The 57,671-nt window shown below is 57.4% G+C and carries 47 protein-coding genes, 1 tRNA gene, 1 other RNA gene and 1 pseudogene; 14 read left to right on the forward strand and 36 right to left on the reverse strand.

The window, feature by feature from the left end; translation table 11 throughout:
* Positions 1-330, forward strand: a 330-nt coding sequence (locus AS89_RS18630) for a hypothetical protein (RefSeq protein WP_237709652.1), incomplete at its 5' end; no start/stop codon positions are given.
* A 377-nt stretch (positions 331-707) separates the two neighbouring features.
* Here AS89_RS18630 and AS89_RS0107265 read toward each other — a convergent pair.
* The 15 genes from AS89_RS0107265 to AS89_RS0107335 all read right to left on the reverse strand — a co-directional run bounded on the left by AS89_RS0107265 (position 708) and on the right by AS89_RS0107335 (position 19,029).
* Positions 708-797: transfer RNA gene (locus AS89_RS0107265), tRNA-Ser, on the reverse strand.
* A 243-nt stretch (positions 798-1,040) separates the two neighbouring features.
* On the reverse strand, positions 1,041-1,235 hold the full coding sequence (gene csrA / locus AS89_RS0107270) for a carbon storage regulator CsrA (RefSeq protein ID WP_010131831.1): 195 nt from the start codon (positions 1,233-1,235) through the stop codon (positions 1,041-1,043).
* Between the two features lie 215 nt (positions 1,236-1,450).
* Complete coding sequence (locus tag AS89_RS0107275) at positions 1,451-2,689, reverse strand: aspartate kinase (protein ID WP_010131833.1); 1,239 nt, start codon at positions 2,687-2,689, stop codon at positions 1,451-1,453.
* A gap of 156 nt (positions 2,690-2,845) precedes the next feature.
* Positions 2,846-5,458 (reverse strand): alanine--tRNA ligase, encoded by a 2,613-nt coding sequence (gene alaS / locus AS89_RS0107280; protein WP_010131834.1) that lies wholly within the window; start codon positions 5,456-5,458, stop codon positions 2,846-2,848.
* Positions 5,459-5,526: 68 nt separating this feature from the next.
* Positions 5,527-5,889 carry a histidine triad nucleotide-binding protein gene (locus tag AS89_RS0107285; protein ID WP_029249865.1) on the reverse strand — a complete coding sequence of 121 codons (363 nt, stop codon included), beginning with the start codon at positions 5,887-5,889 and terminating at the stop codon, positions 5,527-5,529.
* Positions 5,890-5,983: 94 nt separating this feature from the next.
* Entirely contained in the window at positions 5,984-6,169 is a 186-nt protein-coding gene (locus AS89_RS0107290) for a Trm112 family protein (protein WP_010131836.1), read from the reverse strand.
* Between the two features lie 177 nt (positions 6,170-6,346).
* Positions 6,347-7,825 carry a glycerol kinase GlpK gene (gene glpK / locus AS89_RS0107295; RefSeq protein WP_010131837.1) on the reverse strand — a complete coding sequence of 493 codons (1,479 nt, stop codon included), beginning with the start codon at positions 7,823-7,825 and terminating at the stop codon, positions 6,347-6,349.
* A gap of 25 nt (positions 7,826-7,850) precedes the next feature.
* Positions 7,851-9,905 (reverse strand): amidohydrolase family protein, encoded by a 2,055-nt coding sequence (locus AS89_RS0107300; protein WP_010131838.1) that lies wholly within the window; start codon positions 9,903-9,905, stop codon positions 7,851-7,853.
* A 120-nt stretch (positions 9,906-10,025) separates the two neighbouring features.
* Positions 10,026-10,532 carry a regulatory protein RecX gene (locus AS89_RS0107305; protein ID WP_010131839.1) on the reverse strand — a complete coding sequence of 169 codons (507 nt, stop codon included), beginning with the start codon at positions 10,530-10,532 and terminating at the stop codon, positions 10,026-10,028.
* 26 nt (positions 10,533-10,558) lie between these two features.
* On the reverse strand, positions 10,559-11,590 hold the full coding sequence (recA, locus tag AS89_RS0107310) for a recombinase RecA (RefSeq protein ID WP_010131840.1): 1,032 nt from the start codon (positions 11,588-11,590) through the stop codon (positions 10,559-10,561).
* Between the two features lie 176 nt (positions 11,591-11,766).
* Complete coding sequence (locus AS89_RS0107315; protein WP_010131841.1) at positions 11,767-12,297, reverse strand: CinA family protein; 531 nt, start codon at positions 12,295-12,297, stop codon at positions 11,767-11,769.
* A gap of 93 nt (positions 12,298-12,390) precedes the next feature.
* The gene (locus AS89_RS17130; protein ID WP_010131842.1) at positions 12,391-13,314 is read right to left on the reverse strand and encodes a MaoC/PaaZ C-terminal domain-containing protein; all 924 of its coding nucleotides are present in this window, start codon (positions 13,312-13,314) and stop codon (positions 12,391-12,393) included.
* Between the two features lie 146 nt (positions 13,315-13,460).
* A complete protein-coding gene (locus tag AS89_RS0107325; protein WP_029249867.1) occupies positions 13,461-15,623 on the reverse strand; it encodes a prolyl oligopeptidase family serine peptidase in 2,163 nt (720 codons plus the stop codon).
* A 245-nt stretch (positions 15,624-15,868) separates the two neighbouring features.
* Positions 15,869-17,245 (reverse strand): SLC13 family permease, encoded by a 1,377-nt coding sequence (locus AS89_RS0107330; protein WP_010131844.1) that lies wholly within the window; start codon positions 17,243-17,245, stop codon positions 15,869-15,871.
* 77 nt (positions 17,246-17,322) lie between these two features.
* Positions 17,323-19,029: a hypothetical protein gene (locus AS89_RS0107335; RefSeq protein WP_138976373.1), complete on the reverse strand. Its 1,707-nt coding sequence runs from the start codon at positions 19,027-19,029 to the stop codon at positions 17,323-17,325.
* Between the two features lie 129 nt (positions 19,030-19,158).
* Here AS89_RS0107335 and AS89_RS0107340 point away from each other — a divergent pair, with 129 nt between their 5' ends.
* On the forward strand, positions 19,159-20,043 hold the full coding sequence (locus tag AS89_RS0107340) for a zinc-dependent peptidase (protein ID WP_010131846.1): 885 nt from the start codon (positions 19,159-19,161) through the stop codon (positions 20,041-20,043).
* On the opposite strand, the gene AS89_RS18405 is transcribed toward AS89_RS0107340, so the two are convergent.
* The 4 genes from AS89_RS18405 to AS89_RS0107355 form a co-directional block, all read right to left on the reverse strand.
* On the reverse strand, positions 19,934-20,599 hold the full coding sequence (locus AS89_RS18405) for a nucleotidyltransferase family protein (protein ID WP_081475696.1): 666 nt from the start codon (positions 20,597-20,599) through the stop codon (positions 19,934-19,936). The genes AS89_RS0107340 and AS89_RS18405 overlap by 110 nt on opposite strands.
* Before the next feature lie 45 nt (positions 20,600-20,644).
* Positions 20,645-24,637: a translocation/assembly module TamB domain-containing protein gene (locus tag AS89_RS0107345; RefSeq protein ID WP_010131848.1), complete on the reverse strand. Its 3,993-nt coding sequence runs from the start codon at positions 24,635-24,637 to the stop codon at positions 20,645-20,647.
* Between the two features lie 3 nt (positions 24,638-24,640).
* Positions 24,641-26,461 carry an autotransporter assembly complex protein TamA gene (locus tag AS89_RS0107350; RefSeq protein ID WP_010131849.1) on the reverse strand — a complete coding sequence of 607 codons (1,821 nt, stop codon included), beginning with the start codon at positions 26,459-26,461 and terminating at the stop codon, positions 24,641-24,643.
* Between the two features lie 179 nt (positions 26,462-26,640).
* Positions 26,641-27,027, reverse strand: coding sequence for a hypothetical protein (locus tag AS89_RS0107355; RefSeq protein ID WP_010131850.1), 387 nt, complete (start codon positions 27,025-27,027; stop codon positions 26,641-26,643).
* A 286-nt stretch (positions 27,028-27,313) separates the two neighbouring features.
* Here AS89_RS0107355 and AS89_RS18410 point away from each other — a divergent pair, with 286 nt between their 5' ends.
* The gene (locus tag AS89_RS18410; RefSeq protein WP_010131851.1) at positions 27,314-27,469 is read left to right on the forward strand and encodes a DUF3149 domain-containing protein; all 156 of its coding nucleotides are present in this window, start codon (positions 27,314-27,316) and stop codon (positions 27,467-27,469) included.
* 149 nt (positions 27,470-27,618) lie between these two features.
* Here the strand turns inward: AS89_RS18410 and AS89_RS0107365 are convergent, their stop codons facing one another.
* Entirely contained in the window at positions 27,619-29,592 is a 1,974-nt protein-coding gene (locus tag AS89_RS0107365) for an acetoacetate--CoA ligase (protein ID WP_033230145.1), read from the reverse strand.
* A 279-nt stretch (positions 29,593-29,871) separates the two neighbouring features.
* Here AS89_RS0107365 and AS89_RS0107370 point away from each other — a divergent pair, with 279 nt between their 5' ends.
* Positions 29,872-30,786: a LysR family transcriptional regulator gene (locus AS89_RS0107370; protein WP_010131853.1), complete on the forward strand. Its 915-nt coding sequence runs from the start codon at positions 29,872-29,874 to the stop codon at positions 30,784-30,786.
* Between the two features lie 68 nt (positions 30,787-30,854).
* Here the strand turns inward: AS89_RS0107370 and AS89_RS0107375 are convergent, their stop codons facing one another.
* The 3 genes from AS89_RS0107375 to ffs form a co-directional block, all read right to left on the reverse strand.
* A complete protein-coding gene (locus AS89_RS0107375; RefSeq protein ID WP_010131854.1) occupies positions 30,855-31,325 on the reverse strand; it encodes a Dps family protein in 471 nt (156 codons plus the stop codon).
* Positions 31,326-31,603: 278 nt separating this feature from the next.
* Positions 31,604-33,541 (reverse strand): M2 family metallopeptidase, encoded by a 1,938-nt coding sequence (locus tag AS89_RS0107385; RefSeq protein ID WP_010131855.1) that lies wholly within the window; start codon positions 33,539-33,541, stop codon positions 31,604-31,606.
* Between the two features lie 263 nt (positions 33,542-33,804).
* Positions 33,805-33,901: signal recognition particle sRNA small type (gene ffs, locus AS89_RS18415), an RNA gene on the reverse strand.
* A gap of 303 nt (positions 33,902-34,204) precedes the next feature.
* On the opposite strand from ffs, the gene AS89_RS0107390 reads away from it, so the two are divergent.
* Both AS89_RS0107390 and AS89_RS0107395 read left to right on the forward strand, forming a co-directional pair.
* Positions 34,205-35,095 (forward strand): 6-carboxytetrahydropterin synthase, encoded by an 891-nt coding sequence (locus AS89_RS0107390; protein WP_010131856.1) that lies wholly within the window; start codon positions 34,205-34,207, stop codon positions 35,093-35,095.
* 18 nt (positions 35,096-35,113) lie between these two features.
* Positions 35,114-35,830, forward strand: coding sequence for a 16S rRNA (uracil(1498)-N(3))-methyltransferase (locus AS89_RS0107395; protein ID WP_010131857.1), 717 nt, complete (start codon positions 35,114-35,116; stop codon positions 35,828-35,830).
* Between the two features lie 249 nt (positions 35,831-36,079).
* Here AS89_RS0107395 and ald read toward each other — a convergent pair whose 3' ends face one another.
* On the reverse strand, positions 36,080-37,225 hold the full coding sequence (gene ald, locus AS89_RS0107400; protein WP_010131858.1) for an alanine dehydrogenase: 1,146 nt from the start codon (positions 37,223-37,225) through the stop codon (positions 36,080-36,082).
* Positions 37,226-37,504: 279 nt separating this feature from the next.
* Between ald and AS89_RS0107405 the strand changes: the two genes are divergently transcribed.
* Entirely contained in the window at positions 37,505-37,990 is a 486-nt protein-coding gene (locus AS89_RS0107405) for an Lrp/AsnC ligand binding domain-containing protein (protein ID WP_010131859.1), read from the forward strand.
* Between the two features lie 102 nt (positions 37,991-38,092).
* Here AS89_RS0107405 and AS89_RS0107410 read toward each other — a convergent pair whose 3' ends face one another.
* A complete protein-coding gene (locus AS89_RS0107410) occupies positions 38,093-38,557 on the reverse strand; it encodes an Mpo1 family 2-hydroxy fatty acid dioxygenase (protein ID WP_010131860.1) in 465 nt (154 codons plus the stop codon).
* A 203-nt stretch (positions 38,558-38,760) separates the two neighbouring features.
* On the opposite strand from AS89_RS0107410, the gene AS89_RS19090 reads away from it, so the two are divergent.
* Entirely contained in the window at positions 38,761-39,204 is a 444-nt protein-coding gene (locus tag AS89_RS19090) for an HD domain-containing protein (RefSeq protein ID WP_010131861.1), read from the forward strand.
* A gap of 13 nt (positions 39,205-39,217) precedes the next feature.
* Entirely contained in the window at positions 39,218-39,859 is a 642-nt protein-coding gene (locus AS89_RS0107420) for a nucleotidyltransferase (RefSeq protein ID WP_010131863.1), read from the forward strand.
* Positions 39,860-40,022: 163 nt separating this feature from the next.
* Here AS89_RS0107420 and AS89_RS0107425 read toward each other — a convergent pair whose 3' ends face one another.
* The 4 genes from AS89_RS0107425 to AS89_RS0107450 form a co-directional block, all read right to left on the reverse strand.
* A complete protein-coding gene (locus tag AS89_RS0107425; protein WP_010131864.1) occupies positions 40,023-40,535 on the reverse strand; it encodes a macro domain-containing protein in 513 nt (170 codons plus the stop codon).
* Positions 40,536-40,601: 66 nt separating this feature from the next.
* On the reverse strand, positions 40,602-42,077 hold the full coding sequence (gene putP, locus AS89_RS0107430; protein WP_010131865.1) for a sodium/proline symporter PutP: 1,476 nt from the start codon (positions 42,075-42,077) through the stop codon (positions 40,602-40,604).
* A 790-nt stretch (positions 42,078-42,867) separates the two neighbouring features.
* Positions 42,868-43,824, reverse strand: a complete 957-nt coding sequence (gene ttcA / locus AS89_RS0107445; RefSeq protein WP_010131867.1) for a tRNA 2-thiocytidine(32) synthetase TtcA — start codon at positions 43,822-43,824, stop codon at positions 42,868-42,870.
* A gap of 261 nt (positions 43,825-44,085) precedes the next feature.
* A complete protein-coding gene (locus AS89_RS0107450) occupies positions 44,086-44,787 on the reverse strand; it encodes an arylesterase (protein ID WP_010131868.1) in 702 nt (233 codons plus the stop codon).
* A gap of 57 nt (positions 44,788-44,844) precedes the next feature.
* Between AS89_RS0107450 and AS89_RS17135 the strand changes: the two genes are divergently transcribed.
* The 3 genes from AS89_RS17135 (at position 44,845) to bioA (ending at position 49,511) form a co-directional block, all read left to right on the forward strand.
* Positions 44,845-45,585, forward strand: a complete 741-nt coding sequence (locus tag AS89_RS17135) for an ABC transporter ATP-binding protein (protein WP_010131869.1) — start codon at positions 44,845-44,847, stop codon at positions 45,583-45,585.
* Complete coding sequence (locus AS89_RS0107460; RefSeq protein ID WP_010131870.1) at positions 45,585-48,038, forward strand: ABC transporter permease; 2,454 nt, start codon at positions 45,585-45,587, stop codon at positions 48,036-48,038. Before AS89_RS17135 ends, AS89_RS0107460 begins: the two co-directional genes overlap by 1 nt.
* A 201-nt stretch (positions 48,039-48,239) precedes the next feature.
* Entirely contained in the window at positions 48,240-49,511 is a 1,272-nt protein-coding gene (gene bioA, locus AS89_RS0107465; protein WP_010131871.1) for an adenosylmethionine--8-amino-7-oxononanoate transaminase, read from the forward strand.
* A 100-nt stretch (positions 49,512-49,611) separates the two neighbouring features.
* On the opposite strand, the gene AS89_RS0107470 is transcribed toward bioA, so the two are convergent.
* The gene (locus AS89_RS0107470) at positions 49,612-50,229 is read right to left on the reverse strand and encodes a thioredoxin family protein (protein ID WP_100169302.1); all 618 of its coding nucleotides are present in this window, start codon (positions 50,227-50,229) and stop codon (positions 49,612-49,614) included.
* Positions 50,230-50,281: 52 nt separating this feature from the next.
* Entirely contained in the window at positions 50,282-52,357 is a 2,076-nt protein-coding gene (locus AS89_RS19050) for a protein-disulfide reductase DsbD family protein (RefSeq protein WP_010131873.1), read from the reverse strand.
* A gap of 201 nt (positions 52,358-52,558) precedes the next feature.
* On the opposite strand from AS89_RS19050, the gene selD reads away from it, so the two are divergent.
* Together selD and mnmH are read left to right on the forward strand one after the other, a co-directional pair.
* Positions 52,559-53,626, forward strand: coding sequence for a selenide, water dikinase SelD (gene selD / locus AS89_RS0107480; RefSeq protein WP_010131874.1), 1,068 nt, complete (start codon positions 52,559-52,561; stop codon positions 53,624-53,626).
* The gene (gene mnmH, locus AS89_RS0107485; RefSeq protein WP_010131875.1) at positions 53,623-54,735 is read left to right on the forward strand and encodes a tRNA 2-selenouridine(34) synthase MnmH; all 1,113 of its coding nucleotides are present in this window, start codon (positions 53,623-53,625) and stop codon (positions 54,733-54,735) included. The genes selD and mnmH overlap by 4 nt, the downstream gene beginning before the upstream one ends.
* Before the next feature lie 39 nt (positions 54,736-54,774).
* On the opposite strand, the gene AS89_RS0107490 is transcribed toward mnmH, so the two are convergent.
* The 5 genes and pseudogenes from AS89_RS0107490 to AS89_RS18550 all read right to left on the reverse strand — a co-directional run.
* Positions 54,775-55,086 carry a hypothetical protein gene (locus AS89_RS0107490; protein ID WP_010131876.1) on the reverse strand — a complete coding sequence of 104 codons (312 nt, stop codon included), beginning with the start codon at positions 55,084-55,086 and terminating at the stop codon, positions 54,775-54,777.
* Between the two features lie 497 nt (positions 55,087-55,583).
* A complete protein-coding gene (locus AS89_RS0107495; RefSeq protein ID WP_010131877.1) occupies positions 55,584-55,865 on the reverse strand; it encodes a hypothetical protein in 282 nt (93 codons plus the stop codon).
* A gap of 101 nt (positions 55,866-55,966) precedes the next feature.
* Positions 55,967-56,467 (reverse strand): hypothetical protein, encoded by a 501-nt coding sequence (locus tag AS89_RS0107500; RefSeq protein ID WP_010131878.1) that lies wholly within the window; start codon positions 56,465-56,467, stop codon positions 55,967-55,969.
* Between the two features lie 152 nt (positions 56,468-56,619).
* Positions 56,620-56,898, reverse strand: coding sequence for a hypothetical protein (locus AS89_RS0107505; RefSeq protein WP_010131879.1), 279 nt, complete (start codon positions 56,896-56,898; stop codon positions 56,620-56,622).
* Positions 56,899-57,291: 393 nt separating this feature from the next.
* A pseudogene (locus AS89_RS18550) lies at positions 57,292-57,446 on the reverse strand (succinate--CoA ligase subunit alpha); the annotation flags it as partial.
* Positions 57,447-57,671: the final 225 nt, after the last annotated feature.

Raw genomic sequence — 57,671 nt, forward strand, 5'->3', positions numbered from 1 at the left:
CTACTTGCTTCCGATAAATCTATTTCTGGTCGAAACCAGATGTCGATCCGTCGCTCCGCAAGCACCCACACATATTGCTTGATCGAATTTTTAAACAACTCAGTGCAGCGCTGGGCCATCACTGTGGGACGCGTATTCTACACATCCGATCCGCTGAAGCAAGGCTTTTCGCAGACTTTTTTGAAGCTCCGAAACCGTTATAAATCAACGCTTTCCAGTGCCTCGATCAACCTCTCGGTGACCCCGAGAAGGACGCGCATTATATGGCGCCAATCTCGTTTGGCAAGCTCTTTTTTAGAGCTTTTTTCAGCGCTGGAAACCGGCAAATAAATGACCTGGTTTTCAGCACTGGGGGACCGCCTGGAGCCCCGTCGAACCCTCAACAAAAGCACCGTTTAAACCGTGGCAACTCCGTTGAAGTGGCGCGCATTATAGCGACCGTTTCGACCTTGGCAAGCGCTTTTTGAAATTCATTTTTGCGAGAAAAACTCGTTGAAAATCAAAAGGTTAACTTACCTTCTCACCACCGATTGCGTTACCGCCTCGGCAGCGAGGGCGCGAACTATACGGAGCAGATCATCGGCTGGCAAGGAGTTTTTAGAAAACTTTTTTGCCGCCTCAACACCATTCCAGCGTCGCTTGCGTGAAGACTAAAAACACAACCTTCACACATAAAAAAACACCCTCAATTGAGAGTGTTTTAAATATGGCGGTGAGGGAGGGATTCGAACCCTCGATGAGTGTTAACCCATACGCCCTTAGCAGGGGCGCGCCTTCAGCCACTCGGCCACCTCACCAATCAGTTTTTCGCTCAGAGCGATCAAACGCTGCTGAACTTAAGCATTCCACAACTGCGCTTTTGGACAGTTGGTCTTGCTCCTGAAAGTGAGCGGCATCATACCAACGGCGAGGCAAAAATCAATGGGGAATCAATAACTTTTTGCGATTTCTTCACAAGCGCTCACAAATCATACAGGCACAAAAAAAGGCCGCCTAGCGACCCTTTTTTCATCAGCAAACTGCGCTGAATACTCCAGCCCTCAGTCGGCACTTCCCTCACTGGAGGATTGCTTTTCACGCTGGATCCGCTGGTAAATCTCTTCGCGGTGTACCGCTACTTCCTTTGGCGCGTTGACTCCGATTCGTACCTGGTTGCCTTTCACACCCAATACGGTAACCGTCACATTGTCACCAACCATCAGTGTTTCACCGATACGGCGGGTTAAAATTAACATTACCTACATCTCCTTGATCATCCTGTGATTTGGTACGACCGGTTATCCCTAGTCCGCACCTTGGATCATAATAACCCGAGAAGGCCGCAAACCGAGAATCTTGTCCGTCACTTTATTCAGTATCGTCCAGACGCGGAAAATCTCAATAGGTCGTACCACACGCCAAGCAACCGAATTGTTATGGTTGCCCGAAAGATCCTTCAGTTTGGTTATAGTTAATCGGTAATCTTGGACTCAGACAGCTCAAACGCGCTGTGTAGCGCTCGCACCGCCAGCTCGAGATAGCGCTCATCGATGATGACCGAGATCTTGATTTCGGAGGTGGTGATCATCTGGATGTTGATATTGTCCTGCCCCAACGCTTCGAACATGCGCGATGCCACATTGGCATGGGAGCGCATACCAACCCCGACGATGGATACCTTGGCAATCTTGTCATCGGCCACCACTTCGCGCGCACCCAGCTCGTCAGCAACGCGCTGCAATACACCCTGGGCCTTACCCAAATCGTTGCGGTGCACGGTAAAGGTGAAATCCGTAGTGCCGTCAATGGCACTGATGTTCTGAACGATTACGTCAACTTCGATATTAGCCGCACCCACGGGCCCCAGGATACGACAGGCAACGCCGGGGGTATCGGGAACACCGCGGATTGTGAGCTTTGCCTCGTCACGGTTGAACGCAATGCCGGAGACTACAGGCTGTTCCATATCGTTGTCTTCCTCATCCAGACTAATCAGTGTGCCGTTGCCCTCATCAAACGTAGAGAGGACCCGCAGCGGCACTTTGTATTTACCGGCGAACTCAACCGCACGAATTTGTAAAACCTTGGAGCCCAGGCTCGCCATTTCCAGCATTTCTTCAAAAGTAATGCGATCCAGGCGGCGCGCGCTGTCTACAACCCGTGGGTCGGTGGTGTAGACACCGTCAACATCGGTATAGATCTGGCACTCGGTGGCGTCCAGCGCTGCGGCCAGGGCGACGCCGGTGGTGTCGGAGCCTCCGCGCCCCAAAGTAGTGATGTTGCCTTCCTCATCCACACCCTGGAAACCAGCAACAACCACAACCTTGCCGGAATCGAGATCCCGACGCATACGCTCCACGTCGATACTTTGAATACGCGCTTTGGTATGTGCGTTGTCCGTAAGAATTTTTACCTGGCCGCCAGTGTAGGAGCACGCATCGTAACCACGCTTCTTCAGCGCCATGCTCAACAGGGCAATGGTCACCTGCTCGCCGGTGGATACCAGTACATCCATTTCCCGAGGATCAGGATTTTCCTGAATCTGGCTCGCCAGGCCGATCAGGCGGTTGGTCTCGCCGCTCATCGCGGAAAGAACAACAACCATATCGTGCCCCTGGGCTTTGAACCCGGCCACTTTGTCGGCCACCGCTTCAATACGCTCAATGGAGCCTACCGAAGTGCCGCCGTATTTCTGTACGAACAAACTCATCGTTCTAGTGTTCCTTACTACCTTGCTACGCGGCACCAAATCCGCGGGTGCCGCGCACTTAATCACCAAACCGCGGGCAAATCAACTGAAAACACGCAAACTATCCCAGAAAAAATTCGACAAGATTGCCAACTCCGGAACAATCGGCTGTTAGTTTCATTTGATATTGTTTTCTACCCACTCCGGGATCGCTTTGATCAGCGCAGGCAACGCAGCCACATCGGTACCACCGCCCTGGGCCATATCCGGGCGGCCACCACCTTTACCACCCAATTCACCGGCGGCAAAACGCATCAAATCGCCGGCTGCCAGTCTGCCAGTCAGGTCCTTGGTCACCACGGCCACCAGGGCAACTTTCTCTTCACCCGGTGCAGCGAGCAGCAGTACACCGCTACCCAGCTTGTTTTTCAGCTGGTCTGCCAGATCCCGCAAAGACTTCGCATCGGCACCATCAATCGAGGCTGCCAGTAATTTAACGCCCGCAACTTCTACCGCCTGGCTGGTCAGGTCGCCACCTGCACCACTGGCGAGACGGGTTTTCATGTTGGCGAGGTCTTTCTCCAGCTTGCGATTGCTGGCGATCAGCTGCTCAACCTTCTCACCAAGATTTTCCGGGCGCGCCTTGAGCAGCGCTGCGGCATGATCGAGACGCTGCTGGGCCAGATCAAACAGTGCCAGTGCATGCGCGCCGGTGACCGCTTCAATACGGCGCTGACCTGAGGCAATGCCGCTTTCGGCAACGATACGCAGCAGGCCGATGTCGCCGGTGCGCGCAACGTGGGTACCGCCACACAACTCTACGGAGAAGGCACCACCATCGGTGCGCTCACCCATGGTCAACACGCGCACGGAGTCACCGTACTTTTCACCAAACAGCGCCATTGCCCCTTTGGCTTTCGCGGTTTCAATATCGGTCTCTTCGGTTTCTACCGCGGTGTTGGCACGGATCTGACTATTTACCAGGGCCTCAATCGCGCGCAGTTGTTTGCTGGTCACCGCTTCCGGATGGGAAAAGTCGAAACGCAGGCGCTCGGAATCCACCAGAGAACCTTTCTGGGTGACATGCTCACCGAGCACTTTGCGCAACGCGGCATGCAACAGGTGCGTGGCGGAGTGATTCAACGCGGTGGACTGGCGCACATCGCCGGCAACTTCTGCGGTTACCACTTCACTGACAGCCAGGCTTCCGGAGAGCAACTTGCCCTGGTGCAGGTGGTTGGCCCCATGCTTGACGCAGTCGGCCACTTCGAAGCGGCCCGACTCGGACTGCAGGTAACCACTATCGCCTACCTGACCACCGGACTCCGCATAAAACGGGGTACGATCGAGCACGATGGCTGCAGACTCGCCTTCCGCAATGCGATCGACAAGCTCGCCATCTTTGATAATGGCTACCACATTGCCTTGCTCGGTGACGCGGTCGTAGCCGAGGAACTCGGTGGCTCCGTCCAGCTCGACGGTGTCGGTGTAATCCTGCTTGAATTTACCGGCTGCGCGGGCGCGCTCACGCTGGGCATTCATGGCCTTTTCATAGCCCGCCATATCCAGAGTCAGGCCGCGTTCGCGGGCAATGTCTTGGGTCAAATCGGTGGGGAAGCCATAGGTGTCGTGCAGGGTGAACACCAGCTCACCGGGAATTTCCGTACCCTCAAGGGAAGCCAGTGCTTCGTCGAGCAGCGCCAGGCCCTTATCCAGGGTCTTGGCGAATTGCTCTTCTTCCTTGCGCAGGGCGTTTTCAATTACGGACTGCTTTTCTTTCAGCTCGGGGTAGGCATCGCCCATTTCCGCAACCAGCGCGGCGACCAGCTTGTAGAAGAAAATGTCTTTGTGACCCAGCTTGTGTCCGTGGCGCACCGCGCGACGAATGATTCGGCGCAGCACGAAGCCACGACCTTCATTGGACGGCATTACCCCGTCGGCAATCAGAAAAGAGCAGGAGCGAATATGGTCCGCGATAACACGCAGGGACTTTTCTTCGGTATCGGAACAACCGACAACCTTGCCCGCCGCATTCAACAGCGCCTGAAACAGGTCGATCTCATAGTTGGAGTGCACGCCCTGCATCACCGCCGCGATGCGCTCGAGGCCCATGCCGGTGTCAACTGAAGGCTTGGGCAGCGGATGCAATTCGCCGTCTGCGGAGCGTTCGAACTGCATGAAAACCAGATTCCAGATCTCGATATAGCGGTCGAGATCGTCATTTTCCGATCCGGGGGGGCCACCGGGCACATCGGCGCCGTGGTCGTAGAAAATCTCGGAGCTGGGACCACAGGGGCCGGTATCCCCCATCTGCCAGAAATTGTCTTCGTCGAGGCGAGAGAAGCGCTCGGCACTTACGCCCATTTCTTTCAGCCAGATATCCGCTGCCTCATCATCGCTGATGTGCACGGTCACCCACAGGCGCTCTTCCGGAAGCTTCAATTCCTTGGTCAGGAATTCCCAGGCAAACTTGATCGCTTCGCGCTTGAAGTAATCACCGAAGCTGAAGTTACCCAGCATTTCGAAGAAGGTGTGGTGACGCGCGGTGTAGCCCACGTTTTCCAGGTCATTGTGCTTACCACCGGCGCGCACACAGCGCTGGGAGCTGGCGGCGCGAACGTATGGGCGAGATTCCTGCCCCAGGAAGGTATCTTTGAACTGCACCATGCCCGCATTAGTGAACAGCAGGGTCGGGTCGTTACCCGGCACCAGTGAGCTGGAGGGAACACGGGTGTGTCCCTGCTCGGCGAAATAGTTTAGAAATGCTTCGCGTATCTGTGCACTCTTCATTACAGGCTGCTTCCAAATCGTCAGTAAATTCTTATCGACCCCGGGTCACTCCCGAGCCAACTATTCAATCAATCTTGCAGGTCTTCAGCGAGCCCTGCCTCGGGCAGCTTGCGCTGCGCGAGCAAATGTATGTGCAAATGGAACACCGTCTGCCCGGCGCCGCGGCCATTGTTGACCACCAGCCGAAACCCATCTTGCAACTGCAGGCGCTCCGCCATTTGCGATGCTACCCACATAAGATGACCGAGCAGTGGTACATCTTCCTGGCGTGCGTCGGCCACGCTGACCAGCGGTTTACGGGGAATGATCAGCAGATGCGTTGGCGCCTGCGGGGCCCTGTCCTCGATGACGATACAGAGCTCATCTTCATACAGCCGCCGCGCCGGCAGCTCTCCGGCAATAATCCGGCTGAATACGCTGACTTCTTCCATGCTCGTCCCGCCCTGCTCGTCCTTGGCATCTGCGCGCTGCACCGGAACCCCGCGCAAACCCCGCCAGTGTCTTGCCGGTGGTCAGCACTCGAGGTTACTTGGCCAGTTTTTCGTCCGTGGTAAGGGGACGCGCTTCAGACTCCAGCATCACTGGAATACCATCGCGAATCGGGTAAGCCAGGCCACTCGCCTTGCACACCAGCTCCTGGGTTTCTTCGTGATATTCAAGAGGGGCCTTGCTGACGGGGCAAACCAACAAACTCAGTAATTTCTTGTCCATGTCTATCTCGGAATAACACTCGGATGGCGCCCCAGAACCCGACTCACGGGACTCTCCGGGGCCTAGGAGGGCCAAAAATGACCGCGTATGGTACAACGCTTTTTCGGTGTTTTCACGACTGAGGGGAGAAATCCCCCGCGCAGTCTACCGGCGGGGGAAGCGACGGTGGCGAGATGCCTAGAAGTGGCGGCAGGCGGAGACGGCGTTGCGCCACCCGGCGAGGAGCTCCTGACGCGTCTGTGCCGACATCTGCGGTAGAAAATCCTGCTCGATATCCTGCAGCGACGCCGGCAACGCCTCGCTTTGCCAGATTCCAGCGCCAATTCCCGCGAGCAGCGCTGCCCCAACCGCGGTGGACTCGATCTGACGGGGGCGCTCAATGCGCAGGTCGGAAATATCTGCCTGGAACTGCATCAGGAAGTTGTTGGCGCTCGCTCCGCCATCGACCCGCAGGCACTCGAGTTCAACCCCAAGGGTGCGCGCCATCAGCTCAGCCAGCTCGTGACTCTGATAGGCAATGGATTCGAGTGTTGCACGGACAATCTCGGCGCGCCCCGCGCCCCGCGACAGGCCAAAGATGGCACCCCGTGCATCAGCATCCCAGTAGGGAGCACCCAGGCCACTGAAGGCCGGTACCATATATACACCCCGCGTATTGGGGATTTCCTGCGCCATTTTTTCGGATTCTGCCGCCTGATGAATGATGCCGAGATCATCCCGCAGCCACTGCACCGCCGCACCGGCGTTAAACACGGCACCCTCGATCACAAACTGCGGCGCCCCTTTGGCATCGCAACCGATGGTGGTCAGCATGCCCTCTGGTACCAGCGGGCGCTCTTGGCCCGCGCTGGCGAGCAAAAAACAGCCGGTGCCGTAGGTATTCTTCATGGAACCAGGCTCGAAACAGCCCTGCCCGTAGAGCGCCGATTGCTGATCGCCGGCCACCCCGGCAATGGGTACCGAGGCACCGAGAAATACGGCGGGATCGGTGGTACCAAAGCTGCCCGCGGAGGGACGAATCTCTGGCAGGATCGCGGCCGGGCAATCAAACATCCGCAGCAGCTCCCTGTCCCACTGGCGGCGATCGAGATCGTAGAGCAAGGTGCGGCAGGCGTTGGTGTGGTCGGTGAGGTGCTGGCGGCCACCGGTAAAGCACCAGATAAGCCAGCTATCGATGGTGCCGAAACAGAGCTCACCGGCCTCTGCCCGGCGATGTAGCTCGGGTGATTCGCGAAATATCCAGCGCAGCTTGCTGGCGGAAAAATAGGCGTCCAGCAGCAATCCGGTTTTGGCCCGCACCATGGACTCGGCACCGGCATTGCGCAACTCACGGCAAATACCTGCAGAGCGGCGGCACTGCCACACCACCGCACGGTGCACCGGCTCACCGGTTGCGCGGTCCCACAGGACCGTCGTTTCACGCTGGTTGGTGATGCCCAGCGCGGAGAGATCCGACGGCTCGATTCCGGCACGCTTGATAGCGGCGGCACACACCTTGAGTGTGACCTGCCAGATTTCACTGGCGTCGTGCTCTACCCAGCCCGGCTGCGGATAGTACTGGGAAAACTCCGAGTAACTGCGCCCGCGCAGGTTGCCGTCGCGGTCGAAGACGAAAGCCGTGGTACCGGTGGTACCCTGGTCAATAGAGAGAATCATGGGCGCTCCTTGCCGTTATCCTCTATTAAAGTGACGCCTCTTGTACCGCGGGCGCCTCGGTAAATGGCATGACCCCAAACTCCGGATACACTTCCGTCGGATAGAAAAACTTGCCATTAGTGGTCACCATCGAGATGGTTTTTATTGCCTTTAGATCCTGAGTCGGGTCGCCAGGTACCAGGAAGAAGTCTGCCTGCTTGCCAACTTCAATGCTCCCCAGTGTGTCCGCATGCCCCAGATACTCGGCCATATCATAGGTGCCGCGTTTCAATGCTTCCGCAGCACTCATGCCAAACTCCTGGAATAGCTCCAACTCGCGGTGTTGCTCAAAAGCCCCACCCAGGTCGGTGCCCGGCACCAGCAAGATGCCCTTTTGATGCATCAGTGCCAGAGTATCGATGATTTTCTGGTAAGCCGCCTTGTAGGCCTGGTCTTCCGCCTCATCGGCCACGTTGAGCATGGCAACCTTGGCACGGCGCTGCACGCTGACCGGCATATTCTCGATGTAATCCAGTGCGCCCTGGCGAGTGACGCCATTTCTCGAAGTCATGCCAAGCTCGTGAATCACCGTGGTTGGATCAAGCGCAATATCGTTTGCAACCATCATCTCCAGGGTCCTGGCGACTTTGTCGCTGGTTAAATCCAGATCAACAAAACGCTTCATCCCCGTAATGCGGAACAAGGTGCGGGTGTCCTCTTCCGGGGTCAGCACCCACCCCAACATCAACTGGTTAATATGGGTGATCTCATTGTAGCCAGCCTCAATCATCTGGTCGGCGGTATAAAATGCGGGGACATGACCGGCAACCCGCAAACCCAGTTTGTGGGCCTCTTTGGCAATATCCGGGATCCACTCACCATTCATCGAGCTGTAAATCTTGATCTGTGTATAGCCACCTTTGGCCGCGTAATCCCGCACCAGCTGCAGCGCATCTTCCTTGGTCGGAGCCAATTCACCGGTTGAATTACTGTATTCACTGACGCCTTCGATAAAACCACTCTTGATAATGCGCGGGCCAATCAATTGTCCGCTGTCGATTTTTTCAATCAGCGACTCCAGCACATCTGACTCATTACCCATGTCGCGTACAGAGGTCACACCGGCAATCACGTTCAGCAGTGCATCGTTATCACTCATGTGGCCGTGCATTTCATACAAACCGGCCACCAATGTTCCGCCGGCCCCGTCGATGGTGACTTCAGCCGGGTTTGGCCCGGCCTGGACGCCGTCAATCGCGGAGATTACGCCATCTTTTACCAATACCGACACGGGCTGAGTGAGCGCAAGTGCGCTGGGATCGAAGATGCGGACATTGTTTACGCGCACCGGCTGTTCGTACTGATGCGTCACACGGCTGGCGATCTCTTCAAATCTGGCGGCGTTCAGTGACGCGGCCAGCTCCCGCAAGTGCTTTTCTTCACCCTCCAGCCCCTGACGAATAAATGCCGCCCGTGGCGACACAATTGCCACGAGTTCCTGCTGTGTATCCAGCACCAGGTACTGGGGATCCATATCGATACCACCGACTGCATACATGATGGCACTGAGCTGTTTATCTTCACCTGTTAATTGCAGCTCCCGCTTTGGTGTCACAACCAGATCACCCGCCGGCAGGGCCGGATAGCGATCGCCAGTGGCATCGAGCACCGCCCGGGTATACAGAAACAGAGCGTAAGGACTGGCGTTTTGCGCGATATAGATGGGGTTTGCGGATACATCTGCCTGCCCCTCACCGGATGCGGAGCGCCAGCGCGCGGTATCTCCAGTGCGCACATACTCTTCGTCCACCGCATTGCCAAACGTGGTTTTGCCGGTGATTTTCCACTCGGTGGGCACACCGCCCTCGCCTAACACGAGCGCTTCCTGGCTACTGGCACCGCGGCCATTGTTGCTGAAGCCAAAATCGATCTGCAGCTGGTTGCCAGTGCGAACGACGGTCATATCGCCCACGGTCGTGCCACCAAACATGACAGAAAAGGTTTCTTCCGTTTTACTTTCTTTCGTGTCCTGCACGTCATCTGCCGGTTTTGAACAGCCAAACAGAGCGAGCAGGAGCAGGAAGGTGGTTAATGTGCGCATGGAAAGTCCTTTGTAATCATTATTGGGACAGCATTGCATAGGCGTTTTTCGGCAGGCCCTGTGCGGGTCATACGGGCCTTGCCAAAGTATGTATTTGGCATTTTGACGAGTCAATGCGCCTCAGGGCAGGCCTTCGCCACTGACTGCTTCGCGCTCTAACGTATCCAACGCATAACCGATGGCATCTGCCGAGAAGCCCCGGTAGGCAAGGAAGCGCTGACGTCGCGCACGCTCACGCATCTGCTGCTCGCGCTTCAGGCTTGCCACCGCACCGCGACTGGCAAACTTGCGCTGCAATACCGAGTGGGCCAACTCGAACCAGTCTGTGTCGAGAGTGTCGATCGCGCTTGTGGCCATACTGCTGGGGATACCGCGCTGCTGTAGATCCTGGCGGATACGCAGGGGGCCGTGCCCACGCTGCACACGGGAGCGGGCGAACATCTCCGCAAAGCGCTGGTCGGATTGATAGTTGAGCTCTTCCAGCCGCAGGAACAGGGCTGAAAAATCCGCATCGGGGAATTTGGGAGAGAGCTTTTGGGTAAGCTCGCGACGCGAGTGATCACGTCGGGATAGCAGCTCAAGCGCTGCGGTGAACAGCGCCTGAGCGGGGTCGGGAGTGGAAAACACTGAAGTAAATGATACAGGGACTAAAATCAGCCCTCTGATACTTCCTCAGCGTCTTCAGTGACCGGCGTCATATCGCCGAGCAGCTGGGCACGCAGCTGGCCTTCGATTTCATTGCGGATATCCACATTTTCCTTGAGGAACTTCACCGCATTGGCCTTGCCCTGGCCAATCTTATCGCCCTTGTAGCTGTACCAGGCACCGGCTTTATCCACCAGACCCAGCTTCACGCCGTAGTCGATGATTTCACCAATCAGGTTAATACCCTGGCCGTACATGATCTGGAACTCGGTCTGCTTGAAGGGCGGCGCCACCTTGTTCTTCACGACCTTAACGCGGGTTTCGTTGCCCACCACCTCATCGCCTTCTTTCACGGAGCCGATACGACGGATATCCAGACGAACAGAGGAGTAGAACTTGAGCGCGTTACCACCGGTGGTGGTCTCCGGGGAACCGAACATCACACCAATCTTCATACGAATCTGGTTAATAAACACACACAGGGTGTTGGTGTTCTTGATGTTACCGGTGAGTTTACGCAAGGCCTGGGACATCAGGCGGGCCTGCAGGCCAACGTGTGAGTCACCCATTTCGCCTTCAATTTCCGCGCGCGGTGTCAGTGCCGCCACGGAGTCGACAATCAATACGTCTACCGCGCCAGAGCGCACCAGCATATCGGCCACTTCCAGCGCCTGCTCACCGGTGTCCGGCTGGGATACGATCAGTTCGTCCACATTAACGCCGAGCTTTTCCGCGTAAATCGGGTCCAGTGCGTGTTCCGCATCGACGAAAGCACAGGTACCGCCTTTGCGCTGTGCTTCCGCGATCACCTGCAGGGTCAGGGTGGTTTTACCGGAAGATTCCGGACCGTAGATCTCGACAATACGTCCACGGGGCAGGCCGCCAATACCCAAGGCTACGTCCAGTCCCAGAGAACCGGTGGAGATCGCAGGGATACGCTCGCGCTCCTTGTCTCCCATGCGCATAACGGTGCCTTTGCCGAACTGACGCTCGATCTGAGACAGCGCCGCCTGTAAAGCCTTGTCTTTATTGGAATCCATGACCCTTCCCATGTGTACCTGAAAATTGGTGAGAAATACTGCAATTGATACTGCTATTGGGGAAGGAGCTTAGTGAAAAATTACTGTATAAGCAACCAGTAATCGGGAATGGGCGGTATTGATTTTACAGCGCTCGGTTTTTGTACAGCAAGGTGGGACAAAGGTGCCAACCCTGGTCAGCGAGTGTGGCTTTGGGTGATGGCCAGCAGGCCCTCGAGGGCGGCAACCACCGTTTGCACCTGGATTTCCGCACGACTGCCCGCAAGCTGCAAGCAACGGGCCCTGACTTCCAGAGGCTCCTGCCCCTCGCCATGTGCCCATGCAATCCATACGGTACCCACAGGCTTCTCTTCGCTGCCCCCGTCGGGCCCGGCAATGCCGCTAACCGCAACCGAAACGTTGGCATCGAGGCGGTTCAGCACCCCCACCGCCATCTGTCGAACCACCGTTTCGCTGACGGCGCCATCGGTGTCCAGCGCGCGCTGATCGACGCCGAGGAAATTGCGCTTGATGCGATCGGCATACGATACCAGGGCGCCATCAAACCAGCCGGATGAACCGGCTACCGAGGTAATTGCTGCGGCAATGGCGCCACCGGTACAGGATTCAGCGGTGGTAACCTTCCACCCCAGCCGGGTCAACTCCGCGCCAAGATTTGCCGCAAGGCTCTTGGCCAACGACCCTTGCTGCGCTGTGCTCTCTTCCACCAAATATCCTTTTCCAAATATGCTCGAGACAATCTATATACGCATGCTAAATGCGCCTGGTGACTGAGGTTGTGCCCCCTGGCACAAAAGCGGCTACAGCGGTTGCAACTGCCCATTCAGATACAGGGTCTTGCCACTCGGGTCCTGGACCCGGAAACCGGTGCCGCCGTCGCCTCGAGTGTAGAGGAATTGCGCCGATGCCGGCAGTAACACCGGGCGCTTGAACTCCACACTCATACGGAAGGCCGCCGGCAGGCCCTGCTCACACGCCTCCGATTCCAAAGCGGCGAGACAGGCAGCTTTGGTCCACATACCGTGCACAATCGCGCTTGAGAAACCGAACAGGCGCGCCGAGGAAGCAAACAGGTGAATGGGGTTCCAATCACCGGAAACTTTGGCGTAGCTGCGCCCGGCTGCCTCCGAAATGGACCAGGGAATACTCGCGGCCCCCGCCATATCGGGCGTGTCCTGCGGGAACGGCGCCAGGTTCGCGTGCTTCGGGGCGTCTTTGTCGCCGTGCTTGCCGCGCACCAGCATCGCGCTCTCGCACTCCCATACCAGCTCGCCCCCCACCTTGACCCGGGTCACCAGGGCAAACTCGTATCCGCGCTTCACCGGCACCGGAGCCAGCAAATCACAGTGGATATCCATGGGCTCTTCAACCCGGATGGGCCGGTGCTGGGTAATCTGGTTGCGCAGATGCACCATACCGAGGACCGGGAAAGAAAAGGCATCGGAGACAAGCAGCTTTAAGTGCAGGGGCATGGCCAGCACAAACGGGTAAGTTGCCGGCAGATCAGTCCCCGCGGCAAAGCCACACACATCGCAGTAGGCACGCACGCGCTCGCGATCCACGCGCTGCTCACGCAGGCTGACGCTGGCCAGAACAGAGCGATTGGGTGCCAGGGGGGTACGCTTCTTGCGCGCAGTCAGGGCGCGGAAGTACAGCGGCAGTACCGCCGGACGGGCATTGAGCTCGATATGAAGAGGAGAAGATCTGTGGGTTGCCTTGGGCACAGCGATAATTCTCGGCATAAGTCTGATAGCTGCAGATAATAACCCGGGCCAGAGTGGCTAGCTAGAGACCATTCGGTCACACCACTCCGCCCGGCTCATCATTTTGCCTGTCAAAGATGCCGAAACAATGACAGGACGCCCGGCGATCAGCTCTCCGGCAGCTCGGAGATACCCATGTTGAACAGGGTGAAGCCGAAGATATCCGCGTACTGCTCGATAATCTTCGAGACCGGGGTACCGGCACCATGGCCGGCATTGGTTTCAATACGGATCAGGGTCGGCGCAGCGCCGGCCTGCTTGCTCTGCAGTTCGGCGGCGAACTTGAACGAGTGCGCCGGCACAACACGGTCATCGTGATCGGCCGTGGTTACCAGTGTCGCCGGGTACTCAGTGCCTGGTTGCACGTTGTGCACCGGCGAGTAACCCTTCAGATACTGGAACATTTCTTCACTCTCTTCCGCGGTGCCATAGTCGTAGGCCCAACCGGCGCCGGCGGTAAAGGTGTGGTACCGCAGCATATCCATAACGCCCACCGCGGGCAGCGCAACCTGGACCAGCTCGGGACGCTGAGTCATGACCGCACCCACCAGCAAGCCGCCATTGGAGCCGCCGCGAATCGCCAGATAATCGCTGGAGGTGTAGCCCTGATCGATCAGGAATTCACCGGCGGCGATGAAGTCATCGAACACATTCTGTTTCTGCAGCTTGGTACCGGCATCGTGCCAGCGCTTGCCGTACTCACCGCCACCGCGCAGGTTGGGTACCGCGTAAACACCACCAAGCTCCATCCACACCGCATTGGTAATGCTGAATGATGGCGTCAGGCTGATGTTGAAGCCGCCATAGCCGTACAGAATGGTCGGGTTCTTGCCATCAAGCTCCAGGCCTTTCTTGTGGGTAATCAGCATCGGCACGCGGGTGCCATCTTTGGAGGTGTAGAACACCTGCTTGGACTCGTACGCTGACGGATCAAACTGGGCACCGGACTCCCGGTATACGGACGACTCACCTTCGGCTACGTCAAACGCAAAAATCGTGGAAGGTGTTTTGTAGTTAGTGAAGGAGTAGTACAGGGTGGTGTCTTCACGCTTGCCGCCCAAGGAAGACGCACTACCTGGCCCCGGCAGGGCAATTTCACGGACTTTTTCACCGTCGTAGTCGTACTGGTAAATTTTGGACAGTGCATCGACCATGTACTCGGCGAAGAAATAGCCACCGCCGGTGGACGCCGTCAATACGTTGTCGGTTTCACCGATAAAGTCCTGCCAATTCGCCGGCGCTGGATTGGCGGCATCTACGGTAACAACTTTCTTGTTGGGTGCTTCGCGGTTGGTCACCAGGAACAGCTTGCTACCCTGGTTGTCGATCACATAGGTGTCGGAGTCGAAATCCGTGAGCACCGGTACCAGCGGCGCATCCGCCTTGGTGAGATCGCGAATAAACAGGTCGTTGCCGGAAGTGGAGGTCGCCCCGGAAATGACCAGGAAGCGATCATCTTCGGTCACCACACCAGAGACGTAGCGACGCTTTTCTTCCTCGGTGCCGCCGAATACCAGCGTGTCTTGCGACTGCGGCTGGCCCAGCTTGTGGTAGTACAGCTTGTGCTGGTCGGTTTTTGCCGACAGCTCACTACCATCGGGCTTGTCATAACTGGAATAGTAAAAGCCCTCATTCCCTTTCCAGGAAATACCGGAGAACTTCACGTCGACCAGCGGCTGCTCAAGGACTTCTTTGGTCTCGGCATCGATGATGAAGATCTTGCGCCAATCACTGCCACCTTCGGATACAGAGTACGCGGCGATGCGGCCATCTTTGGAAAACTTCAGGGTCGCCAGCGAGGTGGTGCCGTCCTCGCTGAAGGTATTCGGGTCGAGGAAAATTTCCGCTTCGCCGTCGCCCTTCTTGCGCCACACCACATACTGGTTCTGCAAACCATCGTTGCGATAAAAATAGGTGTAGTCGCCTTCCTTGAACGGCGAACCTACTTTTTCGTAGTTCCACAGGGCCTCGAGGCGCTGCTTCAGCGTATCCCGGTAAGGAATCTGATCCAGATAACCAAAGGTTACCGCGTTCTGCTCTTTCACCCAGGCCTCGGTCTCGGCACTGCGATCGTCTTCCAACCAGCGGTAAGGATCAGCCACTTCAGTGTCAAAATAGGTATCCACCACTTCGCCCATACGGGTTTCCGGGTAGGCCAACGCCACTGCGGCAACGGGCTGGGCCGTATCAGCCTCTTTCGCCACGTCTTGGGACTCTCCCGAGCAAGCTGCCAATACGCCGGCGGCCGCCAAGATGGTTATTTTTTTCACGTTTGAGATTCCTTCGGCTGGTGAATAAACGATTAAGCGAGTAATCCTGCAAATACTTGGGCGAGCAAGTATCCGCGCAAGAAACTGCGCCAGTATCTGGGGCGACTAGCAAACCGAATTCCTGCGGATGAATCAAGGAATTGGTACCGGGCGGCATCTGGCAAACCATTATCTGGAAAAAGCGAAACCCTGAAGAGTATTCGACCACCCAGGCCCTAGAGGCCAGATATTATTCCGAGAGAAATCTACACCAACATCGCCCCACAGACACCGGCGATGACCAGCGACGCCAGCACACTGAGCACGGCCCCCTCGCGAACCATCTCCTGGATACGCAGTTTGCCGGTGCCGTAGGCGATGGCATTGGGCGCCGTCGCCACCGGCAGCATAAAGGCACAGCTGGCACACATGGCGGCGGGAATCATCAGCACCATGGGGTCGAACCCAGCACTGGTGGCGACCACCGCGAGGATCGGCATCAACAACGTGGCGGTGGCCGTATTGCTGGTAATTTCGGTGAGGAAAGTGACCGACAGGCAGAGCAGAATCATCATTAACCAAAGCGGCATGGTGGTCAGGAAATTCAGCCCCTGCCCCATCATGTCGCTCAGGCCCGACGCTGAGAAACCTTTGGCGATGGCGATACCACCGGCAAACAGCAGCAGCATGCCCCAGGGAATACTCTCGGCCGTCTGCCAATCCAGCAGTCGCCCGCCCTTGCCGTTTGGAATCAGGAACATCAGCACCACCGCCGCCAGCGCGACCGTGCTATCACCCGCGTCGGGAACCCCCAGCAGGTCGCTCCAGCCACCAAACGGTTCATTGCGGGTTACCCAAAACAAGATGGCCACCCCGAACACCGCCAGGGTGCGCGCCTCTTCCGGGCGCCAGGGGCCAACAGCGGGCGCTTCGAGAGACTTGTGCAGATGAATCCCGCGGGTAAGCCACAGCGCCATCAGTGGCAAGGTGATCAATACCACCGGCAGTCCGATCTTCATCCAGCGGGCAAAACTGAATTCGCGGCCCGTCACTTCCTCGTAAATTCCCATAAAAATCACGTTGGGCGGTGTGCCCAGCGGACTACCTACCCCGCCGAGACTCGCCGCGTAGGCGATGCCCAGAATCAGGGCGACGGTGAGGCGGTGGTTGTCGGTACGGGAGGCAATCGCGAGCGCGATGGGCAGCATCATCAAGGTGGTTGCGGTGTTGGAGATCCACATACTCAGCAGACCTGCCGCGAGCATAAAGCCCAGCACCAGACGCCGCCCACTGGTAAGCCCCACCACACGCAGCATGTAGAGTGCGAGCCGTTCGTGCGCACCGCTTTTCTCCAGCGCTTTGGAGAGGATAAACGCCCCCATCAGCAACAGAATCACATGGCTGCCCAAGGAGGCGGCCACGCCCTTGTGATCCAACACCCCAAACAGAGGCAACAGCACAAATGGCACCAGCGACGTGGCCGGAATCGGCATCGCTTCGGTCACCCACCAGATGACGGTCAACAGGGTAATGGCCGCAGTTACCGCGGGCAGATACGCCATACCCGCTGCGGACAGGGCAAAATAACAGGCTACGGAGAACAAGGGCCCCAACAGCATTAACAAGGATTTTGGCACACGCATTTTCTTATTTTCCGTTCTCGCCGCACTCTGCTTGCGGCACTCATCTTATACGCCGGCGTTACTATTAAGGCTCACACCTAAGACTCACAAGGCTCACTTAATTCTTTGATCTGTGTTGCAGGATCTTTGCGAGCAGTCGGTGCAGCCACCGTCGACGTTACCGCCGGCCGCTTGCGCAACACCAAATCCTGCGTCTCCCAATCCACCGAGGGCGCCCGCTGCGCATCGCAGCCGGTTATGTTCCAGCACACAACCTGCACACGCACATCGCCGTCGACGGCACCCGGTTCGAAACGCAGGGTAACAAAATTGTTGTTGCAGCTCTTGGCCACACGCCCGACACCTTTGCCAATGGCGCTACCTGCCTGCAGGTACTCGACTTCCGCGCGGATATGGTCTGTCGGGCGATCGGGAAATTCTGCGAGGGTCTGGTCTGCCTCGGCGGCGGCACTGGGAAGACAGGCCAGCGGTGAAGACACGACCTCCACCACCAGCTTGCCCCCCAGATCAAAGCGGGCGAGGCGACTGAAATGCACATCCCCCGCCAGAATCAACAGGTCCTGGGAGCAATCGCGTATCGCCCGCACCAGGTCCTGGTACTGTCCGGTATCCGCCAGCGAGTGATCGCCCCACCCCCACTTTACCTGCAGCGACTTGAGCCGGCGTCCGTCGCGGAACTGCCAGCGCGTCAGCAGCGGTGCTGGCAGCACCAGTACACCGGGGCGGTCCAGCGCTCTGAGCCAGGTAGTGGCCGCGGCAAAGGTCTGCGTATCGGTGAAGTTGGCATCCCGTCCGGGAGCGCGCTGCAGGCGGGTATCCAGCACAAAGAACTTTAAAGCATTGGCCACGTCGAACTGGCTAGACAGCGCCCCCGACGGCAGCTGATACGCATCGAACAGCTCCCGCGCACAGCTTTGCCACTCGTCACGTACCTTGCGCGACCAGAGTGTGGGCAGGAAACCCGGGCGGTTGGGGAAGTCGTTCCAGAATTCGTGATCGCCGGCGAGGAAATAGTGGAAGCCCTGCTGCAATTTGGCGCGCAAGCCGCGCCGCCAGTTGCGCAGGTACTCTGTGGTAAAAACCGCGTTGAGCCTGCGGCGAATCGTCGTGCGCGAGCGAAAACCCAGCGGGGAAAAATTCCGGCTGCTGAAGCCGGGAATAAAGCGGGCACCCCAGCCGGTGTTGGAAAACGCCGTATCCAGATAAACCTGGTCACCGCCAAGAAAGGATACCTGAGGGCGGTGCGCTGCGGGCAACGCCTCGATTGCTTCGCGCAAGGCACCGCCGTCCGCCTCGCCATAAAAACAGGTTCCGTACCAGACATTGAAGCCACCCTCGAGCGTGCGCGGGCGCCCACGGCACTCCGCATGGGCAAGCTGCAGGGGAGATTCCTGTTGCCGCCACAAAGACAGCCGGTAGCGTACATCCGGGAGTAACGCGAGGGTTACCAGCGTAAACGCAACGCCAGGGGCAGACCGATCAAGTGTAAGCGGGATATCTCGGCGGGTTGCCTCCCGCGCGAGGTTTGCCGCTGCACCGTCGACGGGTTCAACCCGCAGCCAGTAACGCTCTGAAGAGACAGCGGCTCCGCTGTGCGCGGCTGGCGCAGGCTGTGGATCGTTGAACTCGGCCACCCAGACCTGCCCTGAATCGCCCTCCCCATAGCCGTGCGGCACGATCATATAGCGATCGCAGTTTGCCTCCCCAATGGGGTAACCGTGATCTCCGCCCGAGACCTCTTCCATCGTCGAATCGGCCGCAGTAGTTTGAATCCTTGTATCCATGCCCCAATAAATTCCCTAAGCACCCTGTTATATCCTTCTCAACACGCGAGAGGCGGGCAACATGGTCGCAGAAATTCACCTCAGGTCAATGATCGACCCGGTATCTCAGGTAACAGGCAGGAACTTCGTGTGAATGGTTTTCTCGTTGTAATTCTCATCGCCGTGCTAGCGTGGGTAGTGCCATTTTTGTGGCAGCGCTGGCGTCGCGATTATCTGCGCTCGCGCCCCCTGAGTGCGAAGCAGGAACGTATCCTGGCTAACCGGCTGGCCCTGTTTCGCTATTTACCGGCGCCGAGGCAGCAGGAACTCAAGGAGAATATCAGCCTGTTCCTGCGAGATAAGGAGTTTGTCGGCTGCAACGGGCAAGTCATTACGGAAGACATTCGCGTTACCATCGCTGCGCATGCCTGCCTGCTGTTACTGGAGCGCCCCAACAACTGCTACCCCGACCTGAAAACCGTACTGGTGTATCCCGATGCGTATGTCGCCAGGGAAACCCGCCACGATGGACATGTGCAGTCATCCCATATGAGTGCACGCGCCGGCGAAGCCCACTACCGGGGCCCGGTGGTATTGTCCTGGGGAGATCTGATCGATGGGCTGCAGAGCCCGGACAGTGGCCACAACGTGGCGATTCATGAGTTTGCCCACAAGCTGGATGAGGAAGATGGCTATGTGGACGGACGCCCACCGTTTGAGAACAGCACCGACGGCAAAACCTGGGCGCCGGTCATGCGCGAGGCATTTACCGAGCTGCGCCAGCGAATTCAAATAATGCATGCGGATAGCGGGCTGTCGGCGACCGAAAGCGCGGCGACGCTGGGAGAGAAGCCTTCGGTACTGGACACCTATGGTGCCCAGTCACCGGCAGAGTTCTTTGCGGTGGCAACGGAAGCGTTTTTTATTATTCCGACGGCGATGGAATCGGCGCATCCGGCACTGTATCGGGAGATGCAAAAATTCTTCCGAACAGATCCGGCCGCATTGCTGCGTGGAAATCGTCCGGGCGGTTGATATCACAGTTGATCGCGGGATCCGCGACTTCCACGTCGACCACCGCATCGGCAAAAATGCGCAACACCTTTTCCATTCCGGTATTGCGCAGCCGCGATAATGCGGAGAGGTACTTGCGCCCGATGGCAATGGGGTACCCTCGGGTGCCGGCACATACGGGCACGCAAATGCGGTCTTCTTCCGCGGCCTGCATGAGCGTGGCCAGTGTTTCCGGCTCAACAAACGGCATATCCCCCAAACATACCAGTACTGCCTTGGGGTTAGCGCCAGACCGCTGCAACTGTTCGACCACATGGGCCAGGCTGGTGCCAATGCTCACCGGCCATACCGGTGCGTGAATGACTTGTACGGGCAGTTTCTTCAGGCCATTGGCAAGTACGGAGTCGCGTGCGCGCAATACCACCTGCACCGAGGCGTGCTCAAATTTGTCGGCGGCATCCAGAGCCGTCTGCAATGTACGCAATATCATGGGCTCCCCATGAATACTGGCGAGGCGCTTATCAGTGCCAAATCGATGAGAGTAACCGGCGGCCAGAACCACGATCGAATATTCCATTATCTTTCTCGCATCGCTTTTTTTAGGTTCAATTTATATAGCTGGTCAGTAGTCCTTCTTCCACTGTAGCTCGACACTTCCGGCACCACTTTCGCTTCCGTCGGAGGATTTGATGTCGAGGCGCAAATTCTTGCGCAGCTCAATTTGCATCTCTGCCTGCCAGGGATTAAGCGGGTCGGTACTACGCTGTAACTCGAGATAGATGCGACTGGTGATGTATTTGCCCAGACTGAGGGAATACTGGTCTCCCTCATCGGTGGCCTCGGTATCGAAGTCCAAGGTATCCAGCCCTACCAGGTCACGGGTGCTGGCCAGCGGGTCAAAGCCCGTGCCGCCGGTCTGCAGCGTACGCACCACACCGACCAGGCGAACCGCCTGCAGCGGGGAGATATCGGTCAACGATTTGCCAAACAGAAGCTGGGCGAAAATTTCATCCTGGGCGGCGGCGGGGTTCGAGCTGAATTCGATTTTGGGATCATCTGTGGTGCCGGAAATTTCTGCGGTAATCTCACCATCGGCATAGGTATGCACGCCTTTTACATAAATCGCCGCCACATTATTTTCGAACTGTACTTCTCCTTCCTGCAGGTCGAATTTTTTCCCCAGCAAATCAAACTTGCCGCGTACGATGGTAATGGTGCCCGCTGCTTCCGGGCTCGCGGCGGTACCGCGGATGTCTACCTCGCCCTTGAGCTGTGAGTCCAGCCCTAGGCCCCTGACGAAAGATTGCTGGTCCAGCACCACCTCAACCTGCAAGCCAATATTTTCCAACAATTGTGAGCCCGCGGCTTCGCTGTCGCCCCCGTCGACTTCCACCTCGATTACATCAATTTCCGGCACACTGCTGCCAATAAAATGCTCCACCTGCACGGTCAATGGCCGCAGGTTGATGGTGCCCGCCAACAAAGCATCTTCGGTACTACCGGAGAGGCGCAAGTCACCATTAATCGCCCCTTTGGCACCGGGCATATTGAGCAGGTGGGCTTTGCGCGCAGACAGAGTGAAATCAAGCGTCGTCGCTGCGGAGGCATTAAAACGAGCGGCGCCGGTCAATTCCACCCGGCCACGATCACGGTCGCGGGCGCTGGCCTCGACAATCCGCCATGCATCAGGTGTCAGCTCGGCAATAAACACCAGCTGTCGCAAGCGTGTATTGCTGGGGCGGTGCTCGTAGTAACCCTCGCGCAGATTGATATTGCCGCGCAGGTTGGGTGTGCGGCTGGTGCCCTTGGCAGACAGGTCAAAGTTCAGGTTGCCGCGCAGGGTGTGTATTTCCGGGTCGTAGAGCACGCCCAGCGCCGCCAGGTCGGCACTGCCACCGGCATCAAAATCGATGGGAAGCGGCGGGCGCTCCGCCGATGTCTTTTCGCTGAACAGTTGCGTAAGAATTGGGGCAATGGCAAGAGTGGCGCGGGCGTTGGCGGCCTGCCGGCTGCCGTGGCTTGCCCCCAGTTGAATCTGCAGGTTCTCGGCCAGGGTTTCCCAGCTCAGCGAGAGGATCACCGGAACCTGCACCAGCGCATCGTTCTGCAAGGCCGGAGCCTGCCCGGTAATGCGCAATTCGCCAGAAAGATCCGGGTTGCGCGGGGTTCCGGATGCGCTGGCGCGCAGCGACAACTCGCCGGTATCGCTGATATCCGCATTTAACCAGCTACTAAAATCCGCCAGCACTGCCTGCGCGCTCATTTGCAGGTCGAGGCCAGAGGCACTCATGGCGCCATCGATGTTGAGCTGGTTGCGATCCGCCCAGAGTAACTGCACTTCCGATAGGGTAATAGCCGCCTGCCCGTAACTGATATCCCCCTGGGCCTGCCAGGGCTCCCCCTGAAACTCGCCCATACCCAGCACATTGACGCTGGCCTCCAGCGACGTAAATGGGCCGGTAAAGTTGCCGTCGAGGCTCAATTCGCCACTCAGGGAGTGCGGGAGCGACACCCCCGCCAGCTTCGCAAGGCCAATGGGAATATTGCGCCCGGCGACACTGCCATTTACTTGCTGTGCCTTCGGCTCCAGCACGCCATTTATTTCCAGCCAGGCACTACCCGCGGCACGCGCGCGCTCGGCGTCCTGCGCCAGCGCCCGGGTACCCACTACCCGCTCAGTAGACTGACGCAATGGATAGGCTTCGTCGGGGTCGATCACTTCGCCCGCGCGCAAGGACTGCTGGGAGGACTGTTGAAAGGACTGCTGCGCCAACCCGGAGCTGCTACTGAATAAATCGAGACGCAGCCGGTCAAAGGTAATCGCATCCAGGTTGCCCGCCGCGCCGCCCCTGAGACGGTAGCGATAATCCCGATACTCGCCATCGGAGTTGATTCGGGCGGACATTTTGGGGTTGTCCCAGGGGCCGGTTACCGACACCACCGCATCCAGGTCTACCCGGGTACCCGGATCAACCGGCACATTAAATTGTTCCGCCGGTTGCAGACCACGGGCCGCGACATCAAGCTGGAGCTGCAGTGTCTTGCGCTCCACGGCCACCTCGCCACTGCCGCTTACGCGCAGCCCCTCGCCCTCCAGCAACACGTCCTGCAGCGCAAAATTTTCCAGATTGCCGCTGGCGTGAGCCTTCGCATCCACCGCAAAACTGCGATACTGCAGTGCGCTGGTGACTTCCACGGTGAGATTCGGGTTGTCCCATGCACCTTTGGCGGTCACACGCAGCTGCTCAAGGGTGCCCGCAACATCCGCTGGAATGTCCACATTTTGCGTTTGCTCGATGCCCGCAAGTATCTCGCGCACTTCGTCCAGCGACAGCTGCGCGAGCGACGCCTTGACGTCGATTGACTTACCCCCGACATCCACATTGCCCGCGACCGTTGCGCGGGCATCGGCCAGTGATAGCTGGGCCGAGCGGATATGAATATTGTCTTCCTTGGTTGCCACCTCGCCATTGAAGCGAAGCGGCTGGGACTGAAAGCTCGAACGCAATTCCAGCGTGCCATTGGCACTCGGCAACTTTAACGGCCCCTGGATATCGAGTTGGGCGGACAGCCAACCCCCTTGGAGAAAATTCTGAAATGGCTGTGAAATAGCAACCGGTAAGCGATTCAGTCGCAATTTTACGTCGACCGATTCGGCATCAACCTCACCGCGCACGGTATGGAATGTGTCATCCACACGCAAAGTGAGGTCCCTGGTCGCAACCGACCACGGGGACAGAGCCAGCTCTAGGGTTCCCTCAAGGCCAAAGCGATGACTCACCAGCGGCAGGGAGAACTCTTCCACCGTGACCTGCACACTGTTTTTGTCGCGCACCTGCAAAAGCACGCGACCGTCCGCGTCCAGTGCTTCGCCCTCGGGAAGATGCAGCGAGCGCCCGAGGAAGCCGCCGGCTAATTCACTGGCGGACAGTGTCAGTCGGTATTCCTGCTCCGATTCCATCTGGCCATCGAGCCGCAGGTGCAGCTGATGCCCCTGATGCTCGGCCACCTCCAACGAGAGCGCCGATGGCTCACCGGGCCATTGATAACTACCCCGCCCGTCGACCTTCAGCACGGGCAGCCCCTGCACGGCCGCGTCGCGAATCGTCAGGCGGTTGATTGCCAGCTTCTCCAGCCACACCGCGGGAATGGTGAGCGCGCTGCTTTGTGGAGGCGCTTGCTCCTCGTCCTCGCCGTTGCCCTGCTGCAGGTATGCCTGCAGTACCGTGTTATCAAACAGCAGCGCTTCGGCAGAGATCTCGGGAATATGTACCTGCGTCTGCAACAGCGGCCACAGGTCGACGTGCAGCGTCAGTTTCTGCCCCTCGAGCAGCGTGCGCTCCTTGTAGCGTACGCGCAGTAACTCGAAGTACCACTTGCCCCACTGCGGGCTGCGCATACCCTCAGCATGAATTTCGAGATCCGGCAGGTAGTGACGGGCAGCGGCAAGGCCCGCCTGGGTCAGGGTTTCCCGGCCTTTTTCCGAGCCGAGAAACACCAGTGCAAAACACAAGGGCAGCAAGACAAAGACCGCGAGCAGGGTCAGGCGGGGCCGGTTGCGCCATGGCCGCAGTCGTTGCCGACGCGGTGATTTTGCCTGGTTTGCGTCCACCATGGTTCAGAACGCCTGCCCGAGGCTGACATAGATCTGGTAACTGCTGTCATCCAGACCGTCGCGGCGATCCAGTGGGAAAGCAATGTCAAACCGCAGGGGGGCAAACGAGGTCATATAACGCACCCCAAGCCCGACACCCCAGAAGAGGTCGTCAAAACTGGGCTGGGGGTCCTCATACGCATTCCCCCCATCCACAAACAGTACTCCGCCCCAGGAATCGGTAAAGCGAAACCGCCCTTCCAGCGAAATTTCACTGAGTGCGCGGCCACCGATTGGGTCAGACAGCGTCGGTGGCTCCCCTGCTACCGTCGATGGAATCAGGCGGCGTGGGCCAAGGGCCTGATAGCTATAACCACGCACCGAGCCACCGCCACCCGCGTAAAAGCGCTCATCGGCAGGGATTTCGAGGTTATCGATACCACTGATCACCCCCGCCTTGATACGCAGCGCGAGTGTCGGGTCAAAGCGCACCTCATTACCGGTGAGGTAGCCGGTGGCTACCAGCGTGTTTTTGACGAAGCGGGTTCCGCTACTGCGGAGGTCAAAATACGGCTTCACCTCGAACGCCACGGTGGCACCGCGACGGGCATCCAGCAGGTTGTCGGTGGTATCGATCTTCAGGCCCAGGGGGAAGGACAGCAGGTTGTAGTTTTCACTTTCCTCACCCTCTTCCTGGACCTCACTGAATTTCAGCTCACTGCCGATACTAAAGGTGCGGTGCTTGGTATGCCGACGGGAGATAGTGCCGCCGATGGTGACGGACTCTGCCTCATAGGAGTCACGTTCTTCGTTAGACGCTTCGGCCTTGGCCGAGAAGTTCTGGTCGTCGCGGAAGAAACGCGGCACCAGAATCTCACTCTTGATCGACTGCCTGACCTCGTTGACGCGGGTTTCCACTTCGATCTTTTCCCCGCGGCCAAGAATATTGCGGTGCTCCCAGCCGGCAGACACACCCGCTCCCTCATCGGAGGTATACCCCACCCCGAGACGCACGGTGCGGTGTTTGCGCTCGGTCAGCAGGAAAGTGATATCAACGACACCATCATAGGGCTCAGAGACTTCGGTATTCGCCCCCGCGATCAAGTTTGTGCGCAACAGTCGCAATTTGGCGGCATCGAGCTTTGCGCGGCTGAAGCAATCGCCCGTCGACAATTGCAGGCGCTTGCGCAGGAAGGGCTCATTAATACTGGTAACACCATCTATATACAGTTGCCCAATGCGCACCTCCGGGCTGGGGGCTACCCGGTACTCGAGGCGCGCGGCATGCTCACTGTGGATAACCGTGGCTTTGTAATCCACATCCAGTTCGAGCAGGCAGGCATTTTCCGCCAGGTAGGTTTCAATTTTTTTGACACCCTCGGTGACCTTCACCGCCTCCAGCGGGTCCCCGACCTGCAACCCGACCCCGGGAAAGCCGGGTTTGAGTCTGGCCGGCATAACGATTTCCAGGGCTTTAATCCGGAAAACCTTACCTGGGACTACCCGGTAAAGGATCTCGCCGTTGTCCACGGTCTGGCGAACCCGGCCGTCGTAATAACCGCGGGAGCGCAATAGTTTTTCCAGGGTACCGCGCTCATAACGCGCCACATCCTGCGGATCCTCATATGACTTGAGTACGCTGCTCGACTTCCGCTGCTCGTCGAGCTGCTCCTTCAGCCAGTCCTGCAACTCGGCATTTTCCAGCACGCGCACTTTGAATTTGGGAAGACGGTCAAAAAACGGGAGTGCAGCCGTAGGGTGCGGCAACAACACAAGCACCGACAACAGGACAACAGAAATGTAGTGAAGATATGCCGCTTCACGAGCGGGAAGAAAATCGCGCAAGACCAAATCCGTTTGCCAACCACTCCTACTGCGACGCCGCGAAACCCGAAAAGTTGCCTCCGCTCCAACGACGCCTGCGGGATTTAACACTGCTTAACCTTCCAACACCTGGACGCGCCTTGCCGTGGGGCAACAAGCCCGTTCCTTGCAAGGCACGCCAGTGACCACCAGATTCGCGGTTAACGGGCAGGGATCGCCGGGCGGTCTTTTGCCTCAATCAACGGGTTGCAGTTTTTGATTACCACGCGCCCTTCCAGCAAGTTGCCCTTGGAATACTCGGAAAAAATACACTCGTTGGTTTTCGGGTTGTAATTCTCAACCCACAGGTTGTCATCTTTCCAGGTAGCACCAAGGTGCCGCTGGCCAGACGGTACGCTGATATACATCACGCCACCGAAACGCTTTACGAACACCTGCTCGAAATGGAAGTAATACGCGAGCCAACCCACCAAAAAAATGATGGCTGCGACAATCGCGCCCTTACTGAGGCTGCCCAGACGCCCGCCGGCAAACAAGCTCAGAACCACCAGTGCGATAACCGCGGTCCAATACAGATAGGTAATCATGCAGATCTTCCGTGAATTTATGGTTTATTAGCGGGGAATCACTACCCCACAGGGTAGCGCAGTTTGGCGGATCAGACATGTCCGGGGCAAGCCCTAACGGCCAGCTCAACGCTGACTTGGCGAGACAATTGAGAAGGGAAACCGCGTCCGGGTCAGAGGCTATGCCGGAACCCCAGCCAGAACCGCAGCCAGAACAAGCGGCACAGTTGATCCAAATCAAGTGCCCGCCGGGGCGCCGGCATACACTGGATTCATCAAGAGAGCAGCAATGCAATAGGAGTAGAAAATGGACGCACTGATCGACCTGTTCACCAGCTTTTCTGGCCTACTGAGCCTCGGCGTCATTGGTTTTGTGTGCCTGATGGGCGGCTATTTCACCCGTATGGCACTGCGTAAGATGGATCAGGAGCTTGCCCAGCAAGCGAAGCAGCAAGCGGCCTGATTGCATAGCTACCTGCTCGTAACCTGTACAAAAATGCCGGGCGAATACCCTTCAGCCCGGCAACCTGCTATCTGAAAATCGACGAGCGGAGAGAGCGCGGTTTAGCGCCCTCTCGTGTTCGCGTAACTCACATATCTCGCCGATCTCACTTACTCGCCCGCCAGCGCCTCTAGGTCCTCATAAAGCTTGAGCGCTTCCGGGTTGGCCAGCGCTTCCTGATTCTTCACTGGCTTGCCGTGGACCACGTTGCGCACTGCGAGCTCGACAATTTTGCCGCTGATAGTGCGCGGGATATCCGCCACCTGAATCACCTTGGCCGGTACGTGGCGCGGGGTGGTGTTGGCGCGGATGGTGGTGCGAATTTTTTGGGTGAGGTCGGCATCCAACGTCAGGCCGTCACGCAGTACCACGAACAACACCACGCGTACATCGTCGCGCCATTCCTGGCCGATACAGATGCTATCCAGCACTTCCTCAACCTTCTCCACCTGGCGGTAGATTTCCGCGGTGCCGATACGCACACCACCGGGATTCAACACGGCATCCGAGCGTCCATAAATGATCACGCCACCGTGCTCGGTGATTTCTGCATAGTCGCCGTGCGCCCAGACGCCAGGCCAGCTGTCGAAGTAAGCACCGTGGTACTTGCTGCCATCCGGATCATTCCAGAAACCGATCGGCATACACGGGAAAGACGTCGCACACACCAGCTCGCCCTTCTCCTCCAGCACCGGCTTACCGTCGTCGCTCCATACCTGCACCGCCATACCGAGACCGCGACATTGCAGTTCTCCCGGGTAAACCGGCAGCGTTGGGTTGCCCAGCGCAAAGCAGGAGACAATATCGGTACCGCCGGAAATTGAACTCAGGCACAGGTCGGCTTTGATATCGCGGTAAACATAACGGAACCCTTCATGTGCCAGCGGCGAGCCAGTGGACAACACTGCGCGCAGGCGCTCGAGCTTGTGGCTCTCGCGGGGCTTGCAGCCGGCCTTTTCCAGCGCCGCAATATACTTGGCACTGGTGCCAAACACACTGATGTTTTCTTCATCGGCCATATCCCAGAGGCACTCGGCTGCCGGGTAAAAGGGTGAGCCATCGTACAGTACCAGGGTGGCACCACAGGCCAGCCCACTAACCAGCCAGTTCCACATCATCCAGCCACAGGTGGTGAAGTAGAACAGCGTATCGTCGCGGGCAATATCCGTGTGCAGGCGATGCTCTTTGATGTGTTGCAGCAGGGTGCCACCCACCCCATGCACGATGCATTTCGGCACACCGGTGGTACCGGAGGAGTACATGATATACAGCGGGTGATTGAACTCGGTCTGCGCGAAGGTCAGCGCGCGCGCCGGCGCGTTCTGCACAAATGCACCCAGGCTAACCGAACGATCCAGACCGGCAATATCGGCTTCCATCTGCTCCGGCGAGCGCGCGACCGGCACCACGACCATCTGCTGGATCGATTCGATTTGCTCGACGATCTGCGCAAGGCGCGGCAGGGAATCAATGGTTTTGCCGTTGTAGAAGTAGCCTTCACAGGCAAACAAAACCTTGGGGCCCACCTGACCAAAGCGGTCGAGTACACCATTAATGCCAAAGTCTGGCGAGCACGAGGTCCAGATGGCACCCAGGCTAGTGGTGGCCAGCATGGCCACCGCGGTATCGATAATATTGGGCATAAAGCCGGCAACACGGTCGCCCTTGCCCACACCGGCATTGGCCAGGGCCGCAGCCAGCTTCTCTACCTCGGCAAACAGCTCCCGATAACTGAGTTCACGGCGACGACCATTTTCCAGGCGTTCCACCAGTGCCGCCTTGTCGTCGCGGAAGCGCAACAGGTTTTCGGCAAAATTCAACCGCGCCTCCGGAAACCACTCCGCTCCCGGCATGGTGTCTTTGCCCAAAACGCGTTCGCCACGCTCGCTGGCGATCACCTCACCAAAATCCCACAGCTGGTTCCAGAAGGCTTCACGGTTATCCACAGACCACTGATGCAGGGCGTGATAATCCGGCAGTGACTGCTGGTGCAGCTCGTTCACCTGGCGACGAAATTGGTCCATCTGCGTAGCAGCAATCGCTTCTGCTGAGGGCTGCCAAAGGGGTTGCACGGGATTACTCATTGCGGCGGGTTCTCTCATTGTTCTATTCCGACGTTCTGCTTCACCCCCGCCCAACGACGTGGGGACGGGAGCGGTATTGCGGGGCTGTTGGTTGCGGGACGCTTGTATGAGCGGACTAGGTACGCGGCGCACTCGCAACTCCAGCACCCGTATGCATGGTTGACCATTATTGGCCATCTCGCCATGTGCACAATCATGCCTTGGTCTGACACTTTAAACTAGTTTAATCTTATTAATATTTGTTAAACTTTACTTATACAAAACGAAGCCCGTCCGCCCATGAGCACCACCATCAAACAACTGCGCGCATTCGTCGCCGTGGCCACAACCCACAGCCTGGCGGAAGCGAGCGCGCAGCTGCATGTTTCCCAGCCAGCCATCTCGGTCGCAATCCGCAGCCTGGAGGATTCCCTGGGTGGCACGCTGTTTAGCCGCGAGGGCCGCCAGCTGGTACTTACGCCAGAAGGCATCGCCTTTGTCGAGCGCGCTCGGCAACTGCTGCATAACTGGGATAACACCCTGGATGCGGTGCAGCAACGCTTCCGCCTGCAACAGGGGCAGCTGTCGATCGCTGCCATCCCGGCCTTCGCCCTGAATCACATGCCAGAGCTACTGCGCGCCTTCCACCAGCGCTACCCAGATATCAATATCGTGCTGGAAGACATTGTCATGGAGCGGGTCATCAGTGCGGTGCAGGAGGGGCGTGCCGAGCTGGGTTTCAGCTTTCGTCCAGATGATCTCGGCAGCCTCACGTTCACCCCCATCGGGGACGATCGGTTTATTGCAGTGTTACCGCAAGGTCACCCGCTGGAAAACAAACCACTAGTGCATTGGGCCGACCTGGCCCGTGAGCCATTCATCGCGATGAATCGGGGGTCGGCGGTGCGGCGCTGGACAGACGCAGCCTTCTCGCAAAGTGACGCGGTCGGCGACGCCGTCCCGCGTCTGATATGTGAGGCCTACCAGCTCAGCACAATCGGGCGGCTGGTAAAAAGCGGGCTGGGTGTCAGTGCTGCCCCCAGTTTATGTATTGGACAGATGCAGTCCTATGGGCTGGTTTGTAAACCACTTGCAGAGCCGGTGGTGTGCCACCCGGTGGGCATTCTGGCGCGGGAAGTCGGCGCACTTTCCGCGCCGGCCCAAGCATTTGTATCTATTGTGTTAAGCGAACTCCAGCGACCGGGCGCAGATTAGCCCTCGCAAACAATAAACCGCAGGCATAAAAAAACCGGCCAAGGGCCGGTTTTTCGAGCGCGCGTCGTTTACTGCGAGGTAGCACGTAACATCCATGCGGTTTTCTCATGCACACGCATGCGGTCGCTAACGAGTGCCGCCGTGGACTCATCGTCCGCATCCTGCGCTGCCTGCAACACATCGCGACAGGTTTTCACCACTTGCTCGTGACCTTGGGTGAGAATCCGTACCATCTCTTCCGCAGCCGGCACGTCTTCGACCTCCTTCACCGAACTCAGCTCTGCAAACGCTTTGTAGGTACCCGGGGCAATCACATCCAGCGTACGAATACGCTCGGCAATGTCATCCACCGCCGTCGCCAACTCGGTGTAGTGCTCCTCGAACATCAGGTGCAGTTCCCTGAAAAGGCGACCCGTAACATTCCAGTGGAAGTTGTGGGTCTGCAGATACAGCGTGTAGGAATCCGCCAACAGGCGCTTCAAACCTTCCGCTACTTTCTCGCGATCCTTTTCTCCGATACCGATGTCAATATTGCTCATTAGCAACCTCTTTTTCTGGTTCGAGTTCAATCCTTTGGGGCGGACATGTCGGTGCGCCAATCTGCTCGGCAAAGCATTACACTGCGCACTTGCAGCCGCTACCGGGGACCTGCATTGAACGTTAGCAAAAAAAATTCCCCCTGATTTTCATCAGCTCATACCCAATACTAAGGTCGAAAAAGAACTTTCAAACCCCTAGCGCCATTAACTCTCGATATGCCGCCAATAGATTCTTTTAATCAGGTCGCGTGATTCATCCACTGCGCGCTTGCCCGCAATTACCATCCACAATCGCGATCTTTGTTTTGTTCTTCCAAATACACCATCAGCGGCTGGAAATAATCCACAATCGCGGTGGCATCCAATTCACGCTCGCCGGTGAGCGCTTCCATGGCATCCGGCCAAGGTTTGCTTGCGCCCATCGCCAACATGTTGCGCAGTTTTTCTCCGGCCGCATCGTTTTTGTAAATGGAACAGCGGTGCAACGGCCCGGTTTCGCCGGCGGCCTCACAGAGCGCGCGGTGGAACTGGAACTGCTGAATGCGCGCTAAAAAGTAGCGCGCGTATGGCGTGTTTCCAGGGATGTGGTACTTGGCCCCCGGATCGAAGTTCGCTTCGCTGCGCTCTACCGGCGGGGTAATCCCCTGATACTCTTCGCGCAGTTGCCACCACGCCTTGTTGTAATCACCGGGGGCAACTTCGCCGTTGAACACCTGCCAGCGCCATTTGTCCACCAGCAAGCCAAACGGCAGGAAGGCAATCTTGTCCAGTGCCTGCTGCATCAGATATCCGAGATCCTTGTCTTCACCGGGGATCTCATCCATCAGGCCGATTTCTTTCAAATACTTGGGCGTGATGGATAGCGCGATGGTATCCCCCACCGCCTCGTGGAAGCCGTCATTGGCGCCCTCTTTGTACAGGAACGGCTGCTGGTTGTAGATGCGCTGATAAAAGTTGTGCCCCAACTCATGATGCACGGTGATCAGGTCTTCACCGGTCTTGTTGATACACATTTTAATGCGGATATCGTCCTGGCCATCCAGGTTCCAGGCACTTGCATGGCATACGACATCGCGGTCTTGTGGCTGCACAAACTGAGAGCGCTCCCAGAAGGTATCCGGCAGGGGTTTAAAGCCGAGTGAAGTAAAAAACTTCTCACCGACCTTCACCATGTCCCGCTCACTCATGCCGGAATTTACCACCAGCTCGGTGAGATCGTAGGGGGCCTGCATGTCTTCATCTTTGACAATGTCGTAGATGTTGCCCCATTCCTGTGCCCACATATTGCCGAGTAAGTGTGCGGGAATCTTGCCGCTCGCCGGCGCTACCTTATCGCCATAATGCTCGTTCAACTTTGCCCGCACATGGCAGTGCAGCGCCTCATACAGGGGCTTTACTTTGCTCCACTGGTTATCCATGTCCGCGGCAAACTCATCCGCCGGCATATCGTATTTGGAACGCCACATGACGCTGAGGTTGTCGTAACCAAGATCCCTGGCACCGGCATTACCGATCTCCACCTGGCGTTCGTAGAGTGGTTTCATTGGCGGCGCAACCTTGCGCCAGCCCACCCACAGATCCTGCAGTAATTTCGGATCGCGACTGTTGGCCATCATCTGGCCCATTTCCGTCAGGGTGTAGCACTTGCCCTCTTCCTTGACGGTCGGATCCAGTCCCGTGGTTTCCTCGGGGCAATACTTGCCGGCGCCGTACATGCCCTGCATTTTGGAGCCGATTTGCGCAAGCTCTGCGGTCATTTCAGGGTCATTGGGAGCGGGGAAAACCAGGCCCTGCTTGAGCATGGTCAACATGCGGCGGGTTTCGGGATCGAGATCCACGTTGTCAAACTTGGCCGCCTCGCCAGCCAGCTCGACCGCAAGCGCGGTATAGCGCTCCATCGCCAGGGCTTCGGTGTACTGGGAATCCAGGTTGATATAGGTCGAGGCAACCCAGCTTGCGTGGCTCGCTTCCTGGGCCATTTTTTCCAGGCGGGCCTGGGCCTCATCCAAAAATGCCTTGGCGTCTTCTGCACTCGGTTGCCCGTTGCTATCGGCGGCGTTCATCCCAGGGTTGGCGTTCGCCGTGTTTTCCGCTGAACCCTGCACTGTTTCAGACGCGGCCCCCTCAGTGACCGGCGCCCCGGAGTTTGCAGGGTCACGATCACAGCCTGCCAGGGCAAAGGCGGCAGTAGCGATTATCAGCGCAAGCTTTTTCATCGACTTCCTCGGATCAATTTATGGTGTTATTCGGGATCTCTACCCGGCAATCCGGGTGGGATGAAGCAAAGTGAGTCGTCGTTTTATAGCACACACTCAGCCGCGCATTAGGCCCAGGGCGCGCGTCGCACAACACAACGGCACCAAATTCCCCAACGAGCCGCAGAAACAGAGAAAAATATTGCAGTAGCGCGCGGGCAGACAGCCGTACGCGATGCGGGAAGCCGAACACAAGAAGAGAAAAAGAGAAGAAATGGAGGCAGCCCAACCAGCACACCCTCGGCACATGATGTCACTGCTACCGTTGCTCCCTTCCGGGCCTGGCGGGGTTCACAGCTGATCATTGCGAGGAGACCGGAAGGGCCGCCACAACGTTCGAGCACTCAGATTAGCACTGGCGGTTGTGACTGCAAGAATCGCAAATACACACCACTGCGCTCGAAGAGGGCGCGATTATAGAGACTCCTGCCGCCAGGTTCCAGCCCCTATTTTCGCCTTTGTTTTCACCTTCGGCTCTGCAGTTAATCGCCCTACGTGATTTTGTGCCGGGGACAGGTCAAATTGCGTGCATAAAAAAGCTATAATGTGCCGCGCCCGATCCGGGCCCATTTCCAGCGATTACCCTAATCTAGCGATTACTCCAGCGAATTTACCGAGTCTCCTATGCACCTGTTCGTCGACAGTCTCACCAATGTGGACTTCAGCTATCTCGACCACACCCGGGGTGTTGTCGGTGAAACCTGGCTGGCCAATGCCGCCCTCGACGGTGCGCTGGACCACCAGGGCATGGTGTGTGACTTCGGCATCGTCAAGAAAACCCTGCGCAACTGGCTGGATCACGAGCTGGACCACCGCTTGCTGGTACCGACCCGCTCTCCGCACCTGAGCATGCAGCAGGATGGCGACCAGATTCAGCTGACCTGGACCCTGCCCGACGGCGAGCACATCACCGTGGGTGGCCCGGCCCAGGCCTTCGCCCTGGTTGCGGTGGAGTCGATTACCCCCGAATCTGTAGCAGAATGGTGCGTGAATGAACTGGACGGCATCTTCCCGACCAGTGTGGACAAGCTCAGCCTGAGCTTTAGCGTGGAGCCCATCGACAGCCCCTTCTACCACTACAGTCACGGTCTGAAAAAGCACGATGGCAACTGCCAGCGCATCGCCCACGGCCATCGCTCGCGCATTCGTATCGACGTTGATGGCGAACGCAGCCACACACTGGAATCCCAGTGGGCGGAACGCTGGGCGGATATCTACCTCGGCACCAGAGAAGACCTCACCGGTGACGAGGCGCAAGGTGAAGAGGCGCAAGGTGAAGAGGCGCAGGGCGAACCCACACAATTGCACTTTGCCTACCAGGCGCAACAGGGTGAATTCACTCTGACCATTCCTGCGAACCGCTGTGAGATCCTCGACTGCGACACCACGGTTGAGCAACTCGCACAGTACATCGCCGATGTACTCGCGGCAGAAAACGCCGGCAAACACATTACCGTGCGCGCCTATGAAGGCATCGGCAAAGGCGCGGTCGCGTTCGCGTTCGCCGGGCACTAATTCCGTGAATCTGACTCAATGAACCTAATCTTACTGGAGCCCGAGGATTTTCAATCCTCCAGCCAGGTAGTGCTGCGCGGCCGTCGCTTCCAGCACATGGTGGAAGTACAGCGCGCCGAAGTTGGCGACCACCTCAAAGTTGGCGAGGTAAACGGCCAGATTGGCGAAGGCGAAATCACCGAGCGCAGTGAAGACCACATCGCCATGACCGTGTCACTTGCGAGTGAACCTCCGGCGCCACTGCCACTGACCCTGATCCTCGCCCTGCCCCGCCCCAAAATGCTCAAGCGTACAATTCAGCACGCCACCGCACTGGGAGTTAAAAAACTCTATCTGATTAACGCCTACCGGGTAGAAAAGTCTTACTGGCAAAGCCCGTGGCTGGCTGAAGAAAAGCTGCGCGAGCAATGCGTGCTCGGGCTCGAGCAGGCCGTGGATACCGCCATGCCGGAAATCCATCTGCGCAAGCGCTTCAAACCCTTCGTCGAAGACGAACTCCCAGAGATTGCCGGTCAGTCACTCAAGCTGGTTGCACACCCGGTGACAGACGCGCCCTGCCCGGTGGATATCGAGCAGCAAACGACACTCGCCGTCGGCCCCGAGGGCGGTTTTATCCCCTATGAAGTGGAAAAGCTGCAGGACGCCGGGTTTCAGTCGGTCCACCTGGGGCCGCGTATTTTGCGCGTGGAAACCGCTTTGCCCGTACTACTCAGCCGCCTGTTTCCCGCCAGATAGTCCTTCAGCAGGCTAACTCTTCTCTCCAATTACAATTCCCAAACTTGCAGACATAAACGTTCAGACATAAAAAAGCCGCGCTAATAAGCGCGGCCATAATGGCAGCAACAATGCTGCCGGGTCTCACAGAGTGGGGCGTGAAGCTGCCCCAGAAGAGAACCTTTTGCGAAGCGCGGCAGAGACTTCCCTAATTTGAAATCTCACACCACGCTCCAGCCATTTCCATCACGTGACAATGAATAGATTGGCTTAAGCGGCAACACCCGCGTCAACCGCAGACTTTTGCAGTGCCAGTTTCGGGTCTACGTATTCGTAGCCCAGCACGTCGGCAACCGCCTTGTACGTCACCATGCCGGCGTGCACGTTCAGGCCTTCCAGCAGGTTGGCGTCGTCCAGCAGTGCCTGCTTGGCACCCTTGTTCGCCAGGGCAACCGCAAACGGCAGGGTTGCGTTGTTCAGGGCCATGGTGGAGGTACGTGCAACACCGCCCGGCATGTTGGCAACACAGTAGTGCACAACGCCATCAACTACGTAGGTCGGCTCCTGGTGCGTGGTTGCCTTGGAAGTTTCGAAACAACCGCCCTGGTCAATCGCCACGTCTACCACAACGGCGCCTTTCTTCATGCGGCTGATGATGTCGCGGGTCAGCAGTTTCGGCGCAGCAGCGCCCGGAATCAGTACCGCACCAACAACGAGGTCGGCTTCCAGCGCGTGGGACTCAATTGCGTCGTCGGTAGAGTACTCAGTACGTACCGCGCCTCCGAAAATGTCGTCCAGCTGGCGCAGACGCGGCAGGGAGCGATCCAGAATGGTTACGTCGGCACCCATACCCAGAGCCATCTTGGCTGCGTTGGTACCTACTACACCACCACCAATAATCAGTACCTTGGCCGGTGCTACACCCGGCACGCCGCCCAGCAGCACACCCAGGCCACCCTGAGCTTTTTCCAGGTGGTGAGCACCGCACTGCACGGACATACGGCCGGCAACTTCAGACATCGGAGCCAGCAGCGGCAGCGCGCCGAAACGGTCGGTAACGGTTTCGTATGCAATACAGGTTGCGCCAGACTTCACCAGCAGTTCGGTCTGCTTGGGGTCTGGGGCGAGGTGCAGGTAGGTGTACAGCAGCTGGCCAGGACGCAGCATTTCGCACTCGTGCGGCTGAGGCTCTTTTACCTTCACGATCATATCGGCAGTGGCAAAGATCTCTTCCGCAGTGTCGATGATCTTGGCACCGGCACTGACATACATTTCGTCGGTAAAGCCGATGGATGCACCACCGTCTTTCTGTACGATCACTTCGTGACCGTGACCAATCAGTTCGCGAACACTCGAAGGCGTCAGGCCAATACGGTATTCGTGGTTTTTAATCTCTTTTGGGACACCGATTAACATAGCGAATCTCCTCAATTACTCTGTCAGCGCCGTCGAGTGCGCATTGCGTTCTTGTTGGATTTCCGCAGTATAGGCGCGCTTTTGAAGTGGATTTCTACACATATTTATTTATGATTAGTGGAATCCACTAGCAAAGTGCCGAAAAGACTATTTTTCAGCCATCCAGAACCACTTTTTGACCAGTAGCCAAGTCAAGCCTGCCCAGTTCACGTGCCGCAGCGGACTTGGTCAGGAAAATTTGCGGAAACTTCCAGAAGAGAACTGCAGCAAGAGACCAGCATGAAAAGACGTGCCAACGAACTCAGCACCATTGACCGTAATATTCTCCGTGTTCTGCAGAAGGACGGCCGCACCAGCTATGCAGAACTGGCTCGTCAAGTCGGCCTTACCGCGACCCCGTGCGTCGAGCGGGTCAAGAAGATGGAAAGCGATGGGGTGATTCAGGGCTACACCACGCTGATCAACCCGGAATACCTGGACGCCGCGCTGGTAGTGTTTGTGCAGATCCGTCTGAACCGCTCTGCTCAAGATGCCTTTGAAGCGTTTCGCAACGCCGTTGCCGAGCTACCAGAGGTGCAGGAGTGCTACCTGGTATCGGGCAGCTTTGACTACCTGATCAAAGCCCGGGTGGCCGATATGGGCGCCTACCGTAAGTTCTACGGAGAAACCCTACTGACCCTGCCGGAAGTGCAGGAATGCACCAGCTACGTAGTGATGGAAGAGGTGAAAGAAACCCTGGAGGTACCCGTGCACTACAACCGCTGAACGGGAGAGCGACGGAAGAGAGACGAAATAGAGAAAGTCACGGAGACAGGAAGCGAGCACCTTCTTGCGGAAATCCAGAGTCCGCGGTGCTCGCTAAACAACTCAGTACTTGATGCCGAGTTTGCGATACAGGAAGCCGATTACCCACGCAGGGCCAATCAACAGAAACTGCACATCTTTCAGGAAAGAGGGTTTTTTGCCCTCGATATGGTGACCGACAAACTGGAACACCCACATCACCACAAACAGCCCCACAGACCACCAGAGCACGCTCGGTCCGGCCCGCTCCAGTCCGCTGCAGACACCCAGGCAAATCAGCGAAAGTGCGATCATGCCCAGTGCCACCGGGAAGGACATCAGCATATAAAACAGCATGGTGGGCACCATCGCTACCACCGCCCAGTTCAGCCAGGGCAAGGCTGCCATCCAGTCGGGTTGGGGAATGGACCAAAGCAGGCCCACGACGGTGAAATAAATGACCGGCACTGCGATCCAGTGGATGGCCTTGTTGGTGGAGTTCTGATGGCTCTCGCCGTATTCACTGAACCATTGCTCTGCTGTACGCATCGTTTTCCCTCGCCTTGTTTGTTATATGGATTGGCTAGAATTTGATGGTACATCAGAACCCAGCAAGACCAAACGGTCACAGAAAAAGCTGTAAGAAGTTCAGGCAAACATTTTGCCCAGCATACTTCGGTCATCTAAACTCCAATCGCCTGATACACAGATCAGGCTTCAATTCCTGACAGCCAGCACCGACTGGACACCTTTTGTACGATTATCTCCTATCCCTGCTCCACGACCTCGATGGCGTTCAGCAAAACCCGAAGTATCATCCAGAGGGCGATGCCCTATTCCACTCGCTCCAAACTTTCGATCTAGCCTACCGAAACTCGACCAGCCCAATGCTCTGGACAGCCGCACTATTGCACGATGTTGGCAAAGCAGTAGATACCCGCGGTCATGAACGAATTGGGGCAGAAATGCTGAGCGGAGTGGTGTGTGACGAAGTAATTTGGCTTGTGCGACACCATTTGGATCTAATGAGAGCCCCACGGCACACTCGGCACAAGTACGTTGGCCAGCCCCGCTTCTCTCGACTGCAACAACTCCGCCGATTCGATGTAGAGGGAAGGGACCCGAAGGCACACGTCATCACTCCCGAAGAGGCTCTCACAATTTTAATGGCTTACGATTCTCTAATCGCGGCCTAACGCCGCCTGATTCATGAAAAAGGAAGAAAGATTCCGCCACCTGATCAAACAGGAGGCAGCCCGCCTAATGGTGCATGAAGGAGTAAATCAGTACTTCGATGCAAAACGTATCGCCGCCAGGCGCATCATTGGTAAACAGTACAAATACAACCCGAAGTATTTGCCCTCGAACGGCGAAATCTCTGAAGCAGTCCATGCGCTCGGACAAGCAGCAGACCCTGCAAGCCACCAACAATTGCTATTTCGTATGCGTTTACTCGCACTAGAGGTAATGGAGCGATTACAGCCCTTCTCCCCTCGCCTAATTGGCTCAGTAAGTACCGGTCGGATCCGGAAAGGAAGTGATATCGACCTACATGTTTTTACCGATGAAATTGAGGTACTTGAACATCATTTGCATGCTCTCGACTGGCAGTTTGATCGCGATACAGTGTGTATTCGTGCAAACGGCAAATTGATCGAGTACCAACACATCCACCTAGACTTCGAGTTTCCTGTGGAGCTATCTATCTACCCAGAGCGGGAAATACGCGTGGTTGGCAGATCGAGTACCGACGGCAAACCAATACGACGATTGAACGCAGGCAAGGTTCGCCAATTGATTACAGATGAACACTGGGAAGACTACCTTCGACAAGATGGCCAGCTGGAATAGTCCGATGAGTTAGTTTCTTAAAGAGTAAGAACCGGAGGGAGAAACGGTACCGAGAGGTACCGCCAAGAAACATGTGCGGCCCGGCTAAGCCGGGCATCACACTGAGAAGAAGGTCCAGAGAGAATTGGTAGACTCGCTGATTACACCAGCCTGGCAGCCATAGCTATCTCCGCACGCAGGCATCCAGCTGCATGCGATACAGCTCGGCCATATCTTCATCAATGCAGCAGAAAATCACGTGGCGCGGACCGCCGTCGCGGTCAAGGTGCTGCTGTGCCTGTTCCACAGCGACTTCGACAGCGAGTTCAGGGGGATAATCGTAGACCCCGCAACTGATCGCGGGAAAGGCGAGCGTGTGGGCGTTTTCACGGCGGGCGAGATTGAGGCACTGGCGATAACAGCTGGCCAATAGCTCCGGCTCGCCCAAATTACCGCCGCGCCACACGGGCCCTACCGTGTGGTAAATGCGTTTGACCGGGAGACCGTAACCTTGCGTGGCGCGCACCTCGCCCACCGGGCAGCCGCCAATAGCCCGACAGGCTTCCAGCAGTGCCGGACCGGCCGCGCGATGAATGGCACCATCAACGCCTCCGCCACCCAGGAGCCTCTGGTTGGCTGCATTGACGATCACATCCACATGCAACCGAGTGATATCACCGAGGTGTACTTCGATCACTCTAACTACTCCAGCCGCGGCACCACCAGTCAATCAGTGCAACGTTGCACTCATACCGCAATCGGACTACTGCTTTTGCCCCAGTATTTGACGGTGGCGCGTTGAAATTCTTTGGGGGCAATGCGTCACGGCACTAACTAAAACAATAGCAGCTGCGGAGAGGACAAAACCCGGTAAAAGCTCGTATATATCGAAGATGCCACCAGAGAGCTGTTTCCAAACCAATACGGTTATACCCCCGACAAGCACCCCGGCGATGGCCCCGGCGCCGGTCATACGCGACCAGTACAGGCTAATCAGTACCGCCGGACCGAATGCGGCCCCCAGCCCTGCCCAGGCATAAGCGACCACATCCAGCACTTTGGAATCCGGGTCCATGGCCACACCCACAGCAATCAGGGACAGCGCCACCACCGCCCAGCGGCCCACCACAACCAGATGCTCTGAAGAAACCTGCTTGCCGAACCAGACGTGGTAAATGTCTTCTGCCAGGGCCGCTGAGGACACCAGCAGCTGGGAATCCGCGGTACTCATAATCGCCGATAGAATTGCCGCGAGCAGAATGCCGGCAATCAGCGGATGGAACAGGGCTTCCACCAGTGCCATGAAAATACGTTCGCCATCGGGCAGCGCCTGGGTGAGTTCCAGGTGTCCAAACAGGCCAACGCTCAGGGCTCCGAGGAATCCCGCGAGCGACCAAATTGCGGCCACACTCGCCGCCGCCGGCATATCGTCGGGATGACGCAGGGCCTTGAAGCGCGCCAGGATATGCGGCTGACCGAAATATCCCAGGCCCCACGCCAGTGAACTCAAAATGGCTGCAACGCCGAGCGCCGAGCCGGTTTTATCCGTCATCAGGTGCATTAATTCCGGGTGTTGCGCCTGCATCTGTGCCCAGGCGCCACCCAAGCCACCTTCGTCGGCGATGATCATGATGGGCACGATCAGCAATGCCAGGCTCATCAGCAGCCCCTGAAACACGTCCGTCCAGGATACCGCGAGAAAGCCGCCGAACAGGGTGTAAGAAATCACCGCAATCGCACCGATCACCACCGCCCACTGATAATCCCAGCCAAACACCGTCTCAAACAGCTTGCCGCCGGCAATCAAACCGGACGCCACATAGAAAAGAAAAAACAGCAGGATGAAAAACGCACACACGGTGCGCAGCCAGGGCGTCGTCAGATCGAAGCGCCGGTGCAGATAAGACGGCACCGTCAGCGCATCATCCAGTGCAAAACTGTAAATACGCAGGCGGCGCGCCATGATGGTCCAGCTCAACACAATCCCGCCGAACAGGCCAAACGCAATCCACGCAGAGGAAAGACCACTGGCGTAAGCCGCACCGGGCAATCCGAGCAGCAACCAGCCACTCATATCGGAGGCACCGGCACTCAGCGCCGCCACCGCCGGCGGCAGCGAACGCCCCCCGAGAAAATAATCGCTCGCATCCTTGGTGCGACGGTAGGCATAGACACCAATCGCAAGAATAAGCGCGAGATAGGCAATGAAGGTAAGGGCGACAAGCCATTGTCCAGACATGTGGGATTCCCCGTCAGAATTGGCAGACCCAGCCTCTTTTGGTGAAAAATTAGGCTGATTCCGTCGTTATTGGTCTTTATTGCGCGTAAATCTACCCATTCACTGGCGGTTACTCAATCCGCAAACTAAACCATGGATATGTACAGCTTGTGCAAACTACCACGGACGGCGGTTTCAGACTGAGTACACAGGGAAAAATTAAACACTATGGGTATTTGCCTGGATGAGCTGCGTTTATTCGTCGTTCGTCCCACATTAAAGCAGCTCCGTGCCTGGTCCCCCGGGATGGAAGCGTTATTACTGGGCACCGCCGCTCAGGAATCCCAGCTCGGCTTTCACCTCAAGCAGGGGCGCCGCCACGGCATGGGTATTTTCCAGATTCTGCCGAGCACGCACCGCCAGATCTGGGATAAATACCTAATCAACTTCCCGCCGCTCGCCTCCAAGGTGCGCGGCCTTGCCAGCCAGCGCGACTTTTTGCAGCACCCCCACACAGAACTCGCCACCAACTTGCGCTACGCCACCGCTATTGCGTGGCTGATCTATCGCGCCGCCGGCGTCGAACGCGTGGAAACCACCGATCTGCCGCGTATGGCGAAGCTGTGGAAGAAACATTTTCACCACGGCCCCAGCGCGCGCCTGCGGGACTTCGTCGACAGCTACGCCAAGCTGGTAAGACCGTCGGAAAATGCCCTACCAGAACTAGAGCCGGAACCCGAAAACGAAACAGCCGCGGTAAAAACCGCGGCTGTGCAAAAAACCGATACGCTACTGATCGAGGACGAATCGCCTACAGATTCTGCGCCTCAATATACAGCGGTTGAGCCGGCTCCTCCGGAGAAGCTGCTGGAGAAACTTCCGGCTCCTCATCGCGAGCGTCTTCAGGAATCCAGGAATCGACATACTGCTCAATCGCGCGCGCGTCCACCGCAGGCGCGGGTTTAGAGCGGTCCAGTTCCAGGCTCTCAAAATCGTACAGATCGCGATCCGCCAATTGGGATGGCGATACCCGGGTTAGCGCAGCGAAAATATTGTCGCTGCGGCCGGGATATTTCCTATCCCACTCGTTCAACATGCCCTTGATCGCCTGACGCTGCAGATTTTCCTGACTACCACACAGGTTGCACGGAATAATCGGGAACTGCTTGTGGTCGGCAAACGCAATCAGGTCCGTCTCGCGGCAATACGCCAGCGGACGAATCACAATATTGCGGCCATCGTCTGCGCGCAGTTTCGGCGGCATCGCTTTCAGGCGGCCGCCGTAAAACATATTCAGGAACAGCGTTTCGACAATGTCATCCTTATGGTGACCGAGCGCCACCTTGGTCGCACCGATCTCCTCGGCAAAACCATACAGTGTGCCACGGCGCAGGCGTGAACACAGGCCACAGGTCGTCTTGCCTTCCGGCACCACTTCCTTCACCACGCTGTAAGTATCTTTGTTCACGATGTGATACGGCACGCCGATGGACTGCAGGTACTCCGGCAGGATGTGCTCGGGGAAGCCCGGCTGCTTCTGGTCCATATTCACCGCCACCAGCTCAAAGTGCACCGGTGCGGTCTTCTGCAGGTTCATCAGGATTTCCAGCATCGCGTAGGAATCCTTACCACCAGACAGGCACACCATCACCTTGTCGCCTTCCTCAATCATATTGAAGTCGGCGATCGCCTTGCCCACATTGCGGCGCAGGCGCTTTTGCAGCTTGTTGAATTCCAGCCGGTCGCGGCGGTTTTCCAGGTCAGACATGGGTAAATCTCGAAAATAACGTGCGGTATTACCCGGGGGACAGACAGCAGTGAATACTTGCATGCGCAGGCGCTGACACCGGGGAAACCAGTGCGGGACCGTCTGTGGCCAGGGATGGCCACAGCCGAGCGTTCATGGATGAACTCGTAGCATGTCCCGCAGTGGTTTCCCCGGTGGCAGTGCCGCCCCGGAACCATCTACGGAGCCCCACTACCAAAGCGGGGCCCGACGAAAATCAGGCCGCGATTGTACGCTTTCCGATCAAGAAGTGCACAAACTATCGGACCGGGTGTCCACATTGCCCTTCAATAGAATTTCCAGACAGGGCCACACATGGTCCAGCAGCGCAGGCTGCGCTTTCGCCGTGGGGTGGATACCATCGGTCTGCATCGCGCCATCTAACAGCGCCACCGTCTCCAGGAAGAACGGCACCAGCGGCACCTTCTGCTCCGCCGCTACCTTCGGAAAAACCTCGGCAAACGCCTTGGTATACGCCTTGCCGTAATTCGGCGGCATCTGCATACCCAGTAGCAGCACCTCGGCGCCCTGCTCCCGCGCCATCTCCACCATGCGCACCAGATTCTGCTTTAGCATCCGCGGCGGATAACCGCGCAAACCGTCGTTACCGCCGAGTTCCAGCACCAGCCAGTCAGGCCCATGCTCACTGAGCAGGCGCGGCAAGCGCGCCAGGCCGCCCGCAGACGTCTCGCCACTCACACTGGCATTCACCACCTTCACCGCCAGATCCTGCTCCGCCAGGCGGTCGCGCAACAGCTGTACCCAGCCGTCGCGCTCATCGATGCCGTAGGCCGCGCTAATACTGTCCCCAAGCACCAACAAAGTGCCTGATTCCATCGCACCTTGCTCATCCGCTTTGACTGCTGCCGCGTAAACTAAAACGATCAACAGCAGGCCACGCGAGATGAAACCGGGCACAAGACTCCGGAAAAAAACCGCCGCCATGTCATACTCTCCACTATTCATCTAAAGCGCATTTTGCAGAAATTCCAGGGACTTGCCATGTCAGTGATGCTAAAAGCCGAAAACCTACACCACCGAGTCAGCACTAGTGAGGGCCCACTGACCCTCCTGAACGACATTTCCTTGCAACTCCCAATGGGCCAGAGCCTCGCCATCACCGGCGCCTCCGGCTCCGGTAAATCCACGCTTCTCGGCCTGCTGGCGGGGCTCGACCGCCCCACCGAGGGCAAGATCTGGCTGGCTGGCGAAGAAATCACCGCGATGGACGAAGAACAGCGCGCGGCACTGCGCGCCCGCTGCGTCGGCTTCGTATTCCAGACCTTCCAGTTGCTGCCCGGCCTCACCGCGCAGGAAAACGTCATGCTGCCCAGTGAACTACGCGGAGAACGTAACGCCGGCAAACGTGCGCAGGAGTTCCTCGAGCGCGTTGGTCTCGGCCACCGGTTGCACCACTACCCGCGCCAGCTCTCCGGTGGCGAACAGCAGCGCGTGGCTATCGCCAGAGCGTTCTGTAGCATCGCCAACGACTCTTCGACCGCCGACAACGGCATTTTGTTCGCCGACGAGCCCACCGGCAGCCTGGACGCCCACAACGGTGAAAAGGTCATTGACCTCTTGTTCAAGCTGAATGAAGAGACCAACACCACCCTGGTACTGGTCACCCACGAACAGCGTCTGGCGGAGCGCTGCGGCGCACACCTGCGGATGGCGGCCGGTGAAATCACCACCGCCGACCTGCCCGACAACTACCTGGGCGACCAGGCGGGGGTGTCTGTCTGATGCTGCCGCTGAAACTACTGGGCCGCGACTGGCGCGGGGGCGAACTGGCCCTCATCGCCACCGCACTGGTCCTCGCTGTTAGCTGTGTCACCGCGATTGCGCACTTCTCCGATCGCCTCACCCGCGCCATGCACATCCAGTCGCAGAGCTTTCTTGCCGCAGAACGGGTCGTGCAGAGCAGCAAGGTGGTGCCGCAGGAATGGCTGAGCAAGGCCGAAGAATTGGGCCTCGAACAGGCACAAACCACCACCTTTGCCTCGATGCTCTCCGCCGGTGATGAATTCCAGTTCGCCTCGGTGAAAGCCGTCACTAACGCCTACCCGCTGGTTGGCCACCTGGAAATGCGCGCCAACGCCAGCGATGAACCGCGCACGGTGCAACAGGGCCCGGTACCCGGCGAGGTGTGGCTGGAAGCCCGCCTGCTGCCGCTGATGGACCTGCAAATCGGCGACCAGCTACAGCTGGGCGATGGCGATTTTGCCATTACCGGCATCCTCGACCACGAGCCGGATCGCGGCGCCAACCTCTTCTCCATGGGCGCGCGCCTGATGATGCACCAGTCGGATCTCGCCGCCACCAACATCCTGCAGCCCGGCAGCCGCGTGACCTATCGCTACCTGTTCTCCGGTGACGATGCCGCGCTCAACAGCTACTTCACTTGGCTGAAACCGCAGCTCACCGAACACCAGCGCGTGATCGATCTGGAAGAAGGCCAGCCGCGGGTGGCGCGCACCCTGGATCGCGCCGAGAGCTTCCTGTTCCTCGCCGCCAGCCTCGCAGTACTGCTCGCCAGTGTTGCCGTGGGCCTCGCCGCACGCCGCTACGGCCTGCGTCACGCCAACTACGTGGCAGTGATGAAAAGCCTCGGTGCCGGCAAAAATAAAATCCTCGGTATTTATATCGGCCAGATGACCGCGCTCGCTCTGATTGCCACCGCCATCGGCCTGGCCATCGGCTCACTGATTCAGGCCCAGGCGGTAAACCTGCTGGAAGGTTTCTTCCCGGTTGCGCCGCCACCCAGTGGGATTCAGCCGCTGTGGGTTGGTCTCGCCACCGGCGTCGCCTGTGTTATCGGTTTCGCCATGCCGCCGCTGTTCCGCCTGGCCCAGACCGACCCTATGCAGACCCTGCGTCAGGACTGGAGCAACCCGGACAAGCGCGAATGGCTCGGCCTGATTCCCGGCCCGCTGTCAATGTTGCTGCTGATCTGGTGGCTGTCCGGCAGCCTCGCCATCACCCTTGCCCTGCTCGCCGGTCTCGGCCTGCTGATTGCCGGTGCCGCCGTGGTGAACCGACTGCTGGTACGCGGTCGCCTCGCTTCCCTGGGCGGTAGCTGGCGCATTGCGCTCGGCAGCCTGCAGCGCCGCGCCGGCTTCAATACCCTGCTGATTGCCGCCTTCGGTACCGGGCTGCTGGCCATGCTCGCCATGTTCTACGCACGCACCGCGCTAATCGACGAATGGCAGATGCAGCTGCCGGAAAATGCCCCCAACCATTTCCTGGTGAATATCGCTCCCTACGAGCTGGACGGCGTAAAGCAAAAAGTTGAAGGCAAAAACCTCGAGGGCACCGAGTTCTACCCCATGGTGCGCGGCCGCCTGATCGCGGTGAACGGCACCCCGGTGAACGAACGCGAGCAGAAGGACGGCTCGATCCGCCGCGAACTCAACCTCAGCTGGACAGATACCGTTCCCGCGGACAATAAAATTGTTGCCGGCGAATGGTGGAGCGAAGACCTGAACGAAGGCGTATCAGTGGAAGTAGAAGTCGCCGCGCGACTGGGGCTGAGTTTGGGTGACGTACTGCGTTTCTCCATTGGCGGCCTCGAAACCGAAGCCACCATCACCAGCCTGCGCACCCTCGACTGGAACAGCATGCGCCCCAACTTCTTTATGCTGTTCGCCCCCGGCAGCCTGGACACCTTCCCGGCCACCTACATCCAGAGCTTCTACCTGCCGCCGGAAGACAAACTGTTCGTCAACGAACTGGTGAAAAACTTCCCCAGCGTCAGCATCATCGAACTGGATAAAATTCTCGAGAACATCCGCGAGACCATTGGCCAGGTGGCCATCGCCGTGGAGTCCGTACTCGCACTGATGCTCGTCGCCGGCGTGCTGGTACTGGTTGCCGGCGTGCGCGCCAGTATTGCCGAGCGCTTGCAGGAAGCCGCGGTAATCCGCACACTGGGCGGCCGTCGCCAGCTGCTGATTCGCAGCCTGATGATTGAATTCGGCTTGCTCGGCGTAGCCGCCGGCCTGCTGGCATCCATCGGCACCGAAGCCACACTGGCCGTGCTCACCCAGCGGGTATTCGACATGCCCTTCCAGTTCCATCCAGGGCTGTGGGTGATTGGACCTCTGGCCGGCGCGTTGCTGGTGGGTACTGCCGGCACCCTGGCATGTAGAAGTGCAGTCAGTCAGCCTCCGCTCAAGGTCTTGCGCGAATTGGCCTAAACATTCAGCTTTCTTTGTTAGCAAAACAACGAGAAAGCTAGCGAAGTAAAAAGTTAAATGCGAAGGTAGTGAGCGGGGATGCATTTTCAGAAGCGTCGGCGACATGGACGTCGCCGACGCAGCTTACAGGGATGTATTTATAGCGGTTCTGAAAATGCATCCCCGCTCACTACCGCCACATAAGATATTCAAAGCACAAAAATGATCGATCTCGAATTCGACAAGCAGCACGTCTGGCACCCCTACTCCTCCCTGATCAACCCACCACCTGTCTACCCAATCGCTCGCGCCGAAGGCGTCCGCATTTATCTGGAAGACGGCCGCGGATTAATTGATGGAATGAGTTCCTGGTGGAGCACCCTGCACGGCTATAACGTTCCCGAACTGAACACCGCCATGCAGGCCCAGATGGAAAAAATGAGTCACGTCATGTTTGGTGGCCTCACCCATGAGCCCGCAATCGAACTGTGCAAAAAGCTCGTGGCGCTCACCCCGGAACCACTGCAAAAAGTCTTCCTGTCCGACTCCGGTTCCGTCTCCATCGAAGTCGCCATCAAAATGGCGCTGCAATACTGGCATTCCCAGGGCAAGCCAGAAAAAAGTAAATTGCTGGCACTGCGCAACGGCTACCACGGCGACACCTTCGGCGCCATGGCCACCTGCGACCCGGTCACCGGCATGCACCACCTGTTTGCCAAACTGCTGCCCCAGCATCTGTTTTCCCCGGCCCCAACACCAAAGTTCGGTGAGCCATGCGCGGACAGCGACACCGCAGAAATACAACAGCTGATCGAACAGAATCACGAGAGTCTCGCGGCCGTCATTCTCGAGCCCATCGTGCAGGGCGCAGGCGGCATGCGTTTCTATTCGCCAGAATACCTGCAACGCGTCCGCGCACTGTGCGACCAGTATGATGTGCTGCTGATCGCCGATGAAATTGCCACCGGCTTTGGCCGCACCGGCAAACTGTTTGCCTGTGAACACGCAGAGATCTCACCCGACATCCTCACCCTGGGTAAAACCCTGACCGGTGGTGTACTCACCCTGGCCGCCACCCTGTGCACCGATAAAGTTGCCAACGGCATTTGCACCGGTGAGGCCGGCGTATTTATGCACGGCCCTACGTTTATGGGTAACCCCATGGCCTGCGCCGTGGCCAATGCCAATATCGAACTATTGCTCAAAAGCGACTGGAAACAGCGTGTTCGCGATATTGAACAGCAGCTGCAACATGAACTCGCGCCGTTAAAAGATGCTCCAGGCGTTGCCGACGTACGCACATTGGGCGCGATTGGCGTGGTGGAAATGCAGCAGCCTGTGGATAACAAAACGCTGCAGGAGAGCCTGATCGAGCAAGGTGTGTGGTTGCGCCCATTCGGCAAGCTGGTTTACACCATGCCACCTTACGTGATCAGTTCTGAAGAGCTTACACAATTGACCGGTGCCATGAATAAATCGCTGTCCGAGCTATAAGTCGAGTCGCAAATATTTAGTCCGCATAAAATCCCCATAAAAAAAGGCGCTGCCGGAATACGGCAGCGCCTTTTTTCTAACTACGAACTACGGCTGTAAATCAGTATTTTACACTGCAGCCATACGCGCGCGAGGAAGCCACCTCAATGGCCTTGCCCGCCAGTGACGCATCCAGAGCCGCCGCCACGTAGTTGGCGGAATCCGGGATCACGGCCGGGTTCGCTGAATCGTTATCATCGATGGCACCGGCGTAGACTACTTCGCCTTCCGGATTGATGATAAACATATGCGGCGTGGTCTTGGCGCCATAAGCACGGCCCATGCTGCCATCGCTATCGAGCAGGAACGGTGCACTCGCTTCCAACTTGTGGTTCTTCGCCACATCCAGCGCCTCGGCCGGCTCAAGATAGCCCTGCTTGCCCTTTGCCGAAGAAATCACGGTCAACCAATTGATATCTGCGTCCGCGTACTTTTTCTGCAGCGCCTGCATGTTGCCGCTACCGTAGTGCTTTTTCACGTAAGGGCAGTCTTTGTTAAACCACTCCAGCACCAGCCACTGGCCTTCATAATCCTTCAGCTTGTGGGTTTTGCCAGCGGCATCCACTTCGCTAAATGCCGGCGCCCTCTCACCCGGCACCGCAGCCGCCAGGGCCAACGTTGGCAGAGCAAACAGCACGGCGCTGCCCAGGAATTTAGCAATCGAACGTTTACTACGCATACCTTGTTTCATCACGACAGTGCATCCTCTTTGGTTACAGTGTTCCGGGTTACTACTCACTAAATAAATCTTTGATCATGCTGACCTGCAAAATCTGCGGCAGCAGTACCGGCGTTCGCTCACCCGCCGGGTACCAGGCATACACCGGTACCGAGTTGCGCCCCAACTCGCCCAGTGCACGGGTAATTTCCGGGTCTTGATTGGTCCAGTCGGCGCGCACCAGATAGACATCATTTTTGCGGAACAGGTCGGCAACTTCCGCCGTATCCAGCACCAGTTTTTTATTCACCTGACAGGTAATGCACCAGGCCGCGGTGTAATCAATAAATACCGCCTGCCCACGCGCCAGCGCCTGACCAATGGCATTGCGGTCATAGGGCTGCCATCCCGCTGTCACGTCTTGCTGCTGCACGCTACCACTGGCAACGCCCTGCTCCTGCAGGCGGTTTGCCGCGCTGAAGCTTGCCACGAGCGCTGCCAGCACCAGCCCCCAGGCCAACCAGCGGCTACCGCGGAATGCGTGGCGCCCTAACCAGAAGGCGAACACGATCACCAGCATCAGCATTGCGCCGATCAGCCAACCGCTCTCGCCTACCAAACGCCCCAGTACCCACAACAGCCAAATCACAGTGGCATAGAGTGGGAAAGCCAGCGCCTGACGTAGAGTTTCCATCCACGGGCCCGGTGCGGGTAAGCGGTTCAGCAGCGCCGGGAACACGCACAGCAGCACAAATGGCAGTGCCAGGCCGATACCCAGGCCGAGGAAGATCGCCATGGCACTGTATGCCGGCAGCAAGGTAGCGGCACCCAGAGCCGCGCCCATAAAGGGGCCGGTACAGGGAGCCGCGACAAACACCGCCAGCACACCGGTTGCAAAACTACCGCCGCGGCTGCGCCCTGCCACATTCATCAGGTGATGGCCAAATTCATACAGGCCGCTGAAGGACAAGGCCATCACCCAGAACAGCAGAATCAATCCCAGCACCACCGATGCCGATTGCAGCTGGAAACCCCAGCCAATGGCCGAACCGCCTGCGCGCAATACCAGTAACAGTGCACCGAGTGCAGCAAAGGTCACCAGCACCCCAGCAGCATAGCGTAGCCCCTCCTTCACGCGATGCGCCGCCTGGCCATCGTGCCCGGCCAAACTGAACAGCTTGATCGAGAGTACCGGGAATACGCACGGCATCAGGTTCAGGATTGCACCGCCAGCAATGGCGGCCAGTACCAGCAGCCACAGAGGTTGCGTGTTTGCTGGCCCAGTCGCGGAAGCCACAGCACCGGCCGCATTCGCCGCACCGGCCCGAATTTCCTCATCGTCCAGCTGCCAGGCCCGCTCGCCGTCGCTCACGACAAAGCCGGTGGTTGGAGGCATGGGCGCGCCGGGCACTCGCTCAAAGGTATAGCGAATGTTGTCACCGGCCTGCGCCACCTCTGGCGCTTTTGCCGTCAGCAACCCGCCGTCGAGTGGAAAGACATCCGGAGAGGACAGCTCTGCTCCCGCGTCCCGCGGCGCCAGCTCAAGCTGAAGGGTGTCGGCTTGTGGTGAAGCGGTAACCGCCGCTACCTGCCAGGGAAAATTCTCCGCAGTGGCCTCAGCCGGGACCATCGCCAGGAAGCGGTCCCGCAGCTGCTTTTCCTGCGGCTGCCAGTCGGCTGCGGTGCCCACAGGCCGCGACAGGGTCATGATGCCGTAGCCGGGAATGCAATCTACCTTGCACACCAGCCACTCCAGATTCACCACAATATCCATCGCAGCAGCGTCTGGGGTCACCTCAAACAAATAGGCGACATCGCCCTCGTAACCGAGGTTGGTCAGGTGCTCGATGGGCAGGCGTACCGGGAATGGCCATTGGATAGGACCCACCTCACCGGTGGCACCGGCAAAATCAAAGCGCGGCGCGGCTCCGGAATCCCCGGCATTGCGCCAGTACACATGCCAGCCAGGGTCCACCTCAAAGTAAAAACCAATAGTCTCGGCACCCGGGCCAAAGGTGTCAGGCACCAGCCATCGCACCTTGACGTGGTCGCCACTGGCGGTTTCCTGAGCGGTAGACAAACCACTCCAGCAGGCCATCAGTAGCAGAAAGGCCAGGAAAACAGTGCGGTTAAAACTCGAAAGCAACAAATGTAACTCCAACTTACCGTGGTAACCCGGCGGACCGGATCCTATTTATACTGACCAACTATCTAAATGGATTGCCTACACCTCCGCAAGCCCCTGGCTCCCAGTCTCGACAGAAGGTGTCAGGGAAAGGATCAACAGCGAGTACATGCTTCCGCAGGCCGCCGCTGGTAAAATTGCCGCCACGCAACTCCCGGAGCCCCCATGAGCAATCCCACACAATCAACCCCAGTGCGCCTCACCCAGTACAGTCATGGCGCTGGCTGCGGCTGCAAGATCTCGCCCGCGGTACTCGACAAGATTCTCGCCGATAGCGATGCGCCACAGATGGACCCGAACCTGTGGGTTGGCAACCACTCACGGGACGACGCCGCGGTATACGGTCTGGATGGGCAGCTGGGCGTAGTTTCGACCACCGATTTCTTTATGCCCATCGTAGATGACCCCTACGATTTTGGGCGTATCGCCGCGACCAACGCCATCAGCGACATCTACGCCATGGGCGCCGACCCGCTGATGGCCATCGCCATCCTTGGCTGGCCGGTAAACCTGCTGCCACCTGAGGTGGCGCGCGAGGTGATTCGCGGCGGCCGCGCGGTATGTGCCGATGCCGGCATCCCGTTGGCCGGCGGCCACTCCATTGATGCGCCAGAGCCCATCTTCGGCTTGGCAGTGACCGGGGTTGTGAAAAAGCAGCGCCTGAAGCGCAACGACAGCGCCCGCGCCGGCGACAAACTGTTCCTTACCAAACCACTGGGCATTGGCATTCTGACCACCGCGGAAAAGCAGGAAAAACTGCGCCCCGAAGATGCCGGCACAGCCCGTGACCTTATGTGCACCCTGAACCGCCCGGGCAGCCGCTTCGCACGCATGGATGCCGTCAGCGCAATGACCGACGTCACCGGCTTTGGCCTGCTTGGCCATCTGGTGGAAATGGCCGATGGCAGTGGCCTCACCGCGCGTATTCGCTTTGATGCAGTGCCGCGTATCGCTGGGGTCGACCACTACCTACAGCAGGGCTGTGTACCTGGCGGTACTGAACGCAACTTTGACAGTTACGGTCACCGGGTGAGTCTCGCGAACGCAAACCAAAAACAGCTCCTTGCCGACCCTCAAACCAGTGGTGGTTTGTTAGTTGCGGTGGCGCCGCAGCAGGAAGCGGAGTTTCTCGCCGCCGCCGCGGAGTTTGGGCTGGAGCTGCAACCAATTGGTGAACTGATAGCACCACACCCTGAGGGAGCACAGCATGGCCCTGCGGTGATTGTGGAATGAGTGGCGCCCAAAGCAGACCAGACAGCAAAGATTACCGGGAAATCTTTCTCAGCGATCGGCCGCTGATCGACACCCGTGCCCCGCTTGAATTCAATAAGGGCTCCTTCCCCTGTGCCACCAGCCTGCCGTTGATGACCGACGCAGAGCGGCAAAAGGTCGGCACCTGTTATAAACAACAGGGCCAGGACGCAGCCATAAAGCTGGGACACCAGCTGGTAAGCGGCACGATCAAAGAAGAACGGGTGCACGTCTGGGCGGAATTCGCCCACAAGCATCCGCAGGGCTACCTGTTTTGTTTCCGCGGAGGTCTGCGCTCACAGATTAGCCAGCAGTGGCTGCAGGAAGCGGGCGTCGATTACCCGCGAATACAGGGCGGTTACAAAGCTATGCGTACCTTCCTGCTCAATGAAATAGAAAGTGCCGTCAGCGAATGTCAGTTTACCCTCGTGGGCGGTATGACTGGCACCGGCAAAACCGAAGTGCTCAACGTGCTCGCCAACGCGGTAGACCTGGAGAAACATGCCAACCACCGCGGCTCCACCTTCGGAAAACGCGCTACACCACAACCGTCGCAGATCGGCTTCGAGAATGCCCTGGCTATCGACTTTTTAAAGCGCCGCGCGGCAGGCCAGTACCACTTCGTGCTGGAAGATGAAAGCCGCTTGATCGGTCGCTGCTCCGTGCCCTTCTCATTACATCAGCAAATGCGCAGCTATCCGCTCGTATGGCTGGATGATGTGTTCGAGAGCCGAGTTGAGCGTATCCTTAAAGACTATGTCATCGACCTGTGTGCGGAGTTTGTCAGCAAACATGGCGAGGATCAGGGCCCGGCAATATTTGCCACGTCGCTTCAGCAAAACCTGGCCAATATCACCAAACGTCTTGGTGGAGAACGATATAGGCAGCTAGCGAACACGATGGCACAGGCTCTCGAGCAACAGGTAGCCACCGGCAATGTCGACCGCCACCGCGACTGGATCAGTAGCCTGCTGCGAGACTACTACGACCCAATGTATGACTACCAAATTGAAAAAAATGCGGAGCGCATTGCGTTTCGCGGTACGCAGCGGGAAGTGGTGGAGTACCTACGGGAACACGCGTCAACGTAACGTCGGCGCACTATGGCCGCAGACCCATTGCCCGAAATGTTAAGAGGTTTTGGAGCTGCGGAGCCAGGTAAACCCAAAAGCCGCTGCCAACGCCAAGCCAACCAGAGCCACGCCAAGAAATACCGCATCTGATGTAAAAAGGGTTAAACCAACTGCAGGCGACGTGAGCACCGCGAATACTGAAAAATAGAGTGCTAACAGGCCAAGCCGCCAGTATTTCACCAGCAATAAATAGATGATCAAAGGCGCAGAGACAGCGGTCAAGAGCACAGCTGGGGTGAATGCAGCGGCGCCCAAATAATACGCCGCTATTGATAAAAACACCGCCAGCAGACCAATAGTGATATTCATGTGTTCCTTCATTTTATTCACGCTGCAGTCACTTGCTATGAGCTATATTGCCACGCATTGTTCAGCTGAGTTCCATTTCAGAGCAACTCTGGAATCGACTGTGACCGGCCTACCTTTACTTAGCTCTAGCTTTTTAATAGTTTCCGCGACTATTTTCGGTGTAACGACAATAGGAACTTCAAATTCCAGCTCAGACCAAGGCGCCTTCTTTTGCCCTGCACACCAAACACGTAGCAAATGTACTGGCCACAATACTTCGCCACAAATCCAGATATAGTCATTTCCGTTTACGTGAATTTTTCGTGTTTTATTTTTCACGTTTAATCGTCATTACCAGGCTCATAACGCCCACAGCAGGGGCGAATTACCTTTTGCAGGTTTTGCGCAAAAATGGGGGCAAAGTGACCTGCGCAAAAGATGCACAAGGTAATACGTCCCGCAGAGGCCCAAGGGGCCGACGCTTCATTACCTGTGCTTGTTATGTATTGACGTGGCACTTACTTGGAGTTCCCGGATGACGCTAAGGCCACTAACAGCTGCATTGCCTGCTCGTCAGTAAAACCTTGTTTTTTAAGAGATAAATAAAGCTCTCTGTAGTATTTGGATTGAGCTTCTAAAAGCTCTGGGCTACTGAGTGCTTCTAGCTGAGCTTTCAGCATAGGAACCAGTACTTTCATATTTGGACCGACGCTAGGTGGCGGCGGCATTTGGGTCTGGGCGCTCACCGAGCCAACGAAGGCGCATAGCCAAATCGGGAAAATTGTGACTAATTTTTTCATTCTTCTTCCTTGATAAGTACGAATACATAACGCGTCAATAACCGACAGCCTACGCAAAGCGTAGGCTGTCCGGCGCCGCAGGCGCGCAGCTCATTGACTTGCTACATTGCTTTCGCTACGTAGTTCGATTCATGATTCAAGTGACTCTTGGCCCATGACTTGAGAGAACGCTTTAATTTTTCATTAAGAGTTTCGACCTCAGGGAATATGATCAAGCAGCCAATCTCTGTGTATTTTAACTTGCCTTCACTTGAAGGACAGAAGTAGCTGATAAACCCAAATAGACTCTCTTCACCATCTGCCACATACGCGACCTTTTCTTTGCAAGAGTGAGCCCTGCATCCAGAAACAAAGTAATCACCACTTTCCATTTTCTTGACGCGACCGGGCGGACCGCCGAGACCTACCAATGCCTGCTCATGAACTGGCGCATCAAAAAAATATGCACCTTTATAAACTGAAAAGTAGTTACTAGTGTAACTTCGAAAGTCTTCACTCTGCACTAGATCGCTTGACAGCTCAAGCAGAGAAATATCAAAAGACTTTGCCCACCCGCTGACCGGAAAAATCAGAAAAGATAGTATGATGCAGAATTTTTTCATGTAACCCCCAAGAAATGTAACGCCCACGGCAGGGGCGGATTACCTTACGCGCTTTTTGCGCAAAAATGGGAGCGAAGCGACCGCGCAAAAAGTGCATAAGGTAAGCCGTCCCGCGGAGGCCCGAAGGGCCGGAGCTCCTCCGCCCGTGATTGTTATGTTTGATCTCTGTGCGTGGCCCCTAAATGTACGGTTCTTTGCCGATAGCTCTCTTCAAAAGCGACTAGAGAGGCTAGTAAACCAGCCAGAATCACTCCAAAGACCGCGTAAACAGCGAGCGAAAGTATAGATGTTGCGGAGAATCCTAAATAAATTCCAGGAATTATGCTGATCGGGACAAGAGCAAGAACAAAAATTGAACTGAAATGCAGAACTTTGATGACCGCCAGTAGTGGCTTAAGATTTTCGCTTTTTAGATTCTTATATCCAAACATTTACTATTCCTTGGTTCTGCACTGCTGAAACATAACAGTTTTATTCATTGGCCCAGGTCATTTGTTACAAATGGCTTTTGCTCCTGAGATGCAGTATATGCCATCCAAAATAATCCTTATAAAATCAGGCATTTAGCGTGCAATAAACGTTGAACAAAAACGTCAAAAGAAACCTGTGTGTATTGCTCTTCGAATTTAAATGGCTCTTATATTTTTGCGCATAACCATATAAATCAATGAGTTAGCCTACTCCAATCCGGGAACACACGCCATAGGCTGCTGAACACGGTGGAGTTTGGGAAACTTTTACATGAAATATACGAGATTAGTGGTTTCTACAGGCATAAAAAAGCCACCCGAAGGTGGCTTTTTTAGCAGGAAGAACCTTGCTGATTACCAGCCAGTTACTTCCTTCAATACGTCGCCGATCTGCGCCAGGCAGCTAAATGTTTTCACACCGGCGTATTCCAGGGCAGCGAACTTGTCATCGCGGTACCTTTACCACCGGAGATGATCGCACCGGCGTGGCCCACGCGCTTTCCGGGAGGAACTGGCCGGTATTGGGAATGATCTCTTCGCCGTGTGCGCCGCGCTTGCCAGCGCTAGCGCCAGCAGGAAGAATAGGGATAGTTTCATCGTTGCCTGTTGCCCGGTTGGATATCATAGAAACTACAGCCTGGTGTCAGTTACGGCCTTGCCACGCCTGCAAAGTCTAGTCGGCCAGGGTGCAGTGCCGGATGCAGGCGGACGGCAGTCGCGACAATTGCTGGACC

Origin of the sequence: Microbulbifer agarilyticus S89, assembly GCF_000220505.1 — a bacterium.
GTDB classification, from domain to species: Bacteria; Pseudomonadota; Gammaproteobacteria; order Pseudomonadales; family Cellvibrionaceae; genus Microbulbifer; species Microbulbifer agarilyticus_B.

Bases quoted from the DNA above. Each gene is read 5' to 3' on its own strand.
- csrA (WP_010131831.1), bottom strand. From the start codon at position 1,235: ATGTTAATTTTAACCCGCCGTATCGGTGAAACACTGATGGTTGGTGAC.
- AS89_RS0107275 (WP_010131833.1), bottom strand. From the start codon at position 2,689: ATGAGTTTGTTCGTACAGAAATACGGCGGCACTTCGGTAGGCTCCATT.
- alaS (WP_010131834.1), bottom strand. From the start codon at position 5,458: ATGAAGAGTGCACAGATACGCGAAGCATTTCTAAACTATTTCGCCGAG.
- AS89_RS0107285 (WP_029249865.1), bottom strand. From the start codon at position 5,889: ATGGAAGAAGTCAGCGTATTCAGCCGGATTATTGCCGGAGAGCTGCCG.
- AS89_RS0107290 (WP_010131836.1), bottom strand. From the start codon at position 6,169: ATGGACAAGAAATTACTGAGTTTGTTGGTTTGCCCCGTCAGCAAGGCC.
- glpK (WP_010131837.1), bottom strand. From the start codon at position 7,825: ATGATTCTCTCTATTGACCAGGGTACCACCGGTACCACGGCTTTCGTC.
- AS89_RS0107300 (WP_010131838.1), bottom strand. From the start codon at position 9,905: ATGCGCACATTAACCACCTTCCTGCTCCTGCTCGCTCTGTTTGGCTGT.
- recA (WP_010131840.1), bottom strand. From the start codon at position 11,590: ATGGATTCCAATAAAGACAAGGCTTTACAGGCGGCGCTGTCTCAGATC.
- AS89_RS0107330 (WP_010131844.1), bottom strand. From the start codon at position 17,245: ATGCGTGTGCCAAAATCCTTGTTAATGCTGTTGGGGCCCTTGTTCTCC.
- AS89_RS0107335 (WP_138976373.1), bottom strand. From the start codon at position 19,029: ATGGATACAAGGATTCAAACTACTGCGGCCGATTCGACGATGGAAGAG.
- AS89_RS18405 (WP_081475696.1), bottom strand. From the start codon at position 20,599: ATGGAATATTCGATCGTGGTTCTGGCCGCCGGTTACTCTCATCGATTT.
- AS89_RS0107345 (WP_010131848.1), bottom strand. From the start codon at position 24,637: ATGGTGGACGCAAACCAGGCAAAATCACCGCGTCGGCAACGACTGCGG.
- AS89_RS0107355 (WP_010131850.1), bottom strand. From the start codon at position 27,027: ATGATTACCTATCTGTATTGGACCGCGGTTATCGCACTGGTGGTTCTG.
- AS89_RS18410 (WP_010131851.1), top strand. From the start codon at position 27,314: ATGGACGCACTGATCGACCTGTTCACCAGCTTTTCTGGCCTACTGAGC.
- AS89_RS0107365 (WP_033230145.1), bottom strand. From the start codon at position 29,592: ATGAGTAATCCCGTGCAACCCCTTTGGCAGCCCTCAGCAGAAGCGATT.
- AS89_RS0107370 (WP_010131853.1), top strand. From the start codon at position 29,872: ATGAGCACCACCATCAAACAACTGCGCGCATTCGTCGCCGTGGCCACA.
- AS89_RS0107375 (WP_010131854.1), bottom strand. From the start codon at position 31,325: ATGAGCAATATTGACATCGGTATCGGAGAAAAGGATCGCGAGAAAGTA.
- AS89_RS0107385 (WP_010131855.1), bottom strand. From the start codon at position 33,541: ATGAAAAAGCTTGCGCTGATAATCGCTACTGCCGCCTTTGCCCTGGCA.
- AS89_RS0107390 (WP_010131856.1), top strand. From the start codon at position 34,205: ATGCACCTGTTCGTCGACAGTCTCACCAATGTGGACTTCAGCTATCTC.
- AS89_RS0107395 (WP_010131857.1), top strand. From the start codon at position 35,114: ATGAACCTAATCTTACTGGAGCCCGAGGATTTTCAATCCTCCAGCCAG.
- ald (WP_010131858.1), bottom strand. From the start codon at position 37,225: ATGTTAATCGGTGTCCCAAAAGAGATTAAAAACCACGAATACCGTATT.
- AS89_RS0107405 (WP_010131859.1), top strand. From the start codon at position 37,505: ATGAAAAGACGTGCCAACGAACTCAGCACCATTGACCGTAATATTCTC.
- AS89_RS0107410 (WP_010131860.1), bottom strand. From the start codon at position 38,557: ATGCGTACAGCAGAGCAATGGTTCAGTGAATACGGCGAGAGCCATCAG.
- AS89_RS0107420 (WP_010131863.1), top strand. From the start codon at position 39,218: ATGAAAAAGGAAGAAAGATTCCGCCACCTGATCAAACAGGAGGCAGCC.
- putP (WP_010131865.1), bottom strand. From the start codon at position 42,077: ATGTCTGGACAATGGCTTGTCGCCCTTACCTTCATTGCCTATCTCGCG.
- ttcA (WP_010131867.1), bottom strand. From the start codon at position 43,824: ATGTCTGACCTGGAAAACCGCCGCGACCGGCTGGAATTCAACAAGCTG.
- AS89_RS0107450 (WP_010131868.1), bottom strand. From the start codon at position 44,787: ATGGCGGCGGTTTTTTTCCGGAGTCTTGTGCCCGGTTTCATCTCGCGT.
- AS89_RS17135 (WP_010131869.1), top strand. From the start codon at position 44,845: ATGTCAGTGATGCTAAAAGCCGAAAACCTACACCACCGAGTCAGCACT.
- AS89_RS0107460 (WP_010131870.1), top strand. From the start codon at position 45,585: ATGCTGCCGCTGAAACTACTGGGCCGCGACTGGCGCGGGGGCGAACTG.
- bioA (WP_010131871.1), top strand. From the start codon at position 48,240: ATGATCGATCTCGAATTCGACAAGCAGCACGTCTGGCACCCCTACTCC.
- AS89_RS0107470 (WP_100169302.1), bottom strand. From the start codon at position 50,229: ATGCGTAGTAAACGTTCGATTGCTAAATTCCTGGGCAGCGCCGTGCTG.
- selD (WP_010131874.1), top strand. From the start codon at position 52,559: ATGAGCAATCCCACACAATCAACCCCAGTGCGCCTCACCCAGTACAGT.
- mnmH (WP_010131875.1), top strand. From the start codon at position 53,623: ATGAGTGGCGCCCAAAGCAGACCAGACAGCAAAGATTACCGGGAAATC.
- AS89_RS0107490 (WP_010131876.1), bottom strand. From the start codon at position 55,086: ATGAATATCACTATTGGTCTGCTGGCGGTGTTTTTATCAATAGCGGCG.
- AS89_RS0107495 (WP_010131877.1), bottom strand. From the start codon at position 55,865: ATGAAAAAATTAGTCACAATTTTCCCGATTTGGCTATGCGCCTTCGTT.
- AS89_RS0107500 (WP_010131878.1), bottom strand. From the start codon at position 56,467: ATGAAAAAATTCTGCATCATACTATCTTTTCTGATTTTTCCGGTCAGC.
- AS89_RS0107505 (WP_010131879.1), bottom strand. From the start codon at position 56,898: ATGTTTGGATATAAGAATCTAAAAAGCGAAAATCTTAAGCCACTACTG.